Below are 57,671 nucleotides of genomic sequence, written 5' to 3'. Positions count from 1 at the left end.
TTTCGGGAAGTAGCACAGCTTGGTAGTGCACCTGGTTTGGGACCAGGGGGTCGCAGGTTCAAATCCTGTCTTCCCGACCATTTATTGGGGCTTTAGCTCAGCTGGGAGAGCGCCTGCTTTGCACGCAGGAGGTCAGCGGTTCGATCCCGCTAAGCTCCACCATATTGTGGCGGATTGGAGAAACGGTTAACTCACATGCCTTTCACGCATGCATTCACGGGTTCGAATCCCGTATCCGTCACCATAATGCCTCGGTGGCGAAATTGGTAGACGCACGGGACTTAAAATCCCGCGGACTTCAAACTCCGTGCCGGTTCGACTCCGGCCCGAGGCACCATCTTGTTGGGGTATAGCCAAGTGGTAAGGCAACGGACTCTGAATCCGTCATTCCGCTGGTTCGAATCCAGCTACCCCAGCCATTATTTTGGTGGCTGACAATCAAATATATACATTGGGGTATAGCCAAGTGGTAAGGCAACGGACTCTGAATCCGTCATTCCGCTGGTTCGAATCCAGCTACCCCAGCCATATTTTGATTCTAAGAACTGTATAGCAGTTCTTTTTTTGTGTTATGATAGGAAAAAGGAGAATTCTATGTTTAGAGAAATGAGAAGAAAAAAACAAGCTTTATCTTATGAAGAATGTATTCATATTCTAATTACTCAGCCAAGGGGTGTATTAAGCGTGCTTGGTGATGATGACTATCCTTACGGTATTCCTTTAGATCATTATTATGATGAAAAAACACATTCCCTTTATTTCCACTGTGCTAAGACAGGACATAAAATAGATGCCATGACCCGTCATCCTAAAGTTTCCTATTGCGTCTATGATGAAGGCTATCACAACGAAGGAGAATGGGCACTGAATATTAAGAGTGTTGTCTGCTTTGGACATGTGGAATTTGTGGAAGACGATGATACCATTGTTTCTGTATTAACTCACTTAACAAGAAAATTTACTGATGATGAAGATTATATTAAAAAAGAAATAGCTCAATTTAAGAAAAGTGTTAGACTATTTGCGGTTCATATTGATCATTTGTCAGGTAAAATCGTTAATGAATCATAGTTTATTGTAAAATAAGAAAACTGTGTTATGATAGGGATGGTTAGGGATACCCGCCCTAACTAACTCTTAATCCATGAGTAATATCATGGGTGCGGAATGAGGACATTGGACTGGTTCACCGATGTCCTTTTTGTTTACATATTTTATATCTAATGTTAGTATATTATATAATTTGGGGGATAAAATTATGGAAAGTACAAACATTAGATATATAAATTCAATTGAGGAAATGTCTCTAAATGCCTGGCCATCACATAAGATGGAATTATATGATGGGTGGTTACTGCGTTTTTCTCATAATTATACACATCGTACCAATTCTGTTCATCAGGTAGGAGAATCACATATTCCTCTTGATGAGAAGATTGCTTATTGTGAAGAAGTCTATCATCATCTTCATTCACCAACAATCTTTAAGATCAGTCCACTTATTGATCCATCATTTGATCGTCTTCTAAAAGAAAGAGGATATAAAAAAGAACATATTACTGAAAATATGGTGATGGATTTTCATGATTTTAAACCTTTGAGGCCAACCCATGTCGAAAAAGAATACTATGGCAGAAATTCAGGATTGCCTTCCATTGTAGGCTATGAAAATGGCAATGTGATACATTTAAAAGATCGTGTAACCGATGATTGGGTAAAAGGTGTATTGATGCTTAATGGAACGACCAATCCTACTTTACAAAGAATAGTTCCATCAATGTATCAGGCAATATTGAAGGAAGTCATTGTCGCAAGTGTATGGGATGATGGTGAGATGATTGGTAGTGGATTAGGCATTCTTGATCGTGATCATGTTGGTATTTATGCGATCTATGTGAATCAGGAATATCGTCGTAAAGGTATCGCTAGAGCTATCGTTTCTACAATCTTGACTGAAGCAGAAAAGAAAGGCTGTAAGCATGCGTATCTTCAATGTGTAAAAGGAAATACACCTGCTAAAAGTCTTTATGAAAGCATCGGTTTTAAATATTTATATGAATACTGGTTCAGGGTGAAATAATTCACCCTTTTTTGTTGGCTGAAGAACATTATTTATTAGGGAAGTGATGTATACTTCTTCATCGAGGTGGGAAGAATGCATGACTTAAAAATAAAGAGAGTCTATGAACCTTATGATGAAAGAGATGGATATCGTATTCTTATTGATCGTTTGTGGCCAAGAGGGATAAGCAAAGAGAAAGCGCATCTGGATGAATGGAATAAGGATGTCACACCCTCACCAGCACTTAGGAAATGGTTTTCTCATGATCCAAAGTTATTTGCAGGATTTAAGCAGGCTTATGAAATGGAATTAAAGGATAATATTCATGTCATATGGTTTATTGAACACATTGAGACATTGTTAAAAGAAGAGAATGTCACATTGCTTTATGGTGCAAAAAGTCCCACTTGTAATCATGCGATGATATTAAAAGAGTGGATTGAGACACATAGGGAGAGTAGAGAATGAAAGCAGTAGAAATAATGATGGAAGAGCATCGTAATATCAGAAGGATGCTTGTTAAGATGAAAAAGATTGCCAATGACATGTCACTTTATCAAAGTGAAGATATGAAAGATATTGTAGAATTCTGTCATGGGTACGCTGATGAACATCATCATATGAAAGAAGAAAAAATATTGTTTCCTGAAATGTTAAAATGTGATTATGAACTATTTGAAGGTATGATCAATCATGTCATGCTTGTAGAACATGATAATGGGAGAGAACATGTAAGAAACATGGCGGCACTTGTTAATGACTATGAAGAGCATAAAGATGAAAGATATCTTGAACGATTATCATTTGAGATGAAAGCCTATTGTGAAGTGTTAAAGGAACATACAGAAAAAGAAGATGAATGTCTTTATCAGTTTGCGGAAAATGCATTATCAGATAATGCTAAGCAAAGAGTTGATGCATTATCATTAGAGTGGGAATCTTTGAATAAAGAGAGAGCTGATCATTTTGTGGAAGTGCTTCATCATATTGAAAAGGCATATTAAAAGGCTGTGAAAACAGCCTTTTAATATTATAGAAGTGTTTTAATGTCAGTGTAGCTATAGCCTTCAAAACTATCTGCTACATTTTTGCATGTTAATTGACCATCGTAAGTATTGACGCCGCTAGCGATTACATCGCTTGTGCGACATGCGTCTTCTAAGCCTTTATTGGCGATTATCAATCCGTAATGTGTTGTCGCGTGAGTAAGTGCGATGGTAGACGTACGAGGAACAGAACCTGGCATATTGCCTACACAGTAGTGTACGACACCCTCTTCTACATAGATTGGATCATCGTGAGTTGTGACTCTTGCGCTTTCTGCACATCCACCTTGATCGATGGCTACATCTACATAGACTGCGCCATTCTTCATTGATTTCAAATAAGATTTCTTTAATAGTTTAGGTGTAGACTTTCCTGGAATAAGTACAGCCCCAATGACAAGATCCGCATTCTTAACTGCCTTTTCAATATTAGTATCATTAGAGTAGAGTGTCTGAATAGAAGAACCGAATAACAAATCAAGTTCCTCAAGTCTTTTAAGATTAATATCAAGAATTGTTACATTGGCACCGATTCCTACCGCAATACGGCAGGCATTATAGCCAACTGTGCCGCCGCCGAGGATGACAACATTTGCCTTATGTGTACCTGGTACACCGGCAAGAAGAATGCCTTCGCCCCCGAATTTCTTTTCTAGATATTTTGCACCTTCCTGGATGCTTAAACGACCAGCAATCTGGCTCATTGGAGTTAGAAGTGGTAAAGAACCATCTTTTTCAGTCAATGTTTCGTAGGCCACAGCTTTAATCTTATTTTCCAATAAAGCATCCATCTGTTCTTTATCAGCTGCTAAATGCAAGTATGTATAAAGAATCAATCCTTCGTGGAATAGTGGATATTCTTCAGGAAGAGGCTCTTTCACCTTGACCATCATATCAACCTGATCCCAGACTTCCTTAGCAGAATCAATGATAGTAGCTCCAGCTTCCACATATTCCTCATCCAAGAAGCCAGAACCGATACCAGCATTTGTTTCAATAAGGACACTGTGTCCTGCATTTACATATTCACGTACATTATCAGGCGTCATGCCAACACGAAATTCATTATTTTTAATTTCTTTTACACAACCTATTATCATTTCATAACCTCCGTTCTTCTTTTATTATAAAATTTCTTTAAGTATAAGAAAAGAAATTCGAAACATTCCAGAAAAATTATAAAACCAATATATTGGTCTTATAATGGGAGATTAGAAAGAAGAAACAAGAAGAAAATAGCTATAATGATGACAAGAGGTGAGTAAAAATGACACATGATTTATATCTTACAAAACAATTCTTTATTGTATTTATTATTGCGACAATTCTTATTGCAGTCTTCTTGATCATGATTGCTTATGCCTTCATTGAACTTCTTTACTCCTTGAAAGAATATTCAAAACCTCGTCAGATTGCCTATAAGGAAATGAAATATAAGACAAGAGAAGGGAAAGCAAGCAAAAAGTATATAATTGAATAATTGTATACAAAGTTATTGAATCGTTGGCTTTGCTCATGTATAATGATGGTCATAAAGGAGTTGACTATGATGAAAAAGATACAAATGACAACGCCAATCGTTGAGATGGATGGCGATGAAATGACAAGAGTTCTTTGGAAGATGATTAAGGATGAATTAATTCTTCCATTCGTAGAACTTAAAAGTGAATATTATGATTTAGGATTAAAACACCGTGATGAAACTAATGATGAAGTAACAGTACAGGCAGCATTGGCTAACAAGAAATATGGTGTTTCAGTAAAATGTGCAACAATTACGCCTAATGCCCAGCGTATGGATGAGTACAATCTTCATAAGATGTGGAAATCACCAAATGGAACAATCAGAGCAATTCTAGATGGAACAGTGTTCCGTACACCAATCATGATTGATCCAATTAGCCCTGTAGTAAAGAACTGGAAAAAACCAATTACTATTGCCAGACATGCTTTTGGTGATATCTATAAGGCAACAGAAATCAAAGTACCTGGTGCAGGTGTTGCTAAACTTTCTTTTACTGATGAAAAGGGAGAAACAATTTCAAAAGAAATCTTTACTTTTGAAGGTGCTGGTGTCCTTCAGGGACAGTTCAATAAGGAAGATAGTATCTATTCTTTTGCAAGAAGCTGTTTTGCTTATGCATTAGATGCTAAACAGGACTTATGGTTTGGTGCTAAGGATACTATTTCTAAGACATATGATCACCGTTTTAAAGATATCTTCCAGGAAGTCTATGATAATGAATACAAAGAACAGTTTGAAAAAGCTGGTATTACTTATTTCTATTCACTTATTGATGATATTGTAGCAAGAGTCATCAGAAGTGAAGGTGGCTTTATTTGGGCCTGCAAGAACTACGATGGAGATGTTATGAGTGATATGGTTTCAACAGCATTTGGCTCATTAGCAATGATGACAAGTGTTCTTGTTTCACCTGAAGGCAATTATGAATATGAAGCTGCTCATGGTACAGTTACAAGACATTATTATCGTTATCTTGAAGGAGAAAAAACATCCACTAACCCAATGGCTACAATCTTTGCATGGAGCGGAGCTTTACGTAAAAGAGGAGAAAAAGATGGATTGGATGAATTGATCCATTTTGCAAATACATTAGAACAAGCATGTTTAGATACACTTAATAGTGGAGTAATGACAAAAGACTTAACTAGACTTGCTGAAAACATTGAAGTAACTGAAGTGAATTCAGAAGAATTCCTTCGTGCTATTCGTAGTCGACTTGAAACATTATTGGAATCATGATTATCATGATTCCTTTTTGTATAAAAAAAGATCAAGCGTTACCCGCCACGCTTGATCATTTCATCGATAGGTTTTCTTGCTTTCTTGATTGTTTCTTCATCAAGAAGGATTTCTTTTCCGCCTCTACCTCTTAATGTATTATAGACATCAGTTAAAGTAGTAGCTTTCATATTATGACAGATACAATGCTTAGATACAGTGTAGAACATCTTGTCAGGACAAGCCATCTGAAGATGTGTCACAATACTGTTTTCTGTACCAATAATAAATTCAGTATCATTACTTTCTTTAGCATAGTTCATGATGCCAGTTGTACTTCCTACATAATCAGCAATCTTTGAAACTTCCTGAAGACATTCAGGATGTACTAATACCTTAGCATTAGGATGCTTTTCTTTCATTCTTAAGATATGTTCTTTTCTTAAGCGCATATGTGTCGGACAACCGCCAGGATAAACAACCATGTTTTTTTGAGGAAGCTGTTTTTTAAGCCATGTACCAAGATTTTGATCTGGCACAAATAATATATTCTTTTCTTCAGTGTTTTCTAGAATCTTCTTAGCACTTGATGATGTGACAACAAGATCAACTTCTGTCTTAATAGCAGTTGTTGTATTGATGTAGGCACATACAATATGATCTGGATGAGCTTTTTTCAAATAACGTAAATCTTCAATATTTAACTGATCAGCCATTGGACAAAGCGCATCTTCATTAGCAATAAAGACTTTCTTTTCAGGAGAAAGAATCTTGACAGTATCAGCCATGAATCTTACTCCACACATGATGATAGTCTTCTGAGGAGCTGTTGCAGCAAGCTTACTTAAAGCATAAGAATCACCGGTAAAATCAGCTACATCAATAATATCAGGACTCTGATAAGCATGAGCTAAGATGCAGACATCTTTTTCCTTCTTTAATTTAATAATTTCATCTTGTAGTTCTCTAGTATTCATTTTTCATTCCCTTTTTTATGTTGTTTTGATTATTATAATAAGACAAAAAGAGGGTGTCAAGACACATATATTGATACAGCACTTGTCATATGAGCTTTCTTCATGTTATAATCACTTCGATTTTGAAAGAAGGATATATAAATGAAGACAGATATACTTATTGTAGGAAGTGGCTGTGCAGGTTTATATGCAGCTATACATCTTCCAGCAGATAAAAAAATTACTATAATTACAAAGAAAACAGTTGAGGATAGCGATTCATATTTAGCACAGGGTGGCATCTGCATGCTAAAGAATGATGATGACTATGATTCTTATTTTGAAGATACCCTTAAAGCAGGACATTATGAAAATGATAAGACCTCTGTCGATATCATGATCCGTTCTTCACAGGAAGTTATTCGAGATCTTATTTCCTATGGTGTAAGATTCCATAGAGATCAAAATGGTGAACTTGATTTCACTAAAGAAGGAGCACATTCTAATAAGCGTATTCTCTTTCATCAGGATATCACTGGTGAAGAAATTACTTCTCATCTTTATGAGAAAGTTAAGACTTTACCTAATGTGACAATACTAGAAAATACTGCACTTATTGATTTACTAGTAAAAGATAATACATGTTATGGTGGCGTTATTTTAAAAGAAGATCATTCTTTAGATAAAATCTCAGCTCAGTGCGTTTATTTAGCAACTGGTGGGGTGGGCGGATTATACCGTCATTCTACTAACTACAGACATCTTAAAGGGGATGGGGTCGCTATCGCTTTAAGACATGGTGTCAAGATGAAGGATATCAACTATGTACAGATTCATCCAACAACATTCTATAGTGACAAGAAGGATGTGCGTTCATTCTTGATTTCTGAATCAGTAAGAGGAGAAGGTGCTAAGCTTTATGATAAGCATGGTAATCGTTTTGTAAATGAGCTATTGCCAAGAGATAAATTAAGTGAAGCAATCAAGATGCAGATGAAAAAGGATCATACACCTTTCGTCTGGGAAGATTTAAGAACAATTCCGGAAGAAGAAGTAAGAGTACATTTCCCTCATATCGTAGAATATTGTAAAGAACAGGGATATGATGTTTTCAAGCAGCCAATTCCAGTAGTACCAGCTCAGCATTATTATATGGGTGGTATTTGGGTAGATTATACGAGCCATACTTCAATGAATCAGCTTTACGCTATTGGTGAAACAGCATGCAATGGTGTTCATGGAAAAAATAGACTTGCCAGCAATTCATTATTGGAAAGTCTAGTGTTTGCAAAGAGAGCGGCTCTTGATTTTGATCAAAGAGAACATAATGAAGATGAAGGTTTTGTTAATGAATGTAAATTAGATCAGTATGATGATCTTGATAAACTTGAAAAAGAAAATAAAGAATTAATTATGTCAGAAATGAAGAAAGCAGGTGAAAAGAATGTTCGATCATAATACCATGAGACTTAATGTAGACCGTTATATCATAATGGCCTTACAGGAAGATATTACAAGTGAAGATGTATCTACTAACAGTGTCATTAAGGAACATTGTTTAGGTGAAGTAGATTTGATTGCTAAAGAAGCTGGCATCATTTGTGGTTTACAGGTATTTGAAAGAGTCTTTTTGCTTCTTGATGATAAGTGTGAAGTTTCACTTCAAGTTAAAGATGGAGATGAAGTCAAAAAAGGAGATCACTTAGGTAAGGTTGTCGGTGATATTCGTACATTATTAAGTGGTGAACGAGTAGCCTTGAATTATCTTCAGAGAATGAGTGGTGTTGCAACTTATACTCATCAGATGGTAAAGCTTCTTGAAGGAACATCTATTTCACTTCTTGATACAAGAAAGACAACACCTAACAATAGAATTTTTGAGAAATATGCTGTGAAAGTCGGAGGGGGACGTAATCATCGCTATAATCTTTCAGATGGTGTTATGCTGAAGGATAATCATATTGGTGCTGCAGGTGGAGTTAAAGAAGCTATTAAGCTTGCTAAAAGCTATGCACCATTTGTTAGAAAAATTGAAGTGGAGACTGAAAACTGTGAAATGGTCAAGGAGGCTGTTGAAGCAGGTGCAGATATTATTATGCTTGATAATATGAACCACGATGAAATGAAAAAAGCTCTTTCTATTATTGATGGAAAAGCTGAAGTAGAAATTTCGGGAAATGTGACAAAAGAATCTATTGAATCTATTAAAGACTTAAAAGTAGATTATATTTCAAGTGGTGCATTGACACACAGTGCTCCTATTCTTGATCTTTCATTAAAGAATTTACATCCTATAAAGAAGAATCAGTATTGATTTTTCTTTTTTTTTGGTTTTATAATAGGTGTGCAAAAAAGAGGTGATTATATGGATGCGAAAGAACGTAAACAATATGATCAGCTGATTAGAACACCTATTACTAAAATTATTCCAGTATTAGCTATTCCTACTGTTATTAGTATGATGATAGGGATGATCTACAATCTAGTAGATGCATACTTTGTTGGAATGCTTGGAACAAGTGCGGCAGCAGCTATCGGTATTCTTATGAGTATTCAGGCTGTGTTTCAGGCTGTTGGATTTATGTGTGGTCATGGAAGTGGATCACGAATCAGCGTTCTTTTGGGAAAGGGAAAAAAAGAGATTGCGGATGTCTATGCATCGACAGGCTTTCTTGCATCTATTGTGGCTAGCAGTATCATTACGATATTGGCAATGATGATGATTTCACCATTGATGGTATTTCTAGGAAGTACAAAAACAATTCTTCCTTATGCAAGAATCTATGGATTCTATATTCTTTTAAGTGGACCAGCACTTTCTGCAAGCTGTGTGCTTAATAATATTATGCGTTATGAAGGAAAAGCATCACTAGCGATGGTTGGTCTTGTCTCCGGTGGCGTATTAAACATGATTGGAGATCCTATTTTCATGTTTGTACTTAAGATGGGCATTCATGGAGCAGGGCTTTCAACTGCGTTATCACAATATATTAGCTTTGGCATTCTTCTTTACATGTTTATTTCAAAAAAGACAATGACAAGCATTTCATTAAAGAAAGCCAAAGGATTTGGTGAAGAATTAACACGTATCATGCAAAATGGAACACCAAGTCTTATTCGTCAGATGTTGAATTCTCTATCTACAATGTCACTTAATATTATCGCTAAACCTTATGGTGATGCAGCTATCGCCGGGATGACCATTGTTGGAAGAATTGTAATGTTCTTTGCATCAACGATGGTTGGAATCGGGCAGGCCTATCAGCCAGTAGCGGCATTCAATTATGGTGCTAAAAAATATAAGCGTATTAGAGAAGGTTTCTTAGTGACATGGGTACTAGGTGAAACTGTGCTTGGTATTTTTGCGATTATCGCATTTATTAATCCAGCACCACTTATTTTATTATTTAGAAATGACCCACGTGTTCTTGCGATTGGTAAAAACGCTTTACGTTTTCACTGTATCGCTTTGATTGCATCACCATTATCTGTTGTTTCTAATATGATGTTCCAAAGCATTGGTGAAAGTGCCATCGCTTCATTCCTCGCAGCATTAAGATCAGGTATTTATTATATTCCTATCTTATTTATTCTTTCTCGTTTGTTGGGAATCTTAGGAATTCAATCAGCACAGATGGTAGCAGATATCTTAACAACATTAACATGTATACCATTCCTAGTGAGATTCTTTAGAGAACTTCCAAAGAAAAACATGCATGTAAAAATGGATGATGATTATAAGCATTCCTCATAGGGAATGCTTTTTTTAATAAAAAAACAGGAACAAATGTTCCTGTTAAACAATAAACTGATTACCATTAGAAGACTTTAATGTATAAATCTGCATTGTTCCTTCACCAATAATAGAGAAGAAATGTTCTTCTTTAGTAGGGAATACTCTAGATGTAAAGACTGCATCACCATCATTTACAAAGATTTCAATAGAACTTGCATCAATGTAAATCTGTAAATGATTTAATGGATGATCAAGAATACGAGTCTGACTTTCACCTAATTCCTTATTGAATCTATTGGTCATACCTGAACGATCAATGTAGATGTGTTTTTGTGATTCATCATAATGAATCATCAATCCACCACTGCCATCTTGTTTTGTAAACAAGTTGAAATCAATATTTCCATGTAGTCTTAAATCAATCTCACAACATTTAGGTAATTCACGATTAAATGGATCAACCTTTTTATCTCTTAATGTTTCAAGCTGTTTAAGTGGTCTTTGAATCAATCTTCTTTTTCTTACAGTCAATTCTCTAGGTAAAGTGAGGCATCCTGACCATTCTTCTTCATCAGTAGGATATGAAGCATCAGGAAGTCCCATCCAAGCAACGAGAATTGCTTTCTTTTGATCATTTATATTAGCGGCACATTCAGCTGCATAAGAATCAAATCCAAAGTCTAGAACATGGAACTGACCATCAGGTGTAAAAGTAAGTGTATCATAGTCCATATGTCCAATGATATAGCCATTATGATGTATATTGCTTCCCCTAGAAGGAATAGAAAGATGTTGAGGACAGAAAATCAGAATATCACAATCATCGATATGTTCGATAGAAGGACATTCCCACATGTCTCCAAAATCTTCAAATCCAGGTACATTAAGCTGTCCAGCAAAAGTCCATTCCTTATTGTGATAAGGTGACTTATAGACAATGACACAGCCTTTTTTATCAGCTGTCTGTGCACCGATTAGAAGATAATACATCTTTTCTTTTTTACGATAAATAATCTTAGGATCCCTCTGATGTTCAGTGTAAGAAGGATGAGGCCCAAAAAGTGGTTTTGAATATTTATGACTTGTACCATCATCTCTCATGTTGACAAGACAGGTATAGGAAGATCTCTTCCAGTCTTCATCACGATGATTACCAGTATAGTAAAGATAAATAGAATGATTAGTCACAAGCGCTGAACCAGAGTAGGCTCCCTTGTTGTCAAAATCCTGATCAGGATGAATACAGATACCTTTATTATCCCAATGAACAAGATCGCTTGATTCAGTATGATACCAGTACTTTAGTCCATGTACTGCACCCCAAGGACACCATTGATAAAAAAGATGCCATTTATCCTTATGAAAAACAAATCCATTTGGATCATTCAGCAAACCGGTTATAGGCTGAATATGATAAGATTGTCGATATTGAGACTGCTTAATGCGTTCATGTAAATCTACAATTTCTTCTCTGTTTTTAAGTACTCTATAACGTTCTTCTTTTGTCCATTCTTTCATAACCAAGACTCCTTTCCATTTATTATGATAGAGCTTTCCTTTAAATGCAATATTTTACTGGATAGAATATTAAAAAGGTGTAAAATGGAGACAATGGGGGGATAATATGTCTGAACTTGCTTTTAGTTTAAATGCGACAATGCCCGTTTTTTTATTGATGGTATTAGGGTACTGTCTTCATAAAACCAATTGGATCGATGATGATTTTGCCGCAAAGCTCAATCGCTTTGTCTTCCGTCTACCTTTACCGATGTTGCTGTTTAATCAGCTTTCTTCTACTGACTTTTATTCATCATGGGATCCTATTTTTATTAGCTTCTGTTTTCTTGCTACATTGCTTTCAATTGGGATATGTGTTGTTATTTCTACAAGATTGGACAGCTTTCATGCAAGAGGAGAATTTATTCAGGCTTCCTATCGAAGCTCTGCGGCATTACTTGGAATAGCCTATATCCAAAATGTCTATAACAATGCCCATATGGCACCACTGATGATATTGGGTGCTGTACCGCTTTACAATGTTATGGCAGTTGTTGTTCTATCTGCCACTAATCCACTTTATGAAAAACATACGCAATCTTTATTTAAGGATTCATTAAAAGGAATCGCCCGTAATCCTATCATCATTGGTATTGCAGCTGGCTTTATCTGGTCATTGTTAAAAATACCTCAGCCTACCATTATGGTGAAGACCTTAAAGCATATTGGTAACTTATCTACACCATTAGGTTTAATGGCAATGGGTGCTACCATTGATCCTACTAAAGTTAAAGGTCAGCTTAAGAACAGCATCATTGCTTCATTTATTAAGCTAATAGGACTAGAATGTCTGTTCCTTCCTTTTGCAATTATGTGGGGATTTAGAAATGAACAGCTATTAGCCATCTGTATCATGTTAGGTTCAGCTACAACTGTTTCTTCTTATGTTATGGCAAAGAACATGAACCACGAAGGAACACTTTCAAGCAACACGGTTGTGTTAACAACTTTACTTAGTGCTTTCACATTAACATTCTGGATATTCATATTGCGCTATTTCGCATTGATCTAAGACAGGTTTTTCCTGTCTTTTTGATTTCTTTTTAAAATAAAGTTATGACATGATAGAATAGGTGTAGATATATAGGAGGACATATTATATGCTTATTGATCATAAAATCTGGGTGGGTAATGCAGATACACCCGTTTATCTTTTACCTAAGATGGCCAATCGTCATGGTCTGATTGCTGGTGCAACTGGTACAGGTAAGACTGTCACATTAAAAGTGCTCGCAGAATCATTTAGTGATATGGGCGTACCAGTTTTCATGGCTGATGTCAAAGGCGATGTTGCTGGTCTTAGTGAACCAGGAAGCGGAAGCGAAGATATGGATAAGCGTATCGCACGCTTTAAGCTTGATGAAGCAGGCTTCTCTTTTTCTGGTTATCCTGTTACTTTATGGGATCTCTTTGGTAAAACTGGTATCCCATTAAGAACAACTATTTCTGAAATGGGTGCATTGTTGCTGGCGAGAGTGCTGGAATTAAATGAACTGCAAAGTGATGTGCTTTCTGTAGCATTCAAGATTGCAGATGATCACAATCTCTTGCTTGTCGATACAAAAGATCTTAAGGCCTTGTTAAGTTACATCAATGATAACAGCAAGTCTTTTGAAGCAAATTATGGCAAGATTTCAAGTGCAACAATCGGTGTTATTACAAGAGCTATCGTAGCATTGGAAACACAGGGCGGAGATCAGTTCTTTGGTGAAACAGCACTTTCTATTGCGGACTTCTTGACACTTGGTGAAGGTGGAAAGGGCATGATTCATATTCTTGATAGTGAGAGTCTTATCAATAATGGAAAGCTTTATTCTACATTCCTGCTTTGGCTTTTATCAGAATTGTTTGAAACACTTCCTGAAGTAGGGGATATGGATAAGCCAAAGATGGTCTTCTTCTTTGATGAAGCACATCTTTTATTCAAAGGGACATCAAAGGCTCTGCTTGAAAAAATTGAACAGGTTGTCAAACTCATTCGATCAAAAGGAGTGGGCATCTACTTCTGTACACAAAATCCACGTGATATTCCAGATGGTGTACTTGCTCAGCTCGGCAATAAGATTCAGCATGGATTAAGAGCTTATACACCAGCTGATCAGAAATCAGTGAAAGCTGCTGCTGAATCATTCAGAGAAAATCCTGCATTCAATTCTTATGATACAATCTTGAATCTAGGAACAGGGGAAGCCCTTGTTTCATTCCTAGATGAAAAAGGAATCCCAGAAATGGCTCAGAAAGTATCTATTCTACCACCAAGATGTAGCTTTGGAGCCATTAGTGAAGAAAAACGTACACAACTCATCAATTCATCGCTTCTTTATAGTAAATACGCGAAAAGCTATGATCCCGATTCCGCATATGAATTCCTGTCTCGTATGGGCTTAGAAGAACAAGCTAAAAAAGAGCAGGAAAAAGCTAATCAGGCTGCAGAAAAAGAAGCAATGAAAAAAGAGAAAGAAGCATTAAAAGAAAAAGAAAAAGAAGATCGTGCGAAAAAGCGTGCCGTACAATCAGTCGGCAGTACGCTTTTAGGGACACTCGGCAGAGAGGCAGGTAAGGCTGCTGGAGGCAAATTTGGAAAATTTGGCCAGCGCCTAGGCGGGAACCTCGGCGCCCAGCTAGGCCGCAGTATTCTTGGAACACTCTTTAAAAAGTAAAGGATAACGAGTAAGTTATCCTTTTTTAAAACCGAAAATTCGGTGAACTATAAATAAAACTTAAGAAAATTTAAGTTGTAGCTTAAATCCTAAATGAACGATTGACTATGTACAAACCACAATTTATGATGAAAATGTAGTTTTAACATATAAATTGAAATGAGGGATTTGAATGAAAAAAATATCAAGAGTGATTGTAGCCTTTGCGCTTCTATTGGCGCTAAGCGTTAGCTTATTTCACACAAGCGCATCTGCGATTACAACAACAGAGCGTAACAGAAATGAAATCTATTCGCAGCTTGTAGCGCGTGGACTAACAAAAGCACAGGCATGTGGAATCTTAGCTAACATTGAATATGAATCAAGCTATAACCCAAATGCTTGGTACAAGAATATAAGTTATGGTCTATGCCAGTGGCAGGGCGATAGATTAAAAGTATTCCAGGACACTTATAAGACAGAAGCACAGCGTGCTTCAATTTATAATCAGATTTCTTATCTATTTACAGAACTTAGAGGCAATGAAAAAAACGCATATAATAAATCAATTGTACCTTATACTAAAAACACAGCTGATGAAGCTTATAATGTTGGCTATATGTTCTGCTTAAAGTTTGAAAGACCATTGGATCAGACAACTAATCCAGTTAAGCGTGGAAATAAAGCCAAAGAATTATTTGCGAAGAACTTTACAACAACAACTTCATCATCATCTGCAACAAAAAGTTCTAAAAAAACAAAGTCTACTGTTAAGAAAACAGTCACTACAACTGTTTCAAAGCTTAAGACATATACAACAGGACGTTATAAGACAACATCTAAATTAAAGGTTAGAACAAGTGCGACTACAAGTTCTAAATCTGTAGGTGTACTAAAAAAAGGCGCTAATGTCACAGTAAAATCAGTGAAATCTAAGAAGTGGGGAAAAATCACTTATAAGAAAAAATCAAGATACGTTTCATTAGATTATGCTAAAAAAGTTTAAGTTTAATTTAAGGAAAGCCTATTATAATAATCTTGTAGCTAAGAGGTTTGTTATATACCCTTCCCAAAAACAAAATCATATAACGGACCGATTGTTACAATTAAATTTCCCAAAATGATGTGAAACAAAAAGCACTCCGCTGGAGTGTTTTTTGTTTTCTCTGGAAACATTTACTTTAAATGGGGTTTGTGATATTCTTCTCCTTATAGTTAAGGGGGTTAATATGAAAAAAGTATTAAAACTATTTGTTATGATTATGCTTTCTTTTACATGCTTATCAATGTTTAGTGTTGATACGCATGCAAAAGAAAAAGTGCTCACTGTCGGTTTTGATCAGGAGTGTCCTCCATTCGGTTTTGTGGATAACGATAAGAACTTTGTAGGCTTCGATATCGATTTAGCAAGAGAAGCTGCAAAGCGTTTAGGCTATAAGCTTAAGCTTCAGCCAATCGATTGGGATTCTAAGGATATGGAACTTGATAGTGGCCATATTGATTGTATCTGGAATGCCTTTACAATCAACGGACGAGAAGATAAGTACACGTGGACGAAACCTTATCTTAATAACTCACAGGTCTTTGTCGTAAGAAAAAGCGATAAGATTAAATCACATGATGATCTTAAGAACAAGATTGTAGAAGTACAGAAGGATTCAAGTGCAGAAGCAGCCTTGGAATCTGAAGAGCATCGTGAATTAGCTAAGAGCTTTAAGTCCATGATCAAGATTGGTTCTTATCAGACAGCGTTATTGGAGTTAGAACAGGGAAGTGTTGATGCTGTTGCAATGGATTATTATGTCGCAAGATATATGATCAAGGAGAAGGATACATTAACAATTGTTAATGAGAATATCTCAAAAGAACAGTACGGTATTGGCTTTAAGAAAGGCAATACGAAATTAAGAGATGAAATTCAAAAGACTGTGGATGCCATGAAGAAGGATGGTACTTTCAATAAGATATCTGATAAGTGGTTTGGTTCTGATGTCACAACAAAGAAAATGACATTGCCACAGATCATGTATCAGCTTCTTGATGGGATGATGAAGTCATTAAAGATCTTCTTCTTAACCTTGCTTTTCTCATTGCCACTAGGATTATTTGTTGCATTGGCAAGAATGTCTAAGAATAAGGTGATTCAAAATATCACTAAGTTCTATATTTCCATCATGCGTGGTACACCGCTGATGCTACAGATGTTTGTTGTATACTTTGGACCATTCTACCTGTTTAATATGCCATCACCAGCGCGAGGATTTGCAGTTATTTTTGCCTTTGTCATTAATTATGCTGCATACTTTGGAGAGATTTTTAGAAGTGGTATTGCCTCAATGGAAAAAGGTCAATATGAAGCAGCACAGCTGCTTGGATACAGCAGTTTCCAGACATTCTTTGTTATTATTTTACCTCAGGTCATTAAGAGAATTCTTCCATCCATCACAAATGAAGTCATTACGCTAGTTAAAGACACTTCTTTAGCATTTGCAATCGCCTATGTAGAAATGTTCTCACAGGCTAAGGTTATTGCTGCTAATCAGAAGAGCATGATGCCATTTGTTGCTGCAGCTATTTTCTATTATGTATTTAACTTTATTGTCGCAGTTCTTATGGAACACTGTGAAAAGTTAATGGACTATTATGATTAGGGGGAAACTGTATGAAAATCTTGGATATGAAACATATTAAGAAACACTTTGGCGACAATGATGTCTTAAAGGATATCAGTTTCTCTGTAGAAGAAGGGGATGTTGTCTCAATCATTGGACCTTCTGGAAGCGGAAAGTCGACATTGTTAAGAATTGCTACCTTCTTAGAAACAATGGATGATGGAGAATTATCTTATCTTGATAAACAGGTCGTAGAGTCTGTTGGTGGACATGCCATCTATAAGAAACAGCTACAAAAAGAAGCGATGCATTGCTTTGGACTGGTTTTTCAGAACTATAATTTGTTTCCACACTTTAATGTGATGAAAAACATTGTAGATGCCCCAATTCGTATTCAGAAGAGAGACAAGGAAGAAGTCTACAAGGAAGCAAGAGCGCTTTTAAAGAAGATGGGACTTGAAGATAAAGAGAAAGCTTATCCTTCTGAATTATCAGGTGGTCAAAAACAGCGTGTTTCTATTGCGAGAGCATTGGCAATGAAGCCACGTATCTTATTCTTTGATGAACCTACAAGTGCATTAGATCCAGAATTGACACAGGAAATCTTGAAGGTTATCAAGGAACTTGCTGATGAGAAGATGACAATGGTCATCGTTACTCATGAAATGAGCTTTGCTCATGATGTTTCTACACGTATGATCTTTATGGATCAGGGGGTTATTGTAGAAGAAACAACACCTGATCAGATGTTTGCTTCAGAAAATGAACGTACAAGAGCGTTCCTTGGTAAGCATCATGAACTTGCATAATCAATCAGTTATGATACAATTTTATTGGTGATTAATATGAAATTGAAAGTCTTGCTCTTACTTTTGCTCCTGTTAACAGGATGCATTGATAACACGTCTTCGTATTTAAGAGGATATTGGTATCGACGAATAAGTACAACTGAAAGTCAGTATGTGATGTTTGGAACATCTCGTACTATGACGACTGTCACAATTGATGAAAGACAAAAGAAGGGCGTCAGTGGCTCTTATGAACGTACGGGTACACAATTGAAATTGAATTATGATACGGGTAAAGAGGAAAGCTTTGAGATTGAATCGATAGATGATAATCGCATGGTTTTAAGAAATAGTGAAGAGACAAGGCTCTATGTGAAAGTTGATAAAAAGGAATTTTCACAAGAAACTGATGTGAAATTTACAGAGAAGAGGTAACTCTTCTCTTTTTGTTTGTGAATATTTTTATTTAAAAACATCATGATTATTTGTACAATTTTTAACATACGCTATGTAAGTGCTAACAATTTAGCTTGTGAAATTTTTCAAACCCATATATAATTGATACAGACAGGGGGGTTTAATATGTCAAAAGTTATGGCTGTTAATGCCGGTAGTTCATCATTAAAATTTCAGTTATTTGAAATGCCTGAAGAGACTGTTATCTGTTCAGGTGTATTGGAAAGAATTGGATTGGAAGAAGGAATTTTTTCTATCAAGTATAATGGCGAAAAGAAAGTTGTAGAAAAGCCTATCCCAGATCACAGCGTGGCTGTTGAAATGTTATTGAAGGCACTTGTAGAAGAAAAAATTGTAGAAAAGCTTACTGATATTGATGCTGTTGGACATCGTGTAGTACAGGGTGGTCCTTACTTCAAGGATAGCGCTGTTGTAGACGAAGATGTCGTTGCAAAAGTAGAAGAATTATCAGAATTAGCACCTCTCCATAATCCTGCACATCTCATTGGTTATCGTGCTTTTAGGGAAGCATTGCCAAATGTGGGACATGTTTTTGTTTTTGATACATCATTCCACCAGACAATGGATGAGGAACGTTTCCTTTATCCACTACCTTATGAATTCTATACAAAGTATAAAGTAAGAAAATATGGTGCTCATGGAACAAGTCACCGTTATGTTTCAGAACAGGTCAATGAATTAATGGGTAATCCACGTCATTCACGTGTGATTGTCTGCCATTTAGGAAATGGTGCATCGCTTTCTGCAGTCCAGGATGGTGTCTGCATTGATACATCCATGGGATTCACACCACTTGCCGGTGTAATGATGGGGGCAAGATGTGGTGATGTTGATCCATCAATCATGCCATATTTATGCAAGAAGCTTAATAAAACACCAAGTGAAATCTTGCATATCTATAATAATGAATCAGGTATGAAGGGCGTATCTGGAATTTCTTCAGATTCCCGTGATATTGAAAATGCATTGTTCAACAAGGATGGTAAGGCTACTAAGGAACAATCTGAACGTGCATTGTTTACTTCACTGCTTTATGCTCGTATTGTTTCTAAGTATATTGGTGAATACTTTGTAGAAATGGGCGGTCTTGATGCAATCGCATTTACTGCCGGTGTAGGTGAAAATGCGGCTTATTTAAGACGTTTGATCATCGATAACTGCTCAAGAGCATTAGGGGTATTCCTAGATGAAAAAGCCAATGTAGAAAGAAAGAGCGGCAACAGATTGATTTCAAATCAGTATTCTCAGGTAGATGTTTATGTAATTCCTACAAACGAAGAAGTGATGATTGCCAGAGATACAGTTAGATTATTGAATCTATAAGAGCTTAACGCGTAAGCGTTAGCTCTTTTTGTTTTTTTATGGTAGGTATGATAATATGCTAGTGGAGGTTAGTTTATGGATAAAATAATTAAAAAAATACAGGATTACTCTCAGATCCTTCTTTATAGACATGTCAATCCAGATATGGATGCATTTGGAAGCCAGCTTGGTTTCTATCATTTTATTAAGGAACATTTTCCAAGCAAGCATGTCGTCTTGATGGGCGAATTTACAAGTACGCTTGCACCAATGTTCATCAATGAAGAAAGAGAAGAAATAAGAGATGAAAAGAGTCTTGGTATTGTATTAGATACTGCCAACAAGGAACGTGTTGATGGAGATCTTTCTTTATGTGAATATGTCATTAAGATTGATCATCATATTGTAGTAGATTCATATGGAGACATTAATATTGAAGATGTATCCGCATCCTCATGTGCACAGATTGTCTCTCTTCTTTTTAAAGAAGAAGGCTTTACGCTTAATAAGGAAGCTTCACGTGCTTTATATATTGGTATCATCGGTGATTCTAACCGATTCCTTTATAGAAATACCGGTGTTAAGACTTTTGAAGCAGCTAGCTATCTACTAGAAAGCGGTATTGATATTGAAGCTATTTATCAGGATATGTATCTTCGTGAAGAAAAGGATCTTAATGTGACAAGATTTATCTTGAATCATTATGTAAAAGAGGGACGTATTGCTTATTATGTTCTTAAAGATGAAGATCTAAAAGAATTAGAAATCTCTCGAGAAGAAGGTTCTAATTATGTTAATACGCTCTCTAATATCAAGGAGTTTGATATCTGGATGGCTATTACTGAAAATACAAAAGACAATAATATCCGCGTCAGCATTCGTTCTAGAAAGACTGCAATCAATGAGGTGGCAGCACAGTTTAACGGGGGCGGTCATGCGTTGGCAAGCGGGGCTAAGCTCTCATCGTTTGATGAGCTTCCTGAACTTATAAAAGCACTGAAAAAAGCGCAGGAATGTGGTTGTTAAAACCGGGATTTGTCATAGGCAAAAAATAGTGATTATGGTATAATACACTAGAATGGGTGGTGAATGCAGTGAAATCCAAAATTATGATTGTAGATGATGAAGCAAGCATTAGAGAGCTTGTTCGCTTTTATTTAGATAAAGCTGGTTTTGAATGTATTGAAGCAGCTAATGGAGAAAAAGCTATTGAAATTATTGAAAACCAATATGTTGATTTAGCACTTGTGGATGTCATGATGCCAGGTATGGATGGCTTTGAACTTGTTGAAGAGATGAGACAGTATAAGGATATTCCGGTCATTATGTTAACCGCAAAATCACAGACAAAAGATAAACTCAGAGGATTTAATCTTGGCATTGATGATTATGTCACAAAGCCATTTGATCCTGAAGAGCTTTTAGCGCGTGTACGTGTAATCTTAAAACGCTATAGTATCAATACAAGCAATATTGTCACAATTGGTGATGTTGTTTTTGATGGTGATAAGTATGAAATCAGATATCAAGATGAAGCGCTGCATCTGCCATTAAAACAATTTGAACTTGTTTTTGAACTTGCGAAGAACCCTAACCAGATTTTTACAAGAGAACAGCTGATTGAAAAAATCTGGGGAATGGATTATGAAGGATTTGATCGTACTGTAGATGTACATATAAAACGAATTAGAGAAAATCTTAGAGATCTTCCAGGATTCAAGGTTGTCACAGTCAGAGGATTAGGATACAAGCTTGAGGTAGAATAATGAAATCCATTTATGGAAGACTCTATTTTGCATTTTTTATGACCATTCTTGTTTCATTCTTATTAGCAGGATTCTTTGCGATAAGAAGAACGGATGATAATACCAATCAGATTGCTTACTCTGAATTGGAACGTGCCAGCAAGCATATTGCGGATCTTATTGAACTTGTTGGTCCTAATGATCAAAAGAGTGTATTAAGTGACTACTCTCAATCCTCTGAAATGTCATTTAATATCTACAATGAAAATATCGATAAGACCTATGGTCATATGAATAAAAAATCACGATTTAGTGAAGCAGAAAAGAAAGCGATGCTTTCGGTTATTAATGGGAAGAAGACCACAAATACTTCTTCTCTTGTCGCTTATGCAAAGACATATGAAATAGAAGGAATACGCTATGTTATCAGTGTACAAAGAGACAATACGTTAGAGAAGTCTACTTTTGTGACATCCTATATTGTTTCAGGACTCATTCTTCTACTTGTCGGCAGTGTTGTTTTCTTGATTATCTCAGACTTTATTGTGAAACCTATTTCCAATTTAACTAAGGCTACTAATGAGCTTATAAAGGGGAACTATAGAGTCAGAGTCAACTATGCTGGAGAAGATGAGATCAGCAAGCTTTATAATGCCTTTAACCAGATGGCTATTCAGCTTGCAAAACAGGAAGAGACAAGGCAACAATTTATTAGTGATGTCTCTCATGAGTTCCAGACACCATTAACTGCTATTTCAGGATTTGCGAATATTTTGAAATCGGAAAATCTTCCTGATGATCAAAGAAAGAAATATGCATCCATTATTTCAAGCAATTCGCAGCGTCTTTCTACTTTATCAAAGAATATGCTGCAGCTGACACTTCTTGAAGGAGAAGACACAAAGCTTGATATACATGAATATTCCTTGATTGATCAGTTAAATAGAGTCATTGAAACTCAGGATTATTCCGCATTATCTAAGGATATTGAGATTGAATTTATTAAACCTAAAGGTGAAATCTTTATTGAAGCAGATGAATCACGTATGGAACAGGTATGGATCAATCTTATTAATAATGCAATTAAATATACAGAAGAACACGGTGTTGTCACTGTGGAAGTAAAAAGATGGGGAAAAGATATCAGCGTATTGATTCATGATACTGGTATTGGTATGTCAGAAGAGACGATTTCTCATATCTTTGAACGTTTTTATAGAGATGATAAATCAAGAGCTGTTGAAGGAAATGGACTTGGCTTATCAATTGTTTCAAGAATTATTGCTTTGCATGGCTTTAAGATTGATGTAACTTCCGAAGAGGATGTAGGTTCAGTCTTTACTATAAAGATGCCTCTTTCTACAAAGAGTTATGTCAATAAGCTCATTGTTAATAGAAAGGATTAAGATGAAAGAATTAGAAGAATATATTCAAAAGGGAGAAGTGATTGCTCCTGATATTGTAAAAGTGGATCATTTCTTAAATCATCAGATTAATATAAAGCTATTAAAGAAGATTGGTGAAGCCTTTAAAGAGCATTTTCATGATGTTTCTATTGATAAGATAGTAACTATGGAAACAAGCGGTATCGCGGTTGCTGCAATTGTTTCACTATATTTTGATGATGTGCCTGTAGTCTATATAAAAAAAGAAAAGAGTGCTATTACTAGCAAGAATATGCTAGAGGAAAAAGTACACTCTTTTACTAAAAACAAGGACTATATAGCTTGTCTAGATGGACGCTATATTAAAAAGGGAGAACGTATTCTTCTTATTGATGATTTCCTAGCCAACGGTGCCGCCCTTAAGGGGATGATTTCACTAGTGGAAAAAGCTGGTGGAACATGCGTAGGTGCAGGAATCGTTATTGAAAAAGCATTTATGAATGGCAGAAAGCCATTTGAAGAGAAAGGTTATCGTATTGAAGCTCTCGCACGTATTGAAAGTGTTGAAGAGGGCATTGTTAAATTTAAGAAAGGATAGCGCACATGTATTTAAAAAGAGTAGAGCTCCAAGGGTTCAAATCGTTTGCGGATAAGAGTGTGATTGAGTTCAAGCAGGGCATCAATGGCATTGTTGGTCCAAACGGATGTGGAAAATCGAATATTACAGATGCCATTCGCTGGGTTCTTGGTGAGAAGTCTGCTAAAGCAATGCGTGGTGACGCTATGACGGATGTGATCTTTTCAGGATCCGAGGATCGTAAACCGCAAAATCTTGCGGAAGTGACTTTGGTTTTTGATAATGAAGATCATCATCTTGAATATGATGCTAACGAGGTAGAAATCACAAGACGATTGTATCGTATTGATAAAGAGGCAGAATATTTTATCAATCGCCAGCCATGTCGATTAAAGGATATTACTGACTTGATTATGGACTCTGGTTTAGGTAAAGGTTCATTATCAATCATTTCCCAAAATAGCATCAGTGCTTTTGTTTCATCTAAGCCAGAAGAAAGACGTGTTCTTTTTGAAGAGGCTGCCGGTGTAGCAAAATATAAGAAAAGAAAGAGAGAATCTGTAAATAAGCTAGAACGTACGACTCATAATCTAGAAAGAGCAGAGGATATCGTCAATGAGCTAGAAAAACAGATTGGCCCTTTAAGAAGACAAAAAGAAAAGGCTGAACGTTATTTATCTTTTAAAGAAGAACTTCAGGATATTGAAGTATCCGTTCTTGTCAAGATGATCAAAGACCATTCTTTTACTTTAAAGAAACTCAATGCATCACTTGATGAATTAACACAGATGCAAGCAACAAAAGAAAGTGGCATGGTTGTTAGAGATCATCAAAGTGAAGAGATTTCTAAAAAGATGTATGCTTTAGATCAAGAGATCAATACGTTACAAGGAAAGCTTCTTGTAGCTATGAACAATGTGACAAATCTAGAGACACAGAAAGTAGAAATTGATGCCAATAGAAAACATTTATTGGAAAGTGATAACCAGAAGCATCTAGAAGAAAAGATAGACAGTCTAAAAGCCATCCTTCAGGATGTCATTAGTGAATATAATGACCGTGTAGCACGTTTAAACGTGTTAAAGGAAGAAAAGGATGCATTGACAAAAAGACAGGCTGATAATGGGAAAAAGAAAGATCAGCTTAGAAAAAGCATTGAAGATATGAATATTGCTTTACATCAATCTCGTGCGACAAGAGAAAGACTTAAGGATGAAATAGAAAATCATTCACGATATAGTCAGGGTGTTCGTGCCATTTTAAAAGCGAAAGCTTCGCTATCTGGAATTAGAGGAACCATTGGTGATCTTTGTGAAAGTGAACCGGGGTATGAGACAGCTTTAAGTGTTTCGCTTGGTGGGGCACATCAGTTTATTATTACCGATGAAGAAGATGATGCGAAAAAGGCTATCAGTTTCCTTCGTCACAATAAGGCTGGTAGAGCAACATTTATGCCTAAGAAAACAATGAAACCTAGAAGCTTAAGGGATCATAAAATGGTCGTTGAAGCGATGCCGGGATACTTAGGTGTCATGAGTGATTTTGTAAATTATCCAAGTGATATTGAAAATGTGATCTTGAATCAATTAGGACATATCATTGTGGCAGATTCATTGGATCATGCAACGATGATTGCGAAAGATATTCATCATCGCTATAAGGTGGTTACTTGTGAAGGTGATGTCATCAATGTCGGTGGTTCATTGACAGGTGGATCATTGCATAAAGCACATTCTCCTTTTATAGCGAAAAGAGAATTAGAGAAAATTGAAGAGAAGATCAAAAATGAAGAACATTCACTTAATGAAAAACGAATTCTCTTGCATGAAAGTGAAGATCTTGGCAGAGAGTTAAGTCAGGCTCTCATGCAAAAGCAGATGTCCTATGCAAAATTGGAACTTGTGGCGACAAACAAGAAAAATGAATTGGGACTTAGAAAAAGTGAATATGAAGCATTGACACATGAGTCAGTGGAACTTGAAGACCTGTCTTCAGGATCAACGTCTTCTAAATTGATTGATGAATTAAATGAAGCCAAAAGATTACGTGATAAACTCAAAGAAGACATTGCGACAAAGCGTGAAATTCGTATGGGTTATGTCAATGATAAAGAAGCGATTGATTCATTGTTAAAGCAGTTAAGAAGTGAGCTTAAGGATCTTGAACATGAACTTACAAATCAGAAAATCAAGAAAACAAAGCTTGAATCAGAGATTGAAAACTATCTCATGAGACTTAATGATGAATACAAGATGACTTATGAACATGCACAATCTATTTCAAGAGAAGATCTAGAAATTGATAGTGCCAAAGATCGTGTACGTGATCTTCGTCAGCGTATTGCCTCATTAGGAAACGTCAATGTGGAAGCTATTGAACAATACAATGAAGTATCTTCACGTTATGAGGAATTAAACAATAATCGACTTGAATTAATCAAGGCTCAAGATAGCCTGTTGAAGGCTATTGATGATATGGATCATATCATGATTGAAAAGTTTACTTCCACTTTTGAAGCAATTAATGTACAATTCAATGAGGTGTTTAGATATTTGTTCGGCGGGGGACATGCGTCATTACATTACAGTGATCCATCCAATATTCTTGAGACGGGTATTGAAATAGAAGCGCAGCCACCGGGCAAATCCGCAAAGCTTCATTCTTTCTCCGGAGGGGAGAATGCTTTGATTGCCTTAAGTTGTCTATTTGCGATTATTAGTGTACGACCTGTACCGCTCTGTATTCTTGATGAAGTAGAAGCTGCCTTGGATATTGCCAATGTAGAAAGATTTGCAAAGTATTTAAGACAGTTCTCTGATAAGACACAGTTTGTGGTTGTTACGCATAGAGAGGGGACTATGGCGGAATGTGATCTGTTATATGGTGCGACCATGCAGCAAAAAGGCGTTACTAAGCTAGTGAGCGTACAATTGAAAGAGGCTGTAGGCACAAATGGATAAAGGAGGAATTTTATGGGATTATTCAGCAAGATTAAAGAGACTTTTGTAGGAAAGTCTACAAAACAGAATGAGAAATATGTAGCTGGTCTTGATAAATCATCAACTTCTTTTTCAGATAAAATTAATTCATTGGCAGCACGTTATCGTGAAATCGATGATGATTATTTTGAAGAATTAGAAAACATCCTTATCATGAGTGATGTTGGCGTCAACATGGTTATGACCATTGTTGATGAAATCAAGAAAGAAGTAAGAATTGAAAATATTAAGGATCCAAAAATGATCAATGATATCATCGTAGATAAGATGTTCGTGATCTATGCAAATGATTCTTATATGACCACAAAGATCAATTATGCCAAAGAGGGACCAACTGTCATCTTGATGGTAGGTGTCAATGGAGCTGGTAAGACAACAACGATTGCTAAGCTTGCTCATAAGATGAAAGAAGAAGGCAAGAGCGTCATGGTGGCTGCTGGAGATACATTTAGAGCAGGTGCTATTGATCAGCTTGATGTATGGGCCAATAGACTTGGTATTACTTGTATCAAGGGAAAAGAAGGTGGAGATCCTTCTTCCGTTATCTTTGATGGTGTAAAACAGGCTAAAGAAGCTGGGGTTGACGTATTGATCTGTGATACAGCAGGACGTCTTCAAAATAAAGTAGGATTAATGAAAGAACTTGAGAAGATGAATCGTATCATCAAGAAGACAATTCCAGAAGGTCCTCATGAAACACTTCTTGTCATTGATGCGACAACTGGACAAAATGGTGTCAATCAGGCCGAAGAGTTTGCGAAAATTACTGATATCACAGGTATCGTTTTAACAAAGATGGATGGAACTGCTAAAGGTGGTATTGTGCTTTCTATTAAAGATAGCTTAAATATTCCAGTGAAGTTCATCGGACTTGGAGAATCTATGAATGATCTTCAGGAATTTGATCTAGAACAGTATATCTACGGATTATGTCATGATCTTATGGGGGAATGATTTTCGTGGAAGACTTATTAGAAAAAAAAGAACATGTGATTCTATTGATGGATTGTTATAAAGAGATGCTGACGGATAAGCAGAAGGAATATCTTGAACTTTATTATGAAGAAGATCTTTCGCTATCAGAAATTGCGGATGATCTAGGTGTATCAAGAAATGCAGTTTATGATAATCTAAGAAGAGCTTTAAAGAGCATGGAGCGTTATGAAGAAAAGCTTCAGCTGCTTGAAAAGCATAAAGAACGCATGGCGCTTATAGATAAAATCGAGCAGGAAAGTACAAAAGATTGTGACGAGATAGAAGAATATCTTGAAATGCTGAGAAGAATCTAGGAGGTTAATTATGGCTTTTGAATCCTTAACGGATAGACTTTCTGAAACCTTGAAAAAGGTCAGAGGTCAAGATCGATTAACAGAAGAAAATATGGACGAGATGCTTCGTGAAATACGTTTAGCGTTACTTGAAGCAGATGTCAACTTTACAGTCGTTAAAGACTTTATTAAAAATACAAAGGAAAAAGCATTAGGACAGGATGTTCTTGGCTCATTAAAGCCAGGACAGGTTGTTGTTAAGATTGTCCATGATGAATTAGTAGAATTACTTGGTACAGATGTTTCTACTGTAGATTTCTCTAAGAAGCCTACAATTGTAATGATGGTAGGTCTTCAGGGTTCAGGTAAAACAACTACAACTGGTAAGATTGCTAAGTATATTAAAGAAAAGAATCATAAGAAACCATTATTGGTTGCTGCTGATATTTATCGTCCAGCCGCTGTAGAACAGTTAAAGACTATTGGTGAACAGGTAGATGTTCCAGTATATAGTGAAGGTGTGGATGTATCTGCACAACAGATTGTAAAGAACGCTTTAGCTAAAGCGGAAGCTGATGGCAATGATGTCATCTTGATCGATACTGCTGGTCGTCTTCAGATTGATCAGAAACTAATGGAAGAACTTAAAGAATTAAAGGGTATTGCTAATCCTGATGAAATCCTATTGGTTGTCGATTCATTGGCAGGTCAGGAAATTGCCAATGTGGCATCAAGCTTCAATGAACAGCTTGGCATTACCGGTGCAGTTCTTACAAAATTAGATGGTGACTCTCGTGGTGGGGGAGCTATCTCTATTCGTTATTTAACTCATGTACCAATCAAGTATATCGGTACTGGTGAAAAATTAGATCAGATTGAATTATTCTACCCTGATCGTATGGCAGAAAGAATCTTAGGTATGGGGGATGTTGTTTCCTTAGTAGAAAAGGTTCAGGATGTCTATGATGAAAAAGAAAGCATGAAAGCTTTCAACAAGATGAAATCAGGAACATTTGATCTTAACGATATGTTAGATCAGATGCACCAGCTTAAAAAATTAGGTCCACTTTCTGGCTTATTAAAGATGGTACCAGGTATGCCTAAATTACCTAAATTCTCTGATGAAGATTCTAATGCGAGATTAAAAGAAACTGAATCATTGATCTACTCAATGACAATGCAGGAACGTCAGCATCCAGAAATCATCAATATGAGAAGAAGAGAAAGAATTGCAAAAGGGGCTGGGAAGACTGTTGCAGATGTCAATAGACTATTAAAACAGTTTGAACAGGCTAAAAAGATGATGAAGCAGTTCTCTAATATTGATCCTATGACAGGTATGCCAACACAAAAACCACAGCATAATGGCGGTTATAATCCAAACCCTAACCGTAAGAAAGTACGTCATAAAAAGAAGAAAAAGAGATAAAAAATGAAAGTGTTAAGTAAAAGTACTTGACACTTCATTTTTATATGTTATTATGATTGAGTCATAAAAATAAAAATTAGTTTACGGAGGAAATATACATGGCAGTAAAATTAAGATTAAAAAGAATGGGACGTAAGAAATCTCCTTTCTATAGAATCGTAGCAGCTGACTCTAGAATGCCTAGAGATGGTAGATTCATCGAAGAATTAGGAACATATGATCCAAGACAGAACCCAGCTAAAGTAACTATCAAGAGAGAAAACGTTTTAGCTTGGTTAGGAAATGGTGCTCAGCCTTCTGATACAGTTAAGAACATCTTATCTAGAGAAGGAATCATTAAAGAATTCGCTGAATCTAAAAAGGCAAAATAATTATGGATTATGTAAAAACATTACAAGATATCTGTGTTGAGTTAGTCAATAACAAAGATCATCTTGAAGTCAGAGAAATGCCTTCATTAGATGAAGACACAATTGTTCTTTATGTTTATGCTGATCACAATGATATTTCAAAACTTATTGGTCGTAAAGGTGTAATGGCTAATTCTATTCGTAGAATGATGTCTGTTGCTGGACGATTAAACAATAAGCATCTGGATATCAAATTTGAATCTTATGGTGAAGAATAGGATGCGTATTTACACATCCTATTTTTTATTAATAGGAAAAGTCATTTTCATTTTCTAAAAATTTGTATATCATAAAGATAACGAGGTGTAACGATATGGAAAACAAAGTAAAAGTTGGTAAGATTGTCAATACGTTCGGTATTAAGGGAGAACTTAAGGTAAAAGCCATGACTGATTTCCCAGATGAACGTTTTGCGAAAGGTGCACATGTCTTTCTTCAGTATCACGGAGAAACACTTTCATTTGAGATAGATTCTCATCGTGTACATAAAGGATTTGATATGATTTCATTTGTCGATATGAGAGATATCAATCTCGTAGAAAAATACAAAGGTCTCATGTTATATGCCAATAAGGAAGATATCACATTAGAAGATGATGAAATCTGGGCAAGTGACCTTATTGATTGTGAAGTCTACGATAAGGGTGTACTTATCGGTACAGTCAGTGACTTCTATAATCAGGGAGTACAAGATCTTCTTGTGGTCAATCATAATGGAAAAGATATTATGATTCCTTATGTAGATGCCTTTATTAAAAATAAAGACGTAGAAAACAAAAGAATTGATGTAGAATTGATTGAGGGATTTATCAATGAAGATTGATATTCTATCCTTGTTCCCAGAGATGTTTGAAGGTTTCCTTCATACATCCATTATTAAAAGAGCTATAGAAAAAGGTGTAGTAGAAGTAGAAATTCATGATTTCCGTGAATTTGCTTTAGATCGACATAAAAGTGTTGACGATACACCATATGGCGGAGGTCAGGGTATGGTACTGATGTGCCAGCCTTTGCTTGATTGTCTTAAAACGATCACAACCGATGATTCACTAGTCATTCTTATGTCCCCACAGGGACAGACATTTTCTCAGAAGATGGCTGTAGATCTTTCAAATGAAAAACATATTATCTTTATTTGCGGTCATTATGAAGGATTCGATGAAAGAATCAGGGACTATGTGGATATGGAAGTATCCATCGGTGATTATGTTCTTACTGGTGGAGAACTTTCTAGCATGGTCATAAGTGATGCGATTATTAGATTATTGCATGGGGCAATCAGACAATCCAGCCATGAAGATGATTCATTCTCCAATGGGCTATTAGAGTATCCACAGTATACGCATCCTGCAGAATATGATGGAACACGTGTTCCAGAGGTACTGCTTTCTGGTCATCATGAAAATATTCGCAAGTGGAGATTAAAGGAATCATTAAGACGTACAATGATCAGAAGACCTGATTTATTGGAAGGTAGAACATTTACAGAAGAAGAATTAAAATTACTGGAAGAAATAAAAGAAAATTATTGATATCCGTGATAAAAGATGTTATTATACCTAAGTCGTATGACACAGAAGCTCCGCTGATGATACATCATGAACTTCCAAGACTACAATTGATATAATAGGAGGAAAATTGATCATGAACATGCAGTTAGTAGATCAGATCACAAAAAACCAGTTAAGAAGTGATATTCCAACTTTCAAACCTGGTGATACTTTAAAAGTATTCGTAACTATTCAGGAAGGTAACAAATCACGTGTTCAGTTATTTGAAGGTGTTTGTATCGCAAAAAAAGGTAAAGGTATTGGTGAAACATTCACTGTTAGAAAAATTTCTTACGGTGTAGGTGTAGAAAGAGTATTCCCAATTCATTCACCAATTATTGATCATATTGAAGTAGCTAAGATCGGTAAAGTACGTAGAGCTAAATTACATTACTTACGTAACTTATCTGGTAAAGCAGCTAGAATTAAAGAATTACGTAAATAAGAAAGAATGGGGGAGATATCCTCCATTCTTTTTTTCTCTTTGAAAGTAGAGGTTTATTAATGAAAAAGAAAGTTATAGCAGTAATTGCGGTTCTTGCCCTTGTAGTACTGGTGAGATCCTGTTTGTTGCCCGTGACTGTCAGCGGGACATCGATGGAATCCACATTACAGGATGGAGAATTTGCGATTATGTCTAGAGATTTTAGTGTCATTAAACGTTTTGATATAGTTGTTTTAAGCTCTGAAACACTGAAAGAGACAATTATTAAAAGGGTTATTGGCTTACCTGGAGAAACAATTGAATATAAGAACGATAAACTCTATGTCAATGGGAAATATGTGAAGGAAACGTTCTTAGATCAAAGTTTTAAGGAACAAAAGAAAAGAGAAATGGAAAGTCCACTTTTTACTAATAATTTTAAAGTCACTCTTAAAAAGGGAGAATACTATGTGTTAGGTGATAATCGACTTAACTCTGTAGATTCTCGTGCTTTAGGTACTTTTACAATAAAAGATTTTAAGGCAAGAGGTGGAATTATACTTTATCCATTCAATAAAATGGGAAGGACTGAGTAATATGGCACAAATACAATGGTATCCTGGTCATATGGCGAAAGCAGAACGAGAAATTGAAAGCAAGATCAAACTTATTGATATTGTTATTGAACTTGTAGACGCTAGAGCACCATATTCTTCAAAGAATAGGACATTTGATCGTATTATTAAAAACAAGCCAAGACTGATTGTTATGACGAAAAAAGATTTAGCAGACAATCAGGTGACTGAATTGTGGATTGATGCTTTTAAGAAACAAGGCTACGAAGCAATGACAGTCAATCTAAAAAGCTTTAATGAATATAAAAAGATTATCAATAAATGTAAGCTGGTACTTCGTGAAAAAATGGAAAAAGAACGAAGCAGAGGCTTAAAGCCAAGAGCTATTCGTGCAATGGTGATCGGTGTGCCTAATGTAGGGAAATCTACATTTATCAATCAGCTCGCTAAAAGAAAAGCAGCTGTCACCGGCAATAGACCAGGTGTCACTAAGGCACAGCAGATCATCAGGGTGGACAAAGATTTTGAACTCTTTGATACACCGGGCGTATTAGCTCCAAAATATACAGATGAACAGATTGCCAAGAACGTAGCGTTGATTGGTTCAATCAAATTAGATATTCTTCCTCGAGATGATCTATTCATCTATGCAATCTCATATTTAAATAAGTACTATCCATCAGCTCTTAAAGAGCGTTATGATTTATCATTTGATGAACAGGAAGACTGGGTACTTCCAGTATTTGAACAGATTGCTAAAGTGAGACATCTTAAGAAAGTGAGAGGAGAAACAGATTACGAAAGAGTCATGGATCTATTCTTTAAGGATTTATTTGATGGTGCTTTTGGATCTGTATCATGGGAAAGACCAAATGTGTGAAAGACTTGAATTTGAAAAGAAAGCAAGAACATTAGGCTACCATACAATCATAGGATTAGATGAAGCAGGAAGAGGTCCAATGGCTGGACCTCTTGTTGTTGGAGGTGTCATTTTTCCAGAAGATTACTATGATGAACGCATTAATGATTCAAAAAAATTAACAGAAAAGAAAAGAGAAGCATTATTTGATATTATCATAGAAAATGCTTTAGCTTATAAAATAGAAATAATTGATGTAGAAGAAGTTGATTCACTTAATGTCTATCAGGCTTCAAAAGAAGGGATGCTACGCATTATCAGAAGCATTGACAAGAAACCTGATTTCGCATTGACAGATGCTATGCCATTAGGAAATGAGCTTCCACATGAAGCAATTGTCAAAGGCGACAGCAAGTCACAATCGATTGCTGCAGCAAGCATTTTAGCCAAAGTGACAAGAGATCGACTAATGAAAGAATATGGAAAAAAATATCCAGAATACGGCTTTGAAAAGCATAAAGGATATGTCACAAAAGCACATAAAGAGGCACTTAGAAAATATGGGGTTACACCAATTCACAGAAAATCTTTTGCGCCAGTTCAAGAAGTACTTAATGAACAATTATCTTTATTTGATTTTAATGATGTTGATTAATGTTAAAGAAGTGGTATAGTAAACATATCATTTATAAGGAGAAAGCATATGATTACATATTTATTAAGCCTATTCTTTGGAATTGTAGAAGGAATTACAGAATGGCTACCAGTAAGTTCAACAGGTCATCTGATTATTCTTGAATCATTTCTTAATATGAAAAAAATGCTCGGAGCAGACTTCTACAGCATGTTTGAAGTGGTGATCCAGTTAGGAGCAATCATGGCCGTTGTCGTTATTTTCTGGAATGAAATTTGGCCATTTAGAAATAAACAGGAAGAAGAAGGTATCAAGCGCTATGTTGATTTTGAAATCATCGACCTATGGCTAAAGATCCTTGTAGCCTGTGTACCAGCTGCCATTGTTGGTATTCTCTTCGATGAACTATTTGAAAAATGGTTCTATAACCCACTATGCGTCTCAATCGCATTAATTGTATTTGGTGTTGCTTTCATCGTTGTAGAAAATAAAAATAAAGATATGAAACCGCGTGTTCGTTCTTTAAAAGCAATCAATGGGAAAACAGCTTTCCTTATTGGTATGTTCCAGCTTATTGCCGCAATCTTTCCTGGTACATCTCGTTCAGGTGCGACTATTGTCGGAGCTTTAATGATTGGTGTATCAAGAACAGTAGCAGCAGAATTTACATTCTTCCTTGCTATTCCAGTCATGTTTGGTGCAAGTCTATTAAAGATGGTAAAATTCGGTTTTGCCTTCACTTCAACACAGCTTATTACTTTAATTATTGGATGTGTTGTATCATTTGCGGTATCAATGGTGATCATCAAGTTCTTGATGGCCTATATCAAAAAACATGACTTCAAGGTCTTCGGATGGTATCGTATCATTCTTGGTATTCTTGTGTTGCTACTAGGAGTTATGGGTGTTATCACTACACATTAAACTGATCTATCAAGATCAGTTTTTTTATGAGAAAAAAGGCCTCTTTTTATGAATAAAGATAATAGGAGGTTACACCATGAGTTGTCTACTTTATCTTAAAATATTAGACAATAAAGAATTCGTTATCTATTATAAGAAAAGAAACTATTATTACATATGTATGCGTTATTTCTTGGTCTATCCTTTATCAGAAAAAGACTATGTCTACATTGATAATCTAGCTAAAGAAATAAGAGAAAAGAAGAATGTGAAAATGATCAAGGCTATCAAATCATGTTCTTTTTCTTTATGGAATAATAATGGAGAACATATCTATGTTGTTTCTACTAACGATCAATTATCTTACATGATTATTGGGGCAAGCCTTATTGGTTTATTGTTAACGCCAAAGAAACAAAGAATGTTTATAAAAGAGCTTTCTTATAAAGATGAGTGATGGTAAAAATGACATATGGAAGAAATACTTGTTTATTTTGCATTAAAGTACAACGGAGATTTTGATCTTATTTTAAAAGCTTTAGAAGAAAAGGAATATGTGGAAGAGGAAGATAAGAAGAGGATGCTTTCAAAGGTAAAAAGCAAGTACACGACTATTATCAGTGAAGATTATCCTGATCAGCTTAAAGAGATTACCTGTCCACCTTTTGTATTGTTTTATTATGGAGATTTAAAGATACTTAATAAGAAATGTATCGGCATGATCGGTACCCGTCATCCTTCTTGTTATGGGAGAAAAGCGACACAAACATTGATTAATCAGCTATCTCATGAAGAGATCACTATCATTTCAGGAATGGCCATTGGCATTGATGGAGAGTGTCATCGTGAAGCGATGAGGAATCATCTTCGTACCTGTGCTGTTCTTGGCAGTGGGATTGATTATTGCTATCCTAAAAAACATGAAGAGATGTATCGTCAGATGAAAGAAAATGAACTTGTCATCTCTGAATATCCATTAGATATGATGCCAAGAAAAGATTGTTTTCCAAAAAGAAACAGATTGATATCCGGCCTTTCTTCAAAAGTGGTTGTCATGGAAGCACATCGAAAAAGCGGTACGATGATTACGGTAGGATTTGCGTTAGAACAGGGAAAAGATGTATTGGCAGTACCAGGAAGAATAGATGATCCACAGGGCTGCAATGAGCTTATTGCACAAGGTGCAAAGATTGTTTTGAAAGGTGAAGATATTATTGAAGAGCTATATTAATGTTGACAAATATTTGTTAAATGTTTAATAATAGGAAAGCGTAAGGAGGCGATACACATGAAAAATCTCGTCATTGTGGAATCACCATCTAAATCAAAAACTATTGCTAAATATTTAGGGGAAGATTTCATTGTTACATCTTCTAAAGGGCATATTAGAGATCTAGCAACGACAGGAAAAGGCGGTCTTGGTATTGATCTAGAAAATGATTATGCTCCTAACTACTCTATTAGTAGAGGGAAAAAAGATGTAGTGAAAGAATTAAAGAAATATGTAAAAGATGCTGACTATGTCTATCTCGCAACCGATCCCGATCGTGAGGGAGAAGCGATTTCTTGGCATTTGGCACAGGTTCTTGATATTGATATGGATCAAAATAACCGTATTGAATTCCATGAGGTTACTAAAAATGCAATTACACAGGCATTGGAACATCCAAGAAAGATTGATCAGAATCTTGTAAAATCTCAGGAAACAAGACGTGTTCTAGATCGTATCATCGGTTTTAAGCTTTCTAAATTATTACAAAGAAAGATCAAATCGAAATCAGCAGGACGTGTACAGTCAGTAGCATTAAGATTAATCTGTGAAAAAGAAGAAGAAATCAAGGCGTTCGTACCAGAAGAATATTGGAATATCACAGCGTCTTTTGAAAAAGATCATACAAAATTTGAAGCTCAGCTTACAAAACATAAGACTAAGAAATGTGAAATCAAGAATGGAGAAGAAGCACAGAAGATCTTTGATTCATTGTCAAAAGATTTTACTGTTGAATCATTAAAGAAGAGCGTTAAGAAGAGAAATTCTAAAGCGCCATTCATTACTTCTACATTACAGCAGGAAGCCTCTTCTAAACTTAACTTCAAGGCAAAGCGTACAATGTCCATTGCTCAGAAGCTTTATGAAGGTATTGATTTAGGAGAAGATACTGTCGGTCTTATTACCTACATGAGAACGGACTCCATTCGTTTAGCACCCGAGTTTGTGGCAGAAGCAAAAGACTATATTACAGAAAAATATGGTAAAGAGTACGTTGGTCGTGCTAAGGTTTCTAAGAAGACTGAAAATGTTCAGGATGCCCATGAAGGGATTCGTCCAACTAGCATCAAGAGAACACCTGAGAGTGTTAAGGAATATTTAAGTGCTGAACAGTTTAAGCTTTATTCATTAATATACGCACGTGCTATGGCATCACTTATGGCACCAGCAAAAATGGATGCGACTTCAATTGTTCTTGATAATAATGACTACAAATTCAATGCATCAGGAAGCGTAATGAAGTTTGATGGTTACTTAAGAGTCTATGGTCAATATGAAAAAGCAAGCAATGAAGTATTGCCAGCTTTAAAAGAAGAGGAAGTATTAACTTCAACTGATATTGATAAACAGCAGCATTTCACTAAACCACCAGCACGCTATACTGAAGCGAAGCTGATTAAAGAACTTGAAGAATTAGGAATTGGTCGTCCATCTACATACGCCTCAATCATTGATACTATCGTGACAAGAGACTATGTACAGATTGACAATAAGTCATTCATTCCTACTGAATCAGGCATTCTTACTAATAAGAAACTGCTTGAATATTTTGATTCTATCATCAATGTAGAATACACAGCTTACATGGAAAATGCCTTGGATGAAATTGCGAACGGAAAGGATACCTATGTCAATGCGATCTCTAAGTTCGAAGAAAAGTTTGAACCACTTCTAGAAAAAGCATATGATGGCATGGAAAAGATTGAACCAAAGAAAACAGGAGAAAAATGTCCTGAATGTGGTGGAGATCTTGTCGTACGTAAAGGACGCTATGGAGAATTTGTAGCTTGTTCAAATTTCCCTGAATGTAAATACATCAAGAAGGATGAAAATGACAAGACCGGAGAACCAACTGGGGAAACATGTCCTAAGTGTGGTAGCCCTATGGTCTATAAGAGAGGACGCTATGGTATGTTTGAAGCGTGCTCAAATTATCCAAAGTGCAAGCACATTAAAGGACAGGAACCTAAGGAAACAGGAGAAAAATGTCCTAACTGTGGAAGTCCGATTGTCATTAAGCGAGGACGATTTGGGGAATTTAAGGCTTGTTCTAACTATCCTAAGTGTAAGACAATTATTAAAGATACAAAGAAAACTGACGAATAATGGACTGCTTTGCAGTTCATTTTTCTATTTTTTCATGATAATATGAAGACGGTGATAAATATGGAAAAAAGAGTAAATGTAATCGGGGCAGGACTTGCTGGGGTAGAAGCTGTTAATCAGCTTGTTCGTGCAGGTATTCCTGTTAACCTTTATGAAATGCGTCCTGTCAAAAGTACAGATGCACATAAAACAGAATTTTTTGCGGAACTTGTATGTTCCAATTCATTAAGAGCTGACGGATTAAAGAATGCGGTGGGTGTCTTAAAAGAAGAAATGACAATGAATCATTCATTGATCATTGAATATGCCAGAAAACATGCGGTACCCGCTGGTGGATCATTAGCAGTAGATCGCTTTGGCTTTAGTGAAGATATAACGAATTATATTAAGAACCATCCATTGGTTAATGTCATCAATGAAGAAGTAACTAAGATTCCTGAAGGACCTACTATCATTGCTTCAGGACCTTTGACAAGTGATGGCTTATCTAAAGAAATTGCTAAACTGTTAGGAATGGAAGAATACTTCTATTTCTATGATGCAGCAGCACCTATTGTAGAGAAGGATAGTATCAACTTTGATATTGCCTACTATAAATCACGTTATGATAAAGGGGACGCTGAATATATCAACTGTCCAATGAACAAGGAACAGTTTGATGCTTTCTATGATGCATTAATTAATGCAGAAACAGTGAAACCACATGATTATGAAGAAAAATTCTTTGAAGGATGTATGCCATTTGAAGAAATGGCCCGCAGGGGAAAACAGACATTATTGTTTGGTCCAATGAAACCAGTAGGACTTGAAAAAGATGGTGGCAAAAGAGATGAAGCAGTTGTTCAGCTTCGTCAGGATAATGCGGTTGGCAGCCTTTATAATATCGTGGGATTCCAGACTCATTTGAAATGGGGAGAACAGGATCGTATTATTCATATGATTCCAGGATTGGAAAATGCCAAGATTGTCAGATATGGAGTTATGCATCGTAACTGCTTCTTGAATTCACCAATGTTTTTAAAACCAACATATCAGTATAAAGATCGTGAAGATCTGTTCTTTGCTGGACAGATGACAGGTGTAGAAGGGTATGTAGAATCAGCACAAAGCGGAATGGTTGCCGGTATGAATATGGTAAGATATCTTAAAAATGAAGAACCAATCGTCTTCCCAAGACAGACTGTCATGGGATCATTGGCTTACTATATCACTCATGCCAGTAAGACGGACTTCCAGCCAATGAAGGCTAACTTTGGTATTTTGCCTGATCTTGAGTTTAAGGTGAAGAAGAAGGAAAAGAAGGATGCCTACGCAAAAAGAGCGATTGATAAGATGAAAGCATTTATTGAAGGTAACTACAGTGAATAAAGAAAGAGATGCATTTTTGCATTATCTTAAATATCAAAAGCGATATTCTGATTTGACTTATCAATCGTATCAAAGAGAAATAAATGATTTTATTAGCTATATGAGAAGAGAGTCGCTTTCTTCTTTTAAGGAAGTAGATTATCTTTTCATCAGAAGCTATCTTGTCTATTTGAATTCAGAAGGATTATCACATGTGACAATCAATCATCGATTGAGTTCTTTAAGAAGCTTTTTCAAGTATCTTGCTAGAAACAATGACATCAAGATGAATCCTTTCTTATTAGTTAAATCATTAAAGACAGGAACCCACAATCCAGATTTTCTTTATGTAGAAGAAATGATGGGGTATCTTGACAGCATTGAAACCAAAGATGATTTGGGCGTAAGAAATAAGGCGATGCTTGAATTAATGTATGCTTCAGGATTAAGATGTGCGGAAGTTGTTAATCTTAGATTAGAGAATGTTCATCTTGATGAATCTCTTCTTCTTGTAGAAGGGAAAGGCAACAAGCAGCGTTATGTACCATTTCATTCTTATGCCAAAGAATGTCTTGTAAAGTATCTTGAAACATCAAGAAGAGAATTGATGGCAGCCTATCATGAAAATCATGATTATGTCTTTGTCAACAGAAGAGGAAAGAGACTTTCAAACAGAGGAGTGGAAAATGTGGTCGATCGCACAATGGCTCACTATGATCCACTAAAGAAAATTCATCCTCATACTATTCGTCATTCCTTTGCGACACATCTTTTAGATGCAGGCATGGACATCAGGGTGGTACAGGAACTCTTGGGACATTCCCACCTCTCTACAACGCAGGTCTATACGCATGTGTCAAAGAAAAAACTACAGGAAGTGTATGAGCGTGCCTGCCCAAGAGTGGCTTTAGAAAAATTAAGCAATAATTCTCAATAAAAATTAAAATTTTCAATTGACGAGCTAGTTGAAAGATGGTAGTATACTTTTGTTGTAGACCTCTAGCTACAACCGCTCATAAAAGGTATTAAAGCAATCAGCTGCCTTGGTTGGCGAGTCTAAGAATATTTACAAAAGGAGGTACATCAATGTACGCAATTATTGAAACTGGTGGAAAACAGTTAAAAGTTGAAGCCGGAGATACTATTTTCGTAGAAAAATTAGATGTTGAAGCTGGCGAAACATATACTTTTGATAAAGTATTATTAGTTGGTGACAAGACTGTAAAGATTGGTAATCCTTATGTTGCTGGTGCTACTGTAACAGCTACTGTTGAAAAACAGGGTAAAGAAAAGAAGGTTACTGTCTACAAATATGAACCAAAGAAACATTATCATAAAAAACAGGGTCATAGACAGCCTTATACTAAGTTAACTGTTAAAGAAATCTTAGGTTAATATGATAAAGGTTCATTTTACCAGCCGTCAAAATCATGTAAGACTTACAGTAAGTGGTCATGCTGGTTCTGATGAATATGGTAAAGATCTCGTTTGCGCAGGCGTGAGCACTGCAGTGACTGGTGTGTGCAACACATTAGCAAAGTACGGTTTTTTAGACCGTGGGACAATCGAGATGCAAGAAGGTTATGTCTGTATTGAAACGGATAACGCAACACGTGATGATCAATTAATACTAGAGACTTTGATGATTACATTGGCTTGTGTAGAAGAATCAAATGGGCAATACATTCACATAAAATATGAGGAGGAATAAGACAATGTTATTCAAATTAAATTTACAGTTATTCGCTTCTAAGAAAGGTGTTAGTTCTACTAAGAACGGCCGTGATTCAGAATCTAAACGTTTAGGTGCTAAATTATCAGATGGTCAGTTCTGTACAGCTGGTTCTATTATCTATAGACAGAGAGGAACTAAAATCTTCCCAGGTACTAACGTAGGTAAAGGCGGAGACGACACTTTATTCGCAAAAGTTGACGGTGTTGTTAAATACGAAAGAGTTGGAAAGAAAAAGAAACAGGTTTCTGTATATCCAGAAGCTTAATGAAAAGGAATCCCAACAGGGGTTCTTTTTTTAGTGATAATGCAGTAAAATAATTATAAAGTAAAAGAGGTGAACAAATGAAATTTATCGATCAGGTTAATATCTATGCTGAAGCTGGAAAAGGTGGCGACGGTGTTGTTGCATTTAGACGAGAAGCCCATGTTCCAAAAGGTGGACCAGCCGGAGGAGATGGCGGAAAAGGTGGCAGCATTGTTTTTCATGCAACTCATTCCCTCACAACATTATTAGATTTAAGATATCAAAGAGAATATAAAGCTCGTGCTGGACAGAACGGTATGGCTAAAAAGATGTATGGTGCTGATGCAGCCGATCTTATTATCAAGGTTCCTGTAGGGACTGTTATTTATAATGCAGATACTGATCAGCTATTAGCTGACTTAGTGGAAGATGGACAGCATGCGACAATCTGTAGAGGTGGTCGTGGTGGTAGAGGTAATGCAAGATTTGCATCTTCTAGAAACCCTGCTCCAACAATCTGTGAACGTGGTGAACCTGGGGAAAAGATGAATCTTAAGGTCGAACTTAAGCTATTGGCTGATGTTGGATTAGTAGGATTCCCTAGTGTTGGTAAATCTACATTCCTTTCAGTTGTTACTAAGGCAAAACCTAAGATTGCAGATTATCATTTCACTACTATTGTCCCTAATTTAGGTGTTGTTCAGGTAAAGGATGGCCGTTCATTTGTTATGGCGGATCTTCCTGGTCTTATTGAAGGTGCATCTCAGGGACGTGGTCTTGGACATCAGTTCTTAAGACATATTGAAAGATGTCGTGTTATTGTTCATATCATCGATATGAGCGGTAGCGAAGGCAGAGATCCATATGAAGATTATGTTCAGATCAATAAGGAACTAGAAGAATACAATTATGGATTAATGAATCGTCCACAGATCATCGTAGCTAATAAGATGGACTTGGATGAATCAGAAGAAAACTTACGTCGTTTCCAGGAAAAAGTAGGAGAAGATGTAAAAATCTATCCAATGATTGCACCTATTCATGAAGGTTTAGATCAGATCTTATATGCTATTGCAGATACGTTGGCAACTGCTCCTGAATCTGTTATGGAAGAAGAGGAAGATAGTGTTCTTTACACATTCGAAGAAATGGATACACCTCCATTTGAAATCCATAATAGAGGAAACGGTTTATGGATTGTCACTGGTGAAAAAGTGGAAAAACTTGTACAGATGGCTTCACTTTACACAGATGATGGATTCAAGCGTTTCGCTAGACAGATGAGAAATCTTGGTGTCGATGAAGCATTACGTATTTCAGGTGCTCAAGATGGCGATACAATTCGTATCATGGACTTTGAATTTGATTTCTATAATTAAGTATGATGATTATTCATCATACTTTTTTGTATCCATTTATGATAGAATAGACAGGAAGTCTAGGAGGATACGTATGTATAGCTATATTAAAGGATTGATTGTCGCACTTGCGAGTGATCATATTGTTATTGATAATAATGGGATAGGTTATCTTGTCTATGTACCTAATCCTTATGCTTTCACAAGAAATAAAGAAGCGACAGTTCATATTTTTCAAAGTATTACTGAAAATGATATGCGCCTTTATGGATTTGAAACAAGTGAGCAGAAGGAACTCTTTTTAAAGCTTATTAAAGTAAAAGGAATTGGACCAAAGAGTGCAGTGGCTATATTGGCAACTGGCAATGTTAATGATATTATTCAGGCTATTGAAAACAGTGATGCCAAGTTCCTTAAGAGTTTCCCAGGCATTGGACCAAAAGCAGCACAGCAGATTATTCTTGATCTAAAAGGCAAGTTCGATGGTGTTGAACGTATTGAAGCATTAAGTGGAGATGCGAAAGAATATGAAGAAGCAATTGAAGTGCTAGTTGCATTAGGATATAAACAGAAAGATGTAGAAAAAGTCATGAAGACAATCAGAAATGAAAATCTTGATACCAATGGCTTTGTGAAGAAAGCATTAGCTTTAATGACTAAATAAAGAAAGGAAAGGCATTATGGATCGTGATGTATATGATATTGATGAACATATTGAAGATGAAGAAAGTAGTCTAAGACCGATTTCTTTTGATGAATATGTTGGACAGACAGATCTAAAAGATAATTTAAGAGTCTTTGTAGGGGCGGCTAAGCTTAGAGATGAATCACTTGATCATGTCCTTCTCTACGGCCCTCCAGGACTAGGTAAAACGACAATGGCGATGATCATTGCCAATGAGATGGGGTCGCATATTAAAATTACAACAGCTCCAGCTATTGAGAAGACAGGTGATCTTGTCGCTATTCTTACATCATTAAATCCTGGTGATGTATTGTTTATCGATGAGATTCATCGATTAAATAAGGTTGTAGAAGAAATTCTTTATCCGGCAATGGAAGACTATTGTGTAGATGTTGTTATCGGAAAAGAAAATACAACCCGTTCAGTACGTATTGATCTTCCACCATTCACATTAGTAGGTGCGACAACGAGGGCGGGAGACATCTCCGCACCGTTAAGAGACCGTTTCGGGATCGTCGCAAAGCTCGATTATTATAGTCAAGATGAACTGACACAGATCATTTCAAGAACAAGCGGTGTCTATGGAATGAACATGGATGAAGAAGCAAAAGTCGAGTTAGCTAAGCGATCGAGAGGGACACCACGTATTGCCAATAGGCTATTTAGACGTGTCAGAGATTTTGCTCAGTATTTTGGAGATGACATCATTACCCAAGACAGAACCAAAGAAGCCCTCAATCGTTTAAAAGTTGACCAGCTTGGATTGGATGACGTCGATCGCCGTTACCTGTTAGGTATCATCAATCGATTCCAGGGAGGACCGGTTGGTCTTGAAGCCTTAGCGGCAAGTATCGGGGAAGAATCTGTCACATTGGAAGATGTTTATGAACCATATCTTTTACAAAAAGGTCTAATAAAAAGAACACATCGTGGAAGAATCGCAACGCAGGCTGCCTATGATCACTTTCATATACCAAGAGATTTTGATGAATAATCAAAATCTTTTTTTATATTTATGAAGAAATTAAAATTTATTGCCTTCATTCTCTTGGGTATTGTATCAATGATCTATTCCTATAGACAGCCTGCTAAAATGGATCAGACTCAAGAAAAGGCTCTCTATATTACCTTAGAAGGAGCATTTAAAAAGACAGGGGACTTTGCGATTAAGGAAGGAATGACAATGAAGGATGTGATCAAGGAAGTAGGAATCAAGAAGAATGCCAACATTGATACATTGCCATTAGAACGCAGTGTAACGGCAGAACAGACAATCTATCTGCCTTATAAAAGAAATGGTCTTATTTCCTTGAATCATGGAACCAAAGAAGACTTTAAGAAACTTTCAGGAGTAGGAGAGAAGATGGCTCAAAGAATTATTGATTATCGTAAAAAGAATCGCTTTAATTGGATTGAGGATTTAATGAATGTTCCTGGCATTGGAGAAAAGCGATTTTTGAACTACCGTGATTATATATGTTTATAAGATATCATCTCTTTTATTATGCTCTCTTTCTTGTTCTTGTCATACTTGTAAAAGATTCATGGGTCTTCTTGATCTTCCTGATTCCTTATCTTTATTTCTTCTATAAGAAAACCTCATGCATGTCTATAATAGTGGTTGTCATCTTGTCATTTATAATGTTAAGACCAGAAAATAAGATCTATCTGCCACATTATATAAAAGGGCGAATTGTGGATTGTCGAGGGAAATATTATCTTCTTAAAAGTGATTATGGGAAAGTAAAACTTTACTGTGATCATAAGCTCACCTATAATGATGAAATCATTGCTCGCATACATCCTCTTGCTATTCGTTCTCCAGATAATGATCATGGCTTTGATGAGCGACTTTATCTTAAATCTCAAAAGATCGTAGGAAAAGCAAGTGTAGATGCGATTGTATCGATTAAACATCATTTTTCTTTTGCGAACATATTAGAAAAAAGCTTCTCTTCATCTGTGACCATAAGAAGTTATCAGCGCATGTTTTTATTAGGATATAAGGACGAAGGTATTTCAGAAGACTACAAGGAGATGACAAGCTTATCCATCGTTCATCTGTTTGCCCTTTCTGGGATGCATATGAGCGTATTGTTTACTTTTCTCACAAGAATTCTTTCCTACCTTTTATCTAAGAAGAAAAGTGAAAACGTCGCTAAGGTACTCATGGGTCTTTATGTATTTTCTATACCTTACAACATCTCCTTATATCGTGCCTATCTGACACTGATAGGTAATGGGGCATTAAAGAAGTACTTCAATAAGCTAGATGTACTTTCTTTATTGGTGATCATCAATCTTCTTTATAATCCCTATATCCTTTATTCCACATCTTTTCTTTTTTCCTATTCCATTTACTTTGTGATTCTGATGACACAATCATTATCTATTCGTACTTTGTATATCTATTTATCTACATTGCCCATTGTGATTATGATGAATCATTCCATTAATGTGTTTTCTTTTTTATTGGCACTATTATTAGAACCCTTTGTAAAACTGTTTTATATTTCAACACTCTTATCAATACTTTTTCCTTTTCTTTCTCTTTTCTATAAAGCAATCATTATTGTTTTTCAAAGTATCCTTCATTTTTGTCATGCTTTTCCTGTTACCTTAGTCTATGAACACCCTTCCTTATTTTTTATAGTTATGTTCTACTATCTTTATTTTTCTTATCTTTATCATCAAAACCGTAATCACAAAAGACATTTTTTAGCATTTTTATGTGCACTTCTTTTTATATCTCATATTCATTCTGTCTATAAGATCTATGGGGAAGTAGGAATGATCAATGTGGGACAAGGGGACTGCAGCTATATTATTCTTCCATTCAATCAAGGGAATATCTTGATTGATACGGGTGGGAACAAAGATTATGATCTTGCGGTTTCTACGATCATTCCTTTCTTAAAAAGCAAGGGAGTTGATCATCTTGATTATGTCTATGTTTCCCATCATGACTATGATCACTATGGTGCATTAAAAAGTCTAAAGGAACATTTTCCCATTTATCATGTCATAGATCATTATGAAAAAGAAAGACAGATCGGTGATCTTAATATACGCATGTTAAAGACAAGTAAAAGTGAAGATAAGAATGATAATTCATTAGTTATGTATTGTCGCTATCATCAATTACATTATTTATTTACTGGAGATATCTCTTCACATAAAGAAGAAGAGCTCTATCAGGAATATGGCAAGCTTAAGGTTGATGTATTAAAGGTATCTCATCACGGAAGTCCAAACTCTTCAGGCGTAAAGCTGTTTGAAATGATCCATCCCCGTATTGCCTTTATTGGAGTAGGGAAACACAATCGCTATGGACATCCTGGTAGAGTGGTCATCAATAGACTAAAGGAGAGAGGCATTATGATTTTAAGAACCGACAAGGATGGAAACTTCTGCATTCGACATTATGGAAATGACTATTTTGTTTATCGCTAATGGATTGTCCTCATATAAGAAAAACGATATAATAAATCCTGGTGATGAAAGATGAACATTGTAATACATGGTGTAGAAAGACTTCTGATGGAAAAGAAGCTCGACGAATTAAAAAAGAAGTATCATTGCTCAGTAGAAGAGATGAATCTCATGAGCTACTACATGGGTGAAACACCTATGTCTCAGGTCTTGGAAGATGCCAAGACACCACCTTTTTTAACAGAATATAAGATGGTTATTATGAAAGAACCATTGTTTCTTACGTCCAAGAAACAAAAGACGGTCAATGAGAAAGATGTAGCGATGTTCATTGACTACATTTCACATGATAACCCCACAACAGTATTTGTGATTTATCATGATGAAGGGAATTTTGATGAACGTAAGAAGGTCATGAAGACATTAAGAAAACATGCACAGTTTTTTGAAATGGATCATGTATCATTTAATCAGCTTTATAAGTCTACAAGAGAAGCTATTCGTTCAAGAGGATGCAAGATTGAAGATGAAGCTTTGACATTATTATTAAATAGAATAGGAGAAGATCTCTATGAAATCTCTCATCAGGTAGATAAGCTTTGTCTTTATACTAAAGATATTAAAGTAGAAGATATCAATAAGCTAGTAGCAGCGCCGTTAGAAGAGGATGTCTTCGCTTTAACAAATGCGATATTAAAACATGATTTAAATAAGACCATGATGATCTATAAAGACTTAATGGTAACCAATCATGAACCTATTGCACTCATTGGGTTAATCGCTAATTCATTGCGTAATCTTTATCAGGTAAAACTTCTTTCTCGAAAAGGATATCAGGATAAAGAAATAGCACGTATGTGTGGATTAAATCCAAGAGCCATTTATCCTATCAGAAAGAATGGGGAAGGTTTCGAAATCAATGAGCTTCTAGAAAAGCTCAATGCCCTTTCTGAATTGGATATTAAGATCAAGACTGGCTTAATAGATAAACAGCGAGGTCTTGAATTATTTTTATTGAATATGGAGTCATAGAAACATGCTGTCATTAAAAGAACTATATAAGATTGGAGTTGGTCCTTCTTCTTCACATACAATGGGACCACAGACTATCGCAAAGATTATCAAGGAAGAATTTCCTCAGGCTACCCATTTTCATGTGGATCTGCATGGATCATTGGCACTGACAGGAAAAGGACATCTTACTGATCATATTATTGAAAAGACCCTTTCTCCTAAGCCTTGTACATTTTCATTTAAGGCGGATGCCTTGCCTTATCATCCCAATGGGATGATTGTTCATGTGTATCATGGAGAAGAGTGCATCAAGAAAGTAGAAGTCTATTCCATTGGAGGAGGAGATGTCTACTTTAAAGGTGATATGGAAAAGGTGCATAAGCATGTCTATCCGCATAAGAATATGCAGGAAATACTTTCATATTGTGACGAAAAAGGCATTTCTCTTTATGATTATGTTATTGAATTTGATGAAGAAGATATACAGGATTACCTTATTAAAGTATTAGAAACAATGTTTGAATGTGTCCAAAGTGGACTACATAAAAGCGGTGTACTGCAAGGGAAGCTACAGATCAAACGCGTTGCTAAAGATATGTACAATCAGGCACTCAATACACACAATCCTATGCAAAGAGGAAGACTGTTTGTATCAAGCTACGCCTATGCGGTTGCAGAAGAGAATGCGGATGGCGATACAATTGTTACTGCACCGACATGTGGTGCTAGCGGTGTGGTACCAGCAGTGCTCTATTATGCCTATAAGGAACTTAATATGAGCAAGAAAGATCTTGTGAAGGCTCTAGCAATCGGTGGATTGTTTGGCAATTCGGTAAAGATGAATGCGACAATATCAGGAGCAGATGGTGGCTGTCAGGCGGAAGTGGGCACAGCGTGTGCGATGGCTTCTGCAATGATGGCATGGATCATGGAACTCAATAATGAGCTCATTGACTATGCGGCAGAAATGGGGCTAGAACACAATCTAGGCTTGACCTGCGATCCTGTCGGAGGCTATGTGCAGATTCCTTGTATTGAACGTAATGCCTTTGCGGCGATGCGCGCGGTGGATGCTGCAATGCTGGCAAGCCAGCTAGGATATGTGAGAAAGAACAAGATTTCCTTTGATGCGGTTGTACGGGTTATGAAGGAAACGGGAAGTGACTTGAATGTAGCTTATAAAGAAACATCGCTTGGAGGATTAGCGAAGGAGATGAACATACATGCAGACTAGTTCCCTGTATGTTCATATTCCTTTTTGTGATCGTATTTGCAGCTATTGTGATTTTGCGAAAGTCTTTTATCGAGAAGATCTTGTCGATCACTATCTTGATCGACTTGAAGAAGAGTTAAAAGAACTACCTGCTACAAAGATGAAAACAATCTATATTGGTGGCGGAACGCCAAGTGCTCTTCAGCTTCATCAATTAGAAAGATTGTTTCAGATGCTTTCAAGCTTCTATGATGAAAAAACAATCGAATATTGCATAGAAGCAAACCCAGAGTCTTTGACTCATGAAAAAATCGATTTGATAATTGCTTATCGTATCAACAGGTTAAGCTTAGGTGTACAGTCTTTCAATGAAGAACTGCTTAAGAAGATTGAACGTGTTCATAATAAGGACATGGTAGAAGATGTTATCTTTTATGCGTACAGCAAAGGGTTAACTAATCTTTCTATCGATTTAATGTATGGACTTCCAACACAAAGTAAAGAGGATATTCTTTATGATCTAGAAGTCGCAAGCCATCTCCCTCTTCAACATATTTCCTACTACTCATTAATATTAGAAGAAGGGACAAAATTAAATAATGAGCATTATGAAGGATTAAGTGAAGATGAAGATGCCTACTATTCAGATCTTATTGTCAATGAATTAGAAAAGATGGGCTATCATCAATATGAAGTCTCCAATTATGCTAAAGGAGATCATGAATCAGAACATAATAAAGTATACTGGCATTATGAAAACTATTATGGTGTAGGCAGTGGTGCATCGGGAAAGATCGATAACACATTAATTGATCATAGTAGAGCGCTGTTTCAATATATTAAAGGGAAAGATACAAGAAGCTATACGACATTAAGTGAAGAAGATACGATGTTCAATCATGTCATGATGTCATTAAGACTACTTGAGGGATTGGATCTTTGTGATTTCTATGAACGCTATCATAAACATGTAGAAGAAGTCTATGGCAAAGCTATTGAGAAGAACAAGGATTATCTTGTGATAGAGAATAATCATCTTCATTGTACAAAACAATCTTTAAAGATATTAAATACTATATTATTGGACTTCCTGGATTAATCCAGGGGTCTTTTTTATGCCAGATAATATTTAGCACTAAATTGTTGACACTGCTAAAAAAACAGGTATAATGAACTTAGCAATTGAATTAGAAGAGTGCTAAAGAGGTGAGAAAGATGCTTACGGCAAGACAATTACTGATATTTAAATATATTGTAGAAGAGTTCATTGCGACAGGTGAGCCAGTTGGAAGTAAGCTTCTTATGACAAAGTATCAATTACCTTATTCGAGTGCCACAATCAGAAATGAAATGAACTTTCTTGAAAAGCAGCACTACCTTGATAAGACGCATACGTCTTCAGGAAGAGTGCCATCCAAGAAGGGCTATCACTTCTATGTGGAAACACTGCTTCAGCCGGATGTGGATGAAACAGTAAAGAATCAGGTATCTACCTTGTTTGCGGACACCAACCGCTCGCTAAATGAAATTATTCAGCAATGTTGCGAAATGTTAAGTCAGCTGACTCATTTAACAACAGTGGCGCTAGGACCTAATTCTAGCTACGAACGTTTTCAGAATGTTACACTTATTCCTTTAGGGAGAAAGAGTGCAACGGCGATTATTGTTACGGATAAGGGACATGTCGAAAACAGAACATTCCCAGTGCGTGATGAGAATATGATGGATGACTTAAGCGCCTGCGTTGATGTCATCAATGAAACGTTAAGAGGAGTTCCCATTAACAATGTTATTGAGAAATTAGAAAATGATGTGAAGCCAATTCTTAATGTGAAAGTGAAGGAACATGAAGTATTGTTCAATGCCTTCTTAGAAGCATTCATGAAGTTTGCTAAAAACAACATCTACTTCTCAGGAAAAGATAACATGCTTTATCAGCCTGAGTACAATGATGTCAATAAGCTAAGAAAGCTTGTCACTGCTTTTGAAAATTCACAGACATGGAATCTTCTTGAGCCATTGACTCAAGAAGAAGGTGTAACAATCAGAATTGGAAATGAAACACCATTTGATGACTTAAATGATGTGTCTGTCATTTCTGCATCATTTGATACGGGAAGCCGCTCGAAGGGCTCTATCTCGGTGATTGGACCAACGCGTATGCCATATGAAAAGGTTGTATCACTAGTAGAGTACATTAGTAAGAATATTGAAAGTCTCATCTTAGATGAGCAAAGAAAAAATGATGAGAGGTAAAACTATGGCAGAAGAAAAGAAAGTCAATGAGACAGAAATGGAAGAAGAAACTGTTGAAGAAACAGTGGATACTCCAGAAGAAAAAGAAGCTGATCCTGAGGCTGAAATCAAGGCCTTAAGTGAAGAAGCAAATAAGTGGAAAACTGAATACTATAAAGTATTTGCAGATATGGAAAATACAAAGAAGAGAATGAACACTGAATTTGAAAATCAGAAAAAGTTCATGATGCAGTCCTTTGTAGAAGAGTTATTGCCAGTCATTGATAACTTTGAAAGATCATTAGCTGCAGAAGCAGGAGATGAAAATCTTAAGAACTTCCTTAAAGGATATCAGATGATCCATGATCAGTTATTAATGATTCTAGAAAAGAATGGTGTAAAAGCCATTGAAGCTGAAGGTAAACCATTTGATCCAAACTTCCATCAGGCAGTAATGACTGAAGAAGTTGAAGGAATGGAACCAAATATGGTTGTAGAAGAACTTCAGAAAGGTTATATGTTAAAAGATCGTGTTGTAAGAGCAACACTTGTGAAAGTAAGTCAGTAATAGGAGGATAAGACTATGAGTAAAATTATCGGTATTGATTTAGGTACTACAAATTCATGCGTTTCTGTAATGGAAAACGGAGAAGCAAAAGTAATTGCAAATGCAGAAGGAGCTAGAACTACACCTTCAGTTGTTGCATTCAAGAACGGAGAAATTATTGTTGGTGAAGCAGCTAAGAGACAGGCTGTCACTAACCCAGAAACAGTGTCTTCAATCAAGAGACATATGGGTACTTCTTATAAAGAACATGTAAATGGTAAAGATTATACACCAGAAGAAATTTCAGCTATGATTCTTCAGAACTTAAAGAAAACTGCTGAATCTTACTTAGGTGAAACAGTTACTAAAGCAGTTATCACTGTTCCTGCATACTTCAATGATGCACAGCGTCAGGCTACTAAAGATGCTGGTAAGATTGCTGGTTTAGATGTAGAACGTATTATCAACGAACCAACTGCAGCAGCATTAGCATTTGGTATTGATAAAATTGAAAAAGAACAGAAAGTTCTTGTATATGACTTAGGTGGAGGAACATTCGATGTTTCTATCCTAGACTTAGCAGATGGTACTTTCGAAGTATTAGCAACTGCTGGTAACAACCACTTAGGTGGGGATGACTTTGATAAAGCTGTAATGGATTGGATGGTATCAGAATTCAAGAAAGAACAGGGTATCGATCTTTCTTCTGATAACATGGCTATGCAGCGTGTTAAAGATGCAGCTGAAAAAGCTAAAAAAGATTTATCTGGTATGATGCAGACTCAGATCTCATTACCATTCATCTCAGCTGGTGCAAATGGTCCAGTACATTTAGATATGACATTAACTAGAGCTAAATTTGATGAATTAACTTCAAGCTTAGTTTCAGCAACTGAAGGACCTGTAAGACAGGCATTATCTGATGCTGGTATGCAGCCATCAGAAATTGATGAAGTATTATTAGTAGGTGGTTCTACTCGTATCATCGCTGTACAGGAATCAGTTAAGAGATTATTAGGAAAAGAACCTAACAAGTCAGTTAACCCTGATGAAGTTGTATCTATGGGTGCTTCTATCCAGGGTGGTGTCATCGCTGGTGATGTTAAAGACGTATTATTACTAGATGTTACTCCATTATCATTAGGTATCGAAACTATGGGTGGTGTAATGACTGTATTAATTGAAAGAAATACAACTATCCCAACTACTAAATCACAGATTTTCTCAACTGCAGCAGATAATCAGCCAGCTGTTGATATCAACGTATTACAGGGTGAAAGATCTATGGCTAAAGATAACAAACAGTTAGGTCTATTCAAGTTAGATGGTATTGAACCAGCTCCAAGAGGTGTTCCTCAGATTGAAGTTACTTTCAACATCGACGTAAACGGTATTGTTAACGTCAAAGCAAAAGATATGAAGACAAACAAAGAACAGTCTATCACTATTCAGAACTCAACTGGTTTAAGTGATGAAGAAATCGATAGAATGGTAAAAGAAGCTGAAGCTAACAAGGCTGAAGATGAAAAGATGAAGAAAGATATCGAAACTAAGAACAAAGCTGAACAGATGATCAATGAAATTGATAAATCATTGGCTACTCAGGGAGATAAGATTTCTGCAGACCAGAAAGCTCAGGCTGAATCATTAAGAGATGAATTAAAGAAAGCTTTAGATGCTAACGATATGGCTACTCTTGAATCTCGTATGAATGAATTAGAACAGATGGCTCAGCAGATGGCAGCATATCAGTATCAGAATGCACAGGGCGGTGCTACTCAGGATGCAGGTGCTACAAATGCCAACAATAACAATGATGATGTTGTAGATGCTGATTTCACTGAAAAGAACTAAAAACATAAGCCAAGGGGGACCTTGGCTTTCTACTATATTATAAGGAGGTTCAATGATGGCAGATAAAAGAGATTATTATGAAGTGCTTGGTGTAGATAAGAGTGCTGATGCAACTACCATCAAACGTGCATATCGTAAACTTGCCAAAAAATATCATCCAGATGTCAATAAGGCACCGGATGCTGAAGAAAAATTTAAAGAAGTACAGGAAGCTTACGATGTCCTTTCCGATGCAAATAAGAAAGCAGCCTACGATCGTTATGGACATGCGGCCTTTGATCAAAATGGCGGAGGCGCTGGCGGATTCGGTGGTGGATTTGGCGGATTCGGTGGCTTCGATGATGTCGATCTAGGCGATATCTTCGGTTCATTCTTTGGCGGAGGTCAAAGAAGACAAAGACCAACTGGTCCTCGTCAAGGTGATGATCGCTTTATGCAGCTTGAAATTGATTTCATGGATGCCATTAAAGGTAAAAAGACAGAAATCAGAATCAATTTCGATGAACCATGTAAAACATGTCATGGTTCAGGTGCAGCTTCTCCACAGGATGTAGAAACATGTTCTCGCTGTGGTGGTAGCGGTACAGTCAGAATGCAGCAGCGTTCACCATTTGGTACAGTCGTAAGAGAAGCTGCCTGTCCAGATTGTAATGGTACAGGTAAGAAAATTAAGAAGATCTGTCCTGATTGTAAAGGAAAAGGATATAACAATAAGAACATCACTGTAGAATTAACAATTCCAGCAGGTATCAATACTCATCAGCAGTTAAGAGTACCAGGAAAAGGTGGAAGAGGAATCAACGGTGGACCTAATGGTGACTTATATGTAGAAATCTATGTAAGACCACATAAACACTTTGTAAGACAAGGAGATAATATCGCAATTGAAGTACCGATTTCTCCTGCTGATGCCGCATTAGGATGCAAGGTGGATGTCCCAACTGTTTATGGTGATGTCAGCATGACTATACCAGAAGGAACACAGCCAGGTGCTACATTAAGATTAAAAGGTAAAGGTGTTAAATCATTAAGAGGAAATACTTACGGCGATGAGTATGTCACTGTTAAAGTTAAGGTTCCAACTAAGCTCACTAAACAGGAAAAGGAACTTTACAAGAAATTACAGGATGCCTCTAAGAAATCTAGCATCTTTGATCAGTTCAAGAAATCATTTAAATTATAAAAAGAAGGCGTAGGCCTTCTTTTTTGTGCTTATATATAGAAAAAAGGATATGCAGTGCATATCCTTGCTTCTATTATCTAGCGTTTTTTCTAAGTGTTCTTAATTCTCTAGCTGTAAGTTTTACTTTAGTTGGCTTACCATCAATAATGATAGTTGCTTTCTGTAAGTTAACGTTCCATCTTCTTCTAGTAGCGTTTAATGCATGAGAACGATTGTTACCTGTCATAGGTCCTTTACCACTTAACTGACTTTTTCTTGACATTTTCTTCACCACCTCTTAAGCTTTCACATACCTTAACATAATACCATTGCAATTTAGAAATTGCAACTACTTTTGCGAAAAAAATTCATAATTTAAATGGAAATGAGAGTATTCAAATTATAAAATAATCTTATCTTTGTTGCCTTTTTAATAGCCATACTTTATAATAAAAACGCATGTTATGTTAGAAAAAATATTTTAAATATCAAACATAATGGTAGAGGAGGATAATTATGATTCAAAAATCAACAGAACTTGGACATATTGAATTATCTAATGATGTCATTGCAACGATTTGTGGTGGAGCAGCCACTGAATGTTACGGGGTAGTTGGAATGGCTAGCCAGAAGATGATCGATGGGATCTATGATCTTCTTAAGAAAGAAAACTATTCAAAAGGTATAAAAGTTGAAAATGGTGAAACAGGTGCCATTATTTCACTATATGTAATTGTCGGATACGGCGTAAAGATTTCTGAAATCGTATATGAAGTTCAGAAAAAAGTAAAATACGTTCTTGAAAAAACATTGGACATTACTATTGAAGCAGTTAATGTTTATGTACAAAGTATCAGAGTCATGGATTAATGGAGGAAGTTATGAAAATCATTGACGGAAAAATGTTTAGACAGATGATTGTCACTGGGGCAACTGTTCTCCATAACAATCATCCTGAAATTGACGCGTTAAATGTATTCCCAGTACCTGATGGCGATACTGGTACTAATATGTCATTAACTTTTACAAGTGGAGCAACTGAAGTTGAACGTCTACAGAGTGAAAGAGTTGATGAAATTGCAAAAACATTATCTAAAGGATTATTAATGGGAGCAAGAGGTAACTCAGGTGTTATCCTTTCTCAGATCTTTAGAGGTGTTTCTAAATCCTTAAAAGGAAAAGAAACTGCTAATGCCAACGATTTAGCAGATGCTTTCATGCAGGGATCAAAAGTGGCTTATAAGGCCGTAATGAAACCTACTGAAGGAACTATTCTTACAGTCATCAGAGAATCTGCAGAAGCGGCTAAGGCTTATGTGACAGAAGATATGGAAATCGAAGATTATTTCTCATACTTCGTTAAAGCAGCTAATGAATCATTGGATCGTACACCGGAATTATTGCCAGTCTTAAAAGAAGTTGGCGTAGTCGATTCAGGTGGAGCAGGGCTATTATTAGTATTGACTGGTTTCATGTCAGCATTAGCTGGTGAAGAAATTGAACGTGTTGATATTAATGAAGAAGAAGTTAAAAATCAGCAGGCTCTTGAAAGAGCTGAAAAAGCTGGCATCAAGGCTAACTTTGGCTATAGAACAGAATTCATGCTTGATATCGCTGAAGGAAAAGAAAGTGCCTTTAATGCAGAAAACTTCCAGAATGAATTAGAAAGAATTCCAGGAGAACGTATTACAATCGTTCAGGATGGCAATATCGTAAGAGCTAAGCTTTATACTAAAAAGCCAGGTAATGCCTTAAATATTGCTCAGCGTTTTGGTGAATTCTTGAGTGTAGATATTGAAAATCCTAATGCTAAAGATATAGAAAAGAAAGAGATTGTCGAAGAAGTTCCTGAAAAGGACATTGCGGTCATCTCAGTAGCTGCAGGAAGCGGTATTAAAGCAACATTCGAAGAATTGCACTGTGATCATGTCGTATCAGGTGGACAGACAATGAACCCTGCTACAGAAGATCTTGTTAAAGCAATCAGAGGTGTACATGCTAAACATGTTATCGTATTGCCTAATAACTCTAATATCGTTATGACAGCTCAGCAGGCTGCTACTGTCTTAGAAGATGAAATCGATGTGATCGTTATTCCTACTAAGACAATTCCTCAGGGATTATCAGCTTGTATCATGTTTAACCCAGAAGCATCATTAGAAGATAATGTTTCAGAAATGAAAGATGCTATGGAAAACGTGAAAACAGGACAGGTTACATTCGCAGTAAGAGATACAAACATTGATGGTGTAGAAGTAACAGCTAACCAGTATATGGCTCTTTGCAATAAGACAATTACTGCCTGTGTACCAGAAAAGATGGATGCTTTAAAGAAATCATTAGAAGGATTAGTCGATGACGATTCAGAAATCATCACATTAATCTGTGGTGAAGATGTCACTGACGAAGAAAAAGAAGAAGCACAAGCATATATTGAAGAAACATATGAAGATGCTGAATTAGAAATGATCGATGGTCTTCAGCCAGTTTATTCATTTATTATTGGTGTAGAATAATATAAACCCCCTAATAGACAGACGTCTATTAAGGGGTTTTTTATAACCCATGTGGGCGAGAAAACCCATGGTTTCAACCGTGAGGATGATAGCCCATCTTTTTACTTTTGTAGATATTTCATCGACTAACATATACAAACATGCTACTATATATTCATGAAGAATGAATACAAACATACAAAGACGACCGTATCATTGATCAACTACCATTTTGTGTTTTGTCCTCGATACCGCAGAAAAATATTTAACATTCAAGGTGTTGAGGATAGGTTTAAAG

The 57,671-nt window shown here is 36.2% G+C and carries 60 protein-coding genes, 6 tRNA genes and 1 other annotated feature; of the genes, 62 read left to right on the top strand and 4 right to left on the bottom strand.

Annotated features, from left to right (window positions below; all coding sequences use genetic code 11):
- Positions 1-3: 3 nt before the first annotated feature.
- The 10 genes from J6L95_RS05845 (at position 4) to J6L95_RS05800 (ending at position 3,066) form a co-directional block, all read left to right on the top strand.
- Positions 4-80: transfer RNA gene (locus tag J6L95_RS05845), tRNA-Pro, on the top strand.
- A 6-nt stretch (positions 81-86) separates the two neighbouring features.
- A tRNA-Ala gene (locus J6L95_RS05840) sits at positions 87-162 on the top strand.
- 6 nt (positions 163-168) lie between these two features.
- Positions 169-244 (top strand) — tRNA-Glu (locus J6L95_RS05835).
- 4 nt (positions 245-248) lie between these two features.
- Positions 249-337: transfer RNA gene (locus J6L95_RS05830), tRNA-Leu, on the top strand.
- 6 nt (positions 338-343) lie between these two features.
- Positions 344-419, top strand: a tRNA-Gln gene (locus J6L95_RS05825).
- Positions 420-452: 33 nt separating this feature from the next.
- Positions 453-528, top strand: a tRNA-Gln gene (locus J6L95_RS05820).
- A 66-nt stretch (positions 529-594) separates the two neighbouring features.
- A complete protein-coding gene (locus tag J6L95_RS05815) occupies positions 595-1,071 on the top strand; it encodes a pyridoxamine 5'-phosphate oxidase family protein (protein ID WP_287458458.1) in 477 nt (158 codons plus the stop codon).
- Between the two features lie 187 nt (positions 1,072-1,258).
- On the top strand, positions 1,259-2,080 hold the full coding sequence (locus J6L95_RS05810) for a GNAT family N-acetyltransferase (RefSeq protein ID WP_287458457.1): 822 nt from the start codon (positions 1,259-1,261) through the stop codon (positions 2,078-2,080).
- A 75-nt stretch (positions 2,081-2,155) separates the two neighbouring features.
- Positions 2,156-2,530, top strand: a complete 375-nt coding sequence (locus J6L95_RS05805; protein ID WP_287458456.1) for a DUF488 domain-containing protein — start codon at positions 2,156-2,158, stop codon at positions 2,528-2,530.
- Positions 2,527-3,066 (top strand): hemerythrin domain-containing protein, encoded by a 540-nt coding sequence (locus J6L95_RS05800; protein ID WP_287458455.1) that lies wholly within the window; start codon positions 2,527-2,529, stop codon positions 3,064-3,066. The genes J6L95_RS05805 and J6L95_RS05800 overlap by 4 nt, the downstream gene beginning before the upstream one ends.
- A gap of 26 nt (positions 3,067-3,092) precedes the next feature.
- Here J6L95_RS05800 and ald read toward each other — a convergent pair whose 3' ends face one another.
- Positions 3,093-4,208: an alanine dehydrogenase gene (gene ald, locus J6L95_RS05795; protein WP_287458454.1), complete on the bottom strand. Its 1,116-nt coding sequence runs from the start codon at positions 4,206-4,208 to the stop codon at positions 3,093-3,095.
- 167 nt (positions 4,209-4,375) lie between these two features.
- On the opposite strand from ald, the gene J6L95_RS05790 reads away from it, so the two are divergent.
- Positions 4,376-4,588, top strand: a complete 213-nt coding sequence (locus J6L95_RS05790; RefSeq protein ID WP_029070691.1) for a hypothetical protein — start codon at positions 4,376-4,378, stop codon at positions 4,586-4,588.
- 66 nt (positions 4,589-4,654) lie between these two features.
- Positions 4,655-5,872, top strand: coding sequence for an NADP-dependent isocitrate dehydrogenase (locus J6L95_RS05785; protein WP_287458453.1), 1,218 nt, complete (start codon positions 4,655-4,657; stop codon positions 5,870-5,872).
- Positions 5,873-5,910: 38 nt separating this feature from the next.
- Here the strand turns inward: J6L95_RS05785 and nadA are convergent, their stop codons facing one another.
- A complete protein-coding gene (gene nadA, locus J6L95_RS05780; RefSeq protein WP_029070689.1) occupies positions 5,911-6,828 on the bottom strand; it encodes a quinolinate synthase NadA in 918 nt (305 codons plus the stop codon).
- 141 nt (positions 6,829-6,969) lie between these two features.
- Between nadA and J6L95_RS05775 the strand changes: the two genes are divergently transcribed.
- From J6L95_RS05775 to J6L95_RS05765, 3 genes are read left to right on the top strand one after another with little or no spacing between them, the layout of a single operon-like run.
- Positions 6,970-8,265, top strand: a complete 1,296-nt coding sequence (locus J6L95_RS05775; RefSeq protein WP_029070688.1) for an L-aspartate oxidase — start codon at positions 6,970-6,972, stop codon at positions 8,263-8,265.
- Entirely contained in the window at positions 8,252-9,121 is an 870-nt protein-coding gene (gene nadC, locus J6L95_RS05770) for a carboxylating nicotinate-nucleotide diphosphorylase (RefSeq protein WP_287458452.1), read from the top strand. The genes J6L95_RS05775 and nadC overlap by 14 nt, the downstream gene beginning before the upstream one ends.
- 51 nt (positions 9,122-9,172) lie before the next feature.
- A complete protein-coding gene (locus J6L95_RS05765) occupies positions 9,173-10,561 on the top strand; it encodes an MATE family efflux transporter (RefSeq protein WP_287458451.1) in 1,389 nt (462 codons plus the stop codon).
- 42 nt (positions 10,562-10,603) lie between these two features.
- Here J6L95_RS05765 and J6L95_RS05760 read toward each other — a convergent pair whose 3' ends face one another.
- A complete protein-coding gene (locus J6L95_RS05760; protein WP_287458450.1) occupies positions 10,604-12,061 on the bottom strand; it encodes a glycoside hydrolase family 32 protein in 1,458 nt (485 codons plus the stop codon).
- A 106-nt stretch (positions 12,062-12,167) separates the two neighbouring features.
- Between J6L95_RS05760 and J6L95_RS05755 the strand changes: the two genes are divergently transcribed.
- The 44 genes from J6L95_RS05755 to dnaJ all read left to right on the top strand — a co-directional run bounded on the left by J6L95_RS05755 (position 12,168) and on the right by dnaJ (position 54,899).
- On the top strand, positions 12,168-13,112 hold the full coding sequence (locus J6L95_RS05755) for an AEC family transporter (RefSeq protein ID WP_287458449.1): 945 nt from the start codon (positions 12,168-12,170) through the stop codon (positions 13,110-13,112).
- A gap of 88 nt (positions 13,113-13,200) precedes the next feature.
- On the top strand, positions 13,201-14,760 hold the full coding sequence (locus J6L95_RS05750) for a helicase HerA-like domain-containing protein (protein ID WP_287458448.1): 1,560 nt from the start codon (positions 13,201-13,203) through the stop codon (positions 14,758-14,760).
- A gap of 172 nt (positions 14,761-14,932) precedes the next feature.
- Positions 14,933-15,745, top strand: a complete 813-nt coding sequence (locus J6L95_RS05745; RefSeq protein ID WP_287458447.1) for a phage tail tip lysozyme — start codon at positions 14,933-14,935, stop codon at positions 15,743-15,745.
- A gap of 223 nt (positions 15,746-15,968) precedes the next feature.
- A complete protein-coding gene (locus J6L95_RS05740) occupies positions 15,969-17,390 on the top strand; it encodes an ABC transporter permease subunit (protein ID WP_287458446.1) in 1,422 nt (473 codons plus the stop codon).
- A gap of 11 nt (positions 17,391-17,401) precedes the next feature.
- A complete protein-coding gene (locus J6L95_RS05735; RefSeq protein ID WP_029070681.1) occupies positions 17,402-18,160 on the top strand; it encodes an amino acid ABC transporter ATP-binding protein in 759 nt (252 codons plus the stop codon).
- A gap of 36 nt (positions 18,161-18,196) precedes the next feature.
- Complete coding sequence (locus J6L95_RS05730) at positions 18,197-18,574, top strand: hypothetical protein (protein WP_029070680.1); 378 nt, start codon at positions 18,197-18,199, stop codon at positions 18,572-18,574.
- Between the two features lie 147 nt (positions 18,575-18,721).
- Entirely contained in the window at positions 18,722-19,939 is a 1,218-nt protein-coding gene (locus J6L95_RS05725; RefSeq protein ID WP_287458445.1) for an acetate/propionate family kinase, read from the top strand.
- Positions 19,940-20,014: 75 nt separating this feature from the next.
- Positions 20,015-20,944: a DHH family phosphoesterase gene (locus tag J6L95_RS05720; protein WP_287458444.1), complete on the top strand. Its 930-nt coding sequence runs from the start codon at positions 20,015-20,017 to the stop codon at positions 20,942-20,944.
- 68 nt (positions 20,945-21,012) lie between these two features.
- Positions 21,013-21,684 (top strand): response regulator transcription factor, encoded by a 672-nt coding sequence (locus J6L95_RS05715; RefSeq protein ID WP_029070677.1) that lies wholly within the window; start codon positions 21,013-21,015, stop codon positions 21,682-21,684.
- Complete coding sequence (locus tag J6L95_RS05710; protein ID WP_287458443.1) at positions 21,684-23,069, top strand: sensor histidine kinase; 1,386 nt, start codon at positions 21,684-21,686, stop codon at positions 23,067-23,069. Before J6L95_RS05715 ends, J6L95_RS05710 begins: the two co-directional genes overlap by 1 nt.
- Before the next feature lies 1 nt (position 23,070).
- Positions 23,071-23,646, top strand: a complete 576-nt coding sequence (locus tag J6L95_RS05705) for a xanthine phosphoribosyltransferase (protein WP_287458442.1) — start codon at positions 23,071-23,073, stop codon at positions 23,644-23,646.
- Between the two features lie 5 nt (positions 23,647-23,651).
- Entirely contained in the window at positions 23,652-26,585 is a 2,934-nt protein-coding gene (locus J6L95_RS05700; RefSeq protein WP_029072207.1) for an SMC hinge domain-related protein, read from the top strand.
- Between the two features lie 12 nt (positions 26,586-26,597).
- The gene (gene ftsY / locus J6L95_RS05695) at positions 26,598-27,578 is read left to right on the top strand and encodes a signal recognition particle-docking protein FtsY (protein WP_029070673.1); all 981 of its coding nucleotides are present in this window, start codon (positions 26,598-26,600) and stop codon (positions 27,576-27,578) included.
- 5 nt (positions 27,579-27,583) lie between these two features.
- Entirely contained in the window at positions 27,584-27,913 is a 330-nt protein-coding gene (gene ylxM / locus J6L95_RS05690; RefSeq protein ID WP_029070672.1) for a YlxM family DNA-binding protein, read from the top strand.
- A 10-nt stretch (positions 27,914-27,923) separates the two neighbouring features.
- On the top strand, positions 27,924-29,321 hold the full coding sequence (gene ffh, locus J6L95_RS05685; protein WP_029070671.1) for a signal recognition particle protein: 1,398 nt from the start codon (positions 27,924-27,926) through the stop codon (positions 29,319-29,321).
- A gap of 98 nt (positions 29,322-29,419) precedes the next feature.
- Positions 29,420-29,692 (top strand): 30S ribosomal protein S16, encoded by a 273-nt coding sequence (gene rpsP, locus J6L95_RS05680; protein ID WP_029070670.1) that lies wholly within the window; start codon positions 29,420-29,422, stop codon positions 29,690-29,692.
- A 2-nt stretch (positions 29,693-29,694) separates the two neighbouring features.
- Positions 29,695-29,949: a KH domain-containing protein gene (locus J6L95_RS05675; protein WP_029070669.1), complete on the top strand. Its 255-nt coding sequence runs from the start codon at positions 29,695-29,697 to the stop codon at positions 29,947-29,949.
- A 95-nt stretch (positions 29,950-30,044) separates the two neighbouring features.
- Positions 30,045-30,554: a ribosome maturation factor RimM gene (rimM, locus tag J6L95_RS05670; protein WP_029070668.1), complete on the top strand. Its 510-nt coding sequence runs from the start codon at positions 30,045-30,047 to the stop codon at positions 30,552-30,554.
- Complete coding sequence (gene trmD, locus J6L95_RS05665) at positions 30,544-31,263, top strand: tRNA (guanosine(37)-N1)-methyltransferase TrmD (protein WP_029070667.1); 720 nt, start codon at positions 30,544-30,546, stop codon at positions 31,261-31,263. Before rimM ends, trmD begins: the two co-directional genes overlap by 11 nt.
- Positions 31,264-31,375: 112 nt before the next feature.
- Positions 31,376-31,726 (top strand): 50S ribosomal protein L19, encoded by a 351-nt coding sequence (gene rplS, locus J6L95_RS05660; RefSeq protein WP_081345351.1) that lies wholly within the window; start codon positions 31,376-31,378, stop codon positions 31,724-31,726.
- Positions 31,727-31,785: 59 nt separating this feature from the next.
- Positions 31,786-32,301: a signal peptidase I gene (gene lepB, locus J6L95_RS05655; RefSeq protein ID WP_029070665.1), complete on the top strand. Its 516-nt coding sequence runs from the start codon at positions 31,786-31,788 to the stop codon at positions 32,299-32,301.
- Between the two features lies 1 nt (position 32,302).
- Complete coding sequence (gene ylqF, locus J6L95_RS05650) at positions 32,303-33,160, top strand: ribosome biogenesis GTPase YlqF (RefSeq protein WP_031588937.1); 858 nt, start codon at positions 32,303-32,305, stop codon at positions 33,158-33,160.
- Positions 33,153-33,794, top strand: a complete 642-nt coding sequence (rnhB, locus tag J6L95_RS05645; protein ID WP_051550614.1) for a ribonuclease HII — start codon at positions 33,153-33,155, stop codon at positions 33,792-33,794. Before ylqF ends, rnhB begins: the two co-directional genes overlap by 8 nt.
- 48 nt (positions 33,795-33,842) lie before the next feature.
- On the top strand, positions 33,843-34,697 hold the full coding sequence (locus tag J6L95_RS05640; protein WP_287458441.1) for an undecaprenyl-diphosphate phosphatase: 855 nt from the start codon (positions 33,843-33,845) through the stop codon (positions 34,695-34,697).
- Positions 34,698-34,773: 76 nt separating this feature from the next.
- Positions 34,774-35,133 carry a hypothetical protein gene (locus J6L95_RS05635; RefSeq protein ID WP_074686171.1) on the top strand — a complete coding sequence of 120 codons (360 nt, stop codon included), beginning with the start codon at positions 34,774-34,776 and terminating at the stop codon, positions 35,131-35,133.
- A 15-nt stretch (positions 35,134-35,148) separates the two neighbouring features.
- The gene (dprA, locus tag J6L95_RS05630) at positions 35,149-35,907 is read left to right on the top strand and encodes a DNA-processing protein DprA (protein WP_074624297.1); all 759 of its coding nucleotides are present in this window, start codon (positions 35,149-35,151) and stop codon (positions 35,905-35,907) included.
- Between the two features lie 57 nt (positions 35,908-35,964).
- The gene (gene topA / locus J6L95_RS05625; RefSeq protein WP_287458440.1) at positions 35,965-38,052 is read left to right on the top strand and encodes a type I DNA topoisomerase; all 2,088 of its coding nucleotides are present in this window, start codon (positions 35,965-35,967) and stop codon (positions 38,050-38,052) included.
- Positions 38,053-38,112: 60 nt separating this feature from the next.
- Positions 38,113-39,420 carry a methylenetetrahydrofolate--tRNA-(uracil(54)-C(5))-methyltransferase (FADH(2)-oxidizing) TrmFO gene (trmFO, locus tag J6L95_RS05620; protein ID WP_107318142.1) on the top strand — a complete coding sequence of 436 codons (1,308 nt, stop codon included), beginning with the start codon at positions 38,113-38,115 and terminating at the stop codon, positions 39,418-39,420.
- Positions 39,413-40,336 carry a tyrosine-type recombinase/integrase gene (locus J6L95_RS05615; protein WP_287458439.1) on the top strand — a complete coding sequence of 308 codons (924 nt, stop codon included), beginning with the start codon at positions 39,413-39,415 and terminating at the stop codon, positions 40,334-40,336. The genes trmFO and J6L95_RS05615 overlap by 8 nt, the downstream gene beginning before the upstream one ends.
- Positions 40,337-40,396: 60 nt before the next feature.
- Positions 40,397-40,467 (top strand) — a sequence feature (ribosomal protein L21 leader region).
- A gap of 18 nt (positions 40,468-40,485) precedes the next feature.
- Positions 40,486-40,794, top strand: coding sequence for a 50S ribosomal protein L21 (rplU, locus tag J6L95_RS05610; RefSeq protein ID WP_029070657.1), 309 nt, complete (start codon positions 40,486-40,488; stop codon positions 40,792-40,794).
- 1 nt (position 40,795) lies between these two features.
- Positions 40,796-41,110 carry a ribosomal-processing cysteine protease Prp gene (locus tag J6L95_RS05605; protein ID WP_029070656.1) on the top strand — a complete coding sequence of 105 codons (315 nt, stop codon included), beginning with the start codon at positions 40,796-40,798 and terminating at the stop codon, positions 41,108-41,110.
- Positions 41,111-41,114: 4 nt separating this feature from the next.
- A complete protein-coding gene (gene rpmA, locus J6L95_RS05600; RefSeq protein WP_029070655.1) occupies positions 41,115-41,399 on the top strand; it encodes a 50S ribosomal protein L27 in 285 nt (94 codons plus the stop codon).
- Positions 41,400-41,476: 77 nt separating this feature from the next.
- Positions 41,477-42,757 carry a GTPase ObgE gene (obgE, locus tag J6L95_RS05595; RefSeq protein ID WP_029072215.1) on the top strand — a complete coding sequence of 427 codons (1,281 nt, stop codon included), beginning with the start codon at positions 41,477-41,479 and terminating at the stop codon, positions 42,755-42,757.
- A gap of 73 nt (positions 42,758-42,830) precedes the next feature.
- Complete coding sequence (gene ruvA / locus J6L95_RS05590; RefSeq protein ID WP_029070653.1) at positions 42,831-43,400, top strand: Holliday junction branch migration protein RuvA; 570 nt, start codon at positions 42,831-42,833, stop codon at positions 43,398-43,400.
- Positions 43,401-43,416: 16 nt separating this feature from the next.
- Positions 43,417-44,415, top strand: coding sequence for a Holliday junction branch migration DNA helicase RuvB (gene ruvB, locus J6L95_RS05585; protein ID WP_029070652.1), 999 nt, complete (start codon positions 43,417-43,419; stop codon positions 44,413-44,415).
- Positions 44,416-44,484: 69 nt separating this feature from the next.
- Positions 44,485-44,907, top strand: coding sequence for a ComEA family DNA-binding protein (locus J6L95_RS05580; RefSeq protein WP_238586041.1), 423 nt, complete (start codon positions 44,485-44,487; stop codon positions 44,905-44,907).
- Between the two features lie 119 nt (positions 44,908-45,026).
- Positions 45,027-46,874: a ComEC/Rec2 family competence protein gene (locus J6L95_RS05575; protein ID WP_287458438.1), complete on the top strand. Its 1,848-nt coding sequence runs from the start codon at positions 45,027-45,029 to the stop codon at positions 46,872-46,874.
- Positions 46,875-46,925: 51 nt separating this feature from the next.
- Positions 46,926-47,885, top strand: coding sequence for a DNA polymerase III subunit delta (gene holA, locus J6L95_RS05570; protein WP_029072183.1), 960 nt, complete (start codon positions 46,926-46,928; stop codon positions 47,883-47,885).
- Positions 47,886-47,889: 4 nt separating this feature from the next.
- Entirely contained in the window at positions 47,890-49,101 is a 1,212-nt protein-coding gene (locus tag J6L95_RS05565; protein WP_287458437.1) for an L-serine ammonia-lyase, iron-sulfur-dependent, subunit alpha, read from the top strand.
- Positions 49,091-50,179: a radical SAM family heme chaperone HemW gene (gene hemW / locus J6L95_RS05560; RefSeq protein ID WP_287458436.1), complete on the top strand. Its 1,089-nt coding sequence runs from the start codon at positions 49,091-49,093 to the stop codon at positions 50,177-50,179. The genes J6L95_RS05565 and hemW overlap by 11 nt, the downstream gene beginning before the upstream one ends.
- A gap of 116 nt (positions 50,180-50,295) precedes the next feature.
- Positions 50,296-51,336, top strand: a complete 1,041-nt coding sequence (gene hrcA, locus J6L95_RS05555) for a heat-inducible transcriptional repressor HrcA (protein ID WP_029070646.1) — start codon at positions 50,296-50,298, stop codon at positions 51,334-51,336.
- Positions 51,337-51,340: 4 nt separating this feature from the next.
- Entirely contained in the window at positions 51,341-51,883 is a 543-nt protein-coding gene (grpE, locus tag J6L95_RS05550) for a nucleotide exchange factor GrpE (RefSeq protein WP_236700957.1), read from the top strand.
- A 15-nt stretch (positions 51,884-51,898) separates the two neighbouring features.
- Positions 51,899-53,716, top strand: a complete 1,818-nt coding sequence (gene dnaK, locus J6L95_RS05545) for a molecular chaperone DnaK (RefSeq protein ID WP_029070644.1) — start codon at positions 51,899-51,901, stop codon at positions 53,714-53,716.
- 55 nt (positions 53,717-53,771) lie between these two features.
- Positions 53,772-54,899, top strand: coding sequence for a molecular chaperone DnaJ (gene dnaJ, locus J6L95_RS05540; protein ID WP_287458435.1), 1,128 nt, complete (start codon positions 53,772-53,774; stop codon positions 54,897-54,899).
- 73 nt (positions 54,900-54,972) lie between these two features.
- Here the strand turns inward: dnaJ and rpmB are convergent, their stop codons facing one another.
- Positions 54,973-55,161, bottom strand: coding sequence for a 50S ribosomal protein L28 (gene rpmB / locus J6L95_RS05535; protein WP_029070642.1), 189 nt, complete (start codon positions 55,159-55,161; stop codon positions 54,973-54,975).
- Between the two features lie 233 nt (positions 55,162-55,394).
- On the opposite strand from rpmB, the gene J6L95_RS05530 reads away from it, so the two are divergent.
- The 3 genes from J6L95_RS05530 to J6L95_RS05520 form a co-directional block, all read left to right on the top strand.
- A complete protein-coding gene (locus J6L95_RS05530) occupies positions 55,395-55,748 on the top strand; it encodes an Asp23/Gls24 family envelope stress response protein (RefSeq protein ID WP_287458434.1) in 354 nt (117 codons plus the stop codon).
- Positions 55,749-55,759: 11 nt separating this feature from the next.
- Positions 55,760-57,394, top strand: a complete 1,635-nt coding sequence (locus tag J6L95_RS05525; RefSeq protein WP_287458433.1) for a DAK2 domain-containing protein — start codon at positions 55,760-55,762, stop codon at positions 57,392-57,394.
- Positions 57,395-57,550: 156 nt separating this feature from the next.
- On the top strand, positions 57,551-57,671 hold a 121-nt coding region (locus J6L95_RS05520; RefSeq protein ID WP_287458459.1), incomplete at its 3' end, for a transposase.

The sequence above is a fragment of the Kandleria sp. genome (genome assembly GCF_017934775.1).
Taxonomy (GTDB): Bacteria; Bacillota_I; Bacilli_A; order Erysipelotrichales; family Coprobacillaceae; genus Kandleria; species Kandleria vitulina.
This window is presented reverse-complemented; position numbering and strand designations above follow the sequence as displayed.

Coding starts and splice junctions, on each gene's coding strand:
- J6L95_RS05805 (WP_287458456.1), top strand. CDS start 2,156: ATGCATGACTTAAAAATAAAGAGAGTCTATGAACCTTATGATGAAAGA.
- rpsP (WP_029070670.1), top strand. CDS start 29,420: ATGGCAGTAAAATTAAGATTAAAAAGAATGGGACGTAAGAAATCTCCT.
- grpE (WP_236700957.1), top strand. CDS start 51,341: ATGGCAGAAGAAAAGAAAGTCAATGAGACAGAAATGGAAGAAGAAACT.
- hrcA (WP_029070646.1), top strand. CDS start 50,296: ATGCTTACGGCAAGACAATTACTGATATTTAAATATATTGTAGAAGAG.
- J6L95_RS05710 (WP_287458443.1), top strand. CDS start 21,684: ATGAAATCCATTTATGGAAGACTCTATTTTGCATTTTTTATGACCATT.
- J6L95_RS05635 (WP_074686171.1), top strand. CDS start 34,774: ATGAGTTGTCTACTTTATCTTAAAATATTAGACAATAAAGAATTCGTT.
- J6L95_RS05740 (WP_287458446.1), top strand. CDS start 15,969: ATGAAAAAAGTATTAAAACTATTTGTTATGATTATGCTTTCTTTTACA.
- nadA (WP_029070689.1), bottom strand. CDS start 6,828: ATGAATACTAGAGAACTACAAGATGAAATTATTAAATTAAAGAAGGAA.
- rplS (WP_081345351.1), top strand. CDS start 31,376: ATGAACATGCAGTTAGTAGATCAGATCACAAAAAACCAGTTAAGAAGT.
- ruvB (WP_029070652.1), top strand. CDS start 43,417: ATGGATCGTGATGTATATGATATTGATGAACATATTGAAGATGAAGAA.
- J6L95_RS05785 (WP_287458453.1), top strand. CDS start 4,655: ATGATGAAAAAGATACAAATGACAACGCCAATCGTTGAGATGGATGGC.
- trmFO (WP_107318142.1), top strand. CDS start 38,113: ATGGAAAAAAGAGTAAATGTAATCGGGGCAGGACTTGCTGGGGTAGAA.
- J6L95_RS05640 (WP_287458441.1), top strand. CDS start 33,843: ATGATTACATATTTATTAAGCCTATTCTTTGGAATTGTAGAAGGAATT.
- rnhB (WP_051550614.1), top strand. CDS start 33,153: ATGTGTGAAAGACTTGAATTTGAAAAGAAAGCAAGAACATTAGGCTAC.
- holA (WP_029072183.1), top strand. CDS start 46,926: ATGAACATTGTAATACATGGTGTAGAAAGACTTCTGATGGAAAAGAAG.
- J6L95_RS05815 (WP_287458458.1), top strand. CDS start 595: ATGTTTAGAGAAATGAGAAGAAAAAAACAAGCTTTATCTTATGAAGAA.
- J6L95_RS05755 (WP_287458449.1), top strand. CDS start 12,168: ATGTCTGAACTTGCTTTTAGTTTAAATGCGACAATGCCCGTTTTTTTA.
- ffh (WP_029070671.1), top strand. CDS start 27,924: ATGGCTTTTGAATCCTTAACGGATAGACTTTCTGAAACCTTGAAAAAG.
- hemW (WP_287458436.1), top strand. CDS start 49,091: ATGCAGACTAGTTCCCTGTATGTTCATATTCCTTTTTGTGATCGTATT.
- J6L95_RS05575 (WP_287458438.1), top strand. CDS start 45,027: ATGTCTATAATAGTGGTTGTCATCTTGTCATTTATAATGTTAAGACCA.
- dnaJ (WP_287458435.1), top strand. CDS start 53,772: ATGGCAGATAAAAGAGATTATTATGAAGTGCTTGGTGTAGATAAGAGT.
- J6L95_RS05760 (WP_287458450.1), bottom strand. CDS start 12,061: ATGAAAGAATGGACAAAAGAAGAACGTTATAGAGTACTTAAAAACAGA.
- J6L95_RS05565 (WP_287458437.1), top strand. CDS start 47,890: ATGCTGTCATTAAAAGAACTATATAAGATTGGAGTTGGTCCTTCTTCT.
- dnaK (WP_029070644.1), top strand. CDS start 51,899: ATGAGTAAAATTATCGGTATTGATTTAGGTACTACAAATTCATGCGTT.
- ruvA (WP_029070653.1), top strand. CDS start 42,831: ATGTATAGCTATATTAAAGGATTGATTGTCGCACTTGCGAGTGATCAT.
- J6L95_RS05735 (WP_029070681.1), top strand. CDS start 17,402: ATGAAAATCTTGGATATGAAACATATTAAGAAACACTTTGGCGACAAT.
- rpmA (WP_029070655.1), top strand. CDS start 41,115: ATGTTATTCAAATTAAATTTACAGTTATTCGCTTCTAAGAAAGGTGTT.
- J6L95_RS05700 (WP_029072207.1), top strand. CDS start 23,652: ATGTATTTAAAAAGAGTAGAGCTCCAAGGGTTCAAATCGTTTGCGGAT.
- J6L95_RS05705 (WP_287458442.1), top strand. CDS start 23,071: ATGAAAGAATTAGAAGAATATATTCAAAAGGGAGAAGTGATTGCTCCT.
- rplU (WP_029070657.1), top strand. CDS start 40,486: ATGTACGCAATTATTGAAACTGGTGGAAAACAGTTAAAAGTTGAAGCC.
- rimM (WP_029070668.1), top strand. CDS start 30,045: ATGGAAAACAAAGTAAAAGTTGGTAAGATTGTCAATACGTTCGGTATT.
- ylqF (WP_031588937.1), top strand. CDS start 32,303: ATGGCACAAATACAATGGTATCCTGGTCATATGGCGAAAGCAGAACGA.
- J6L95_RS05530 (WP_287458434.1), top strand. CDS start 55,395: ATGATTCAAAAATCAACAGAACTTGGACATATTGAATTATCTAATGAT.
- obgE (WP_029072215.1), top strand. CDS start 41,477: ATGAAATTTATCGATCAGGTTAATATCTATGCTGAAGCTGGAAAAGGT.
- J6L95_RS05810 (WP_287458457.1), top strand. CDS start 1,259: ATGGAAAGTACAAACATTAGATATATAAATTCAATTGAGGAAATGTCT.
- lepB (WP_029070665.1), top strand. CDS start 31,786: ATGAAAAAGAAAGTTATAGCAGTAATTGCGGTTCTTGCCCTTGTAGTA.
- J6L95_RS05580 (WP_238586041.1), top strand. CDS start 44,485: ATGATCTATTCCTATAGACAGCCTGCTAAAATGGATCAGACTCAAGAA.
- J6L95_RS05790 (WP_029070691.1), top strand. CDS start 4,376: ATGACACATGATTTATATCTTACAAAACAATTCTTTATTGTATTTATT.
- J6L95_RS05605 (WP_029070656.1), top strand. CDS start 40,796: ATGATAAAGGTTCATTTTACCAGCCGTCAAAATCATGTAAGACTTACA.
- dprA (WP_074624297.1), top strand. CDS start 35,149: ATGGAAGAAATACTTGTTTATTTTGCATTAAAGTACAACGGAGATTTT.
- J6L95_RS05675 (WP_029070669.1), top strand. CDS start 29,695: ATGGATTATGTAAAAACATTACAAGATATCTGTGTTGAGTTAGTCAAT.
- J6L95_RS05750 (WP_287458448.1), top strand. CDS start 13,201: ATGCTTATTGATCATAAAATCTGGGTGGGTAATGCAGATACACCCGTT.
- J6L95_RS05765 (WP_287458451.1), top strand. CDS start 9,173: ATGGATGCGAAAGAACGTAAACAATATGATCAGCTGATTAGAACACCT.
- trmD (WP_029070667.1), top strand. CDS start 30,544: ATGAAGATTGATATTCTATCCTTGTTCCCAGAGATGTTTGAAGGTTTC.
- J6L95_RS05800 (WP_287458455.1), top strand. CDS start 2,527: ATGAAAGCAGTAGAAATAATGATGGAAGAGCATCGTAATATCAGAAGG.
- J6L95_RS05745 (WP_287458447.1), top strand. CDS start 14,933: ATGAAAAAAATATCAAGAGTGATTGTAGCCTTTGCGCTTCTATTGGCG.
- ald (WP_287458454.1), bottom strand. CDS start 4,208: ATGATAATAGGTTGTGTAAAAGAAATTAAAAATAATGAATTTCGTGTT.
- J6L95_RS05775 (WP_029070688.1), top strand. CDS start 6,970: ATGAAGACAGATATACTTATTGTAGGAAGTGGCTGTGCAGGTTTATAT.
- topA (WP_287458440.1), top strand. CDS start 35,965: ATGAAAAATCTCGTCATTGTGGAATCACCATCTAAATCAAAAACTATT.
- J6L95_RS05730 (WP_029070680.1), top strand. CDS start 18,197: ATGAAATTGAAAGTCTTGCTCTTACTTTTGCTCCTGTTAACAGGATGC.
- J6L95_RS05720 (WP_287458444.1), top strand. CDS start 20,015: ATGGATAAAATAATTAAAAAAATACAGGATTACTCTCAGATCCTTCTT.
- ftsY (WP_029070673.1), top strand. CDS start 26,598: ATGGGATTATTCAGCAAGATTAAAGAGACTTTTGTAGGAAAGTCTACA.
- rpmB (WP_029070642.1), bottom strand. CDS start 55,161: ATGTCAAGAAAAAGTCAGTTAAGTGGTAAAGGACCTATGACAGGTAAC.
- nadC (WP_287458452.1), top strand. CDS start 8,252: ATGTTCGATCATAATACCATGAGACTTAATGTAGACCGTTATATCATA.
- J6L95_RS05725 (WP_287458445.1), top strand. CDS start 18,722: ATGTCAAAAGTTATGGCTGTTAATGCCGGTAGTTCATCATTAAAATTT.
- J6L95_RS05525 (WP_287458433.1), top strand. CDS start 55,760: ATGAAAATCATTGACGGAAAAATGTTTAGACAGATGATTGTCACTGGG.